This is a genomic window from Acinetobacter sp. TUM15064 (assembly GCF_008980265.1).
Classification (GTDB): Bacteria; Pseudomonadota; Gammaproteobacteria; order Pseudomonadales; family Moraxellaceae; genus Acinetobacter.
In genome coordinates this window covers 1-49,267 of sequence record NZ_BKFU01000023.1, presented here as the reverse complement: position 1 = coordinate 49,267, position 49,267 = coordinate 1, and the positions used below count along the sequence as shown (strand labels likewise).

General features: G+C 40.5%; 37 protein-coding genes and 1 tRNA gene. 16 read left to right on the top strand and 22 right to left on the bottom strand.

Annotation, left to right across the window (positions count from 1 at the left end):
• Positions 1-70: 70 nt before the first annotated feature.
• The 6 genes from lldP (at position 71) to GBI16_RS09020 (ending at position 8,011) form a co-directional block, all read left to right on the top strand.
• Positions 71-1,738: an L-lactate permease gene (gene lldP / locus GBI16_RS09045; protein WP_171264387.1), complete on the top strand. Its 1,668-nt coding sequence runs from the start codon at positions 71-73 to the stop codon at positions 1,736-1,738.
• Positions 1,739-1,770: 32 nt separating this feature from the next.
• Positions 1,771-2,514 (top strand): transcriptional regulator LldR, encoded by a 744-nt coding sequence (gene lldR / locus GBI16_RS09040; protein ID WP_086207776.1) that lies wholly within the window; start codon positions 1,771-1,773, stop codon positions 2,512-2,514.
• Between the two features lie 2 nt (positions 2,515-2,516).
• Positions 2,517-3,671: an FMN-dependent L-lactate dehydrogenase LldD gene (gene lldD, locus GBI16_RS09035; protein WP_062034458.1), complete on the top strand. Its 1,155-nt coding sequence runs from the start codon at positions 2,517-2,519 to the stop codon at positions 3,669-3,671.
• A 250-nt stretch (positions 3,672-3,921) separates the two neighbouring features.
• Positions 3,922-5,616, top strand: coding sequence for a D-lactate dehydrogenase (gene dld / locus GBI16_RS09030; protein WP_151706942.1), 1,695 nt, complete (start codon positions 3,922-3,924; stop codon positions 5,614-5,616).
• Positions 5,617-5,797: 181 nt separating this feature from the next.
• Positions 5,798-7,834, top strand: a complete 2,037-nt coding sequence (locus GBI16_RS09025; protein WP_151706944.1) for an NADPH-dependent 2,4-dienoyl-CoA reductase — start codon at positions 5,798-5,800, stop codon at positions 7,832-7,834.
• An 87-nt stretch (positions 7,835-7,921) separates the two neighbouring features.
• Positions 7,922-8,011, top strand: a tRNA-Ser gene (locus GBI16_RS09020).
• A gap of 117 nt (positions 8,012-8,128) precedes the next feature.
• Here GBI16_RS09020 and GBI16_RS09015 read toward each other — a convergent pair.
• From GBI16_RS09015 to GBI16_RS09005, 3 genes are all read right to left on the bottom strand, one after another.
• Positions 8,129-9,061: an IS5 family transposase gene (locus GBI16_RS09015; RefSeq protein ID WP_086207772.1), complete on the bottom strand. Its 933-nt coding sequence runs from the start codon at positions 9,059-9,061 to the stop codon at positions 8,129-8,131.
• 189 nt (positions 9,062-9,250) lie between these two features.
• Positions 9,251-10,615, bottom strand: coding sequence for an amidohydrolase (locus GBI16_RS09010; RefSeq protein WP_228267830.1), 1,365 nt, complete (start codon positions 10,613-10,615; stop codon positions 9,251-9,253).
• Between the two features lie 587 nt (positions 10,616-11,202).
• On the bottom strand, positions 11,203-12,432 hold the full coding sequence (locus tag GBI16_RS09005; protein WP_151706941.1) for a GGDEF domain-containing protein: 1,230 nt from the start codon (positions 12,430-12,432) through the stop codon (positions 11,203-11,205).
• Positions 12,433-13,387: 955 nt separating this feature from the next.
• Here GBI16_RS09005 and kdpA point away from each other — a divergent pair.
• The 5 genes from kdpA to GBI16_RS08975 are packed head-to-tail and all read left to right on the top strand — an operon-like array spanning position 13,388 to position 21,132.
• The gene (gene kdpA / locus GBI16_RS08995) at positions 13,388-15,085 is read left to right on the top strand and encodes a potassium-transporting ATPase subunit KdpA (RefSeq protein ID WP_151706940.1); all 1,698 of its coding nucleotides are present in this window, start codon (positions 13,388-13,390) and stop codon (positions 15,083-15,085) included.
• Between the two features lie 16 nt (positions 15,086-15,101).
• Positions 15,102-17,114, top strand: a complete 2,013-nt coding sequence (kdpB, locus tag GBI16_RS08990) for a potassium-transporting ATPase subunit KdpB (RefSeq protein WP_151706939.1) — start codon at positions 15,102-15,104, stop codon at positions 17,112-17,114.
• A gap of 9 nt (positions 17,115-17,123) precedes the next feature.
• Positions 17,124-17,759 carry a potassium-transporting ATPase subunit KdpC gene (gene kdpC / locus GBI16_RS08985; RefSeq protein ID WP_151706938.1) on the top strand — a complete coding sequence of 212 codons (636 nt, stop codon included), beginning with the start codon at positions 17,124-17,126 and terminating at the stop codon, positions 17,757-17,759.
• Positions 17,760-17,771: 12 nt separating this feature from the next.
• Positions 17,772-20,420, top strand: coding sequence for a sensor histidine kinase KdpD (locus GBI16_RS08980; RefSeq protein ID WP_151706937.1), 2,649 nt, complete (start codon positions 17,772-17,774; stop codon positions 20,418-20,420).
• A 10-nt stretch (positions 20,421-20,430) separates the two neighbouring features.
• Positions 20,431-21,132 (top strand): response regulator, encoded by a 702-nt coding sequence (locus GBI16_RS08975; protein ID WP_151706936.1) that lies wholly within the window; start codon positions 20,431-20,433, stop codon positions 21,130-21,132.
• Positions 21,133-21,190: 58 nt separating this feature from the next.
• On the opposite strand, the gene GBI16_RS08970 is transcribed toward GBI16_RS08975, so the two are convergent.
• Positions 21,191-22,087, bottom strand: coding sequence for a LysR family transcriptional regulator (locus GBI16_RS08970; protein ID WP_151706935.1), 897 nt, complete (start codon positions 22,085-22,087; stop codon positions 21,191-21,193).
• A 125-nt stretch (positions 22,088-22,212) separates the two neighbouring features.
• On the opposite strand from GBI16_RS08970, the gene GBI16_RS08965 reads away from it, so the two are divergent.
• Positions 22,213-22,965, top strand: coding sequence for an SDR family oxidoreductase (locus GBI16_RS08965; protein ID WP_110975249.1), 753 nt, complete (start codon positions 22,213-22,215; stop codon positions 22,963-22,965).
• 132 nt (positions 22,966-23,097) lie between these two features.
• Here GBI16_RS08965 and GBI16_RS08960 read toward each other — a convergent pair whose 3' ends face one another.
• The 10 genes from GBI16_RS08960 to GBI16_RS08915 form a co-directional block, all read right to left on the bottom strand.
• Positions 23,098-25,104, bottom strand: a complete 2,007-nt coding sequence (locus tag GBI16_RS08960; protein ID WP_086207762.1) for a triacylglycerol lipase — start codon at positions 25,102-25,104, stop codon at positions 23,098-23,100.
• A gap of 132 nt (positions 25,105-25,236) precedes the next feature.
• Positions 25,237-26,139: an ABUW_2363 family tetratricopeptide repeat lipoprotein gene (locus GBI16_RS08955; protein ID WP_086207761.1), complete on the bottom strand. Its 903-nt coding sequence runs from the start codon at positions 26,137-26,139 to the stop codon at positions 25,237-25,239.
• A 123-nt stretch (positions 26,140-26,262) separates the two neighbouring features.
• Entirely contained in the window at positions 26,263-27,072 is an 810-nt protein-coding gene (gene cysE / locus GBI16_RS08950) for a serine O-acetyltransferase (protein ID WP_086207760.1), read from the bottom strand.
• A complete protein-coding gene (locus GBI16_RS08945; RefSeq protein WP_151706934.1) occupies positions 27,065-27,913 on the bottom strand; it encodes an RNA methyltransferase in 849 nt (282 codons plus the stop codon). Before GBI16_RS08945 ends, cysE begins: the two co-directional genes overlap by 8 nt.
• Before the next feature lie 34 nt (positions 27,914-27,947).
• The gene (gene dnaE / locus GBI16_RS08940; protein WP_151706933.1) at positions 27,948-31,517 is read right to left on the bottom strand and encodes a DNA polymerase III subunit alpha; all 3,570 of its coding nucleotides are present in this window, start codon (positions 31,515-31,517) and stop codon (positions 27,948-27,950) included.
• Positions 31,518-31,699: 182 nt separating this feature from the next.
• Entirely contained in the window at positions 31,700-32,329 is a 630-nt protein-coding gene (locus GBI16_RS08935; RefSeq protein WP_086208235.1) for a hypothetical protein, read from the bottom strand.
• A 98-nt stretch (positions 32,330-32,427) separates the two neighbouring features.
• Positions 32,428-33,123, bottom strand: a complete 696-nt coding sequence (locus GBI16_RS08930; protein ID WP_086207757.1) for a methionine ABC transporter permease — start codon at positions 33,121-33,123, stop codon at positions 32,428-32,430.
• A complete protein-coding gene (locus tag GBI16_RS08925; protein ID WP_086207756.1) occupies positions 33,120-34,145 on the bottom strand; it encodes a methionine ABC transporter ATP-binding protein in 1,026 nt (341 codons plus the stop codon). The genes GBI16_RS08930 and GBI16_RS08925 overlap by 4 nt, the downstream gene beginning before the upstream one ends.
• Before the next feature lie 73 nt (positions 34,146-34,218).
• Complete coding sequence (locus GBI16_RS08920) at positions 34,219-35,094, bottom strand: MetQ/NlpA family ABC transporter substrate-binding protein (RefSeq protein WP_151706932.1); 876 nt, start codon at positions 35,092-35,094, stop codon at positions 34,219-34,221.
• A 674-nt stretch (positions 35,095-35,768) separates the two neighbouring features.
• Positions 35,769-36,659: a 3-hydroxyacyl-CoA dehydrogenase gene (locus tag GBI16_RS08915; protein ID WP_086207754.1), complete on the bottom strand. Its 891-nt coding sequence runs from the start codon at positions 36,657-36,659 to the stop codon at positions 35,769-35,771.
• 201 nt (positions 36,660-36,860) lie between these two features.
• Here GBI16_RS08915 and GBI16_RS08910 point away from each other — a divergent pair, with 201 nt between their 5' ends.
• Positions 36,861-37,949: an AraC family transcriptional regulator gene (locus GBI16_RS08910; RefSeq protein WP_086207753.1), complete on the top strand. Its 1,089-nt coding sequence runs from the start codon at positions 36,861-36,863 to the stop codon at positions 37,947-37,949.
• A gap of 50 nt (positions 37,950-37,999) precedes the next feature.
• Here the strand turns inward: GBI16_RS08910 and purD are convergent, their stop codons facing one another.
• The 8 genes from purD to GBI16_RS08870 all read right to left on the bottom strand — a co-directional run bounded on the left by purD (position 38,000) and on the right by GBI16_RS08870 (position 45,989).
• A complete protein-coding gene (gene purD / locus GBI16_RS08905) occupies positions 38,000-39,283 on the bottom strand; it encodes a phosphoribosylamine--glycine ligase (RefSeq protein WP_151706931.1) in 1,284 nt (427 codons plus the stop codon).
• A 149-nt stretch (positions 39,284-39,432) separates the two neighbouring features.
• On the bottom strand, positions 39,433-41,007 hold the full coding sequence (gene purH / locus GBI16_RS08900; RefSeq protein WP_086207751.1) for a bifunctional phosphoribosylaminoimidazolecarboxamide formyltransferase/IMP cyclohydrolase: 1,575 nt from the start codon (positions 41,005-41,007) through the stop codon (positions 39,433-39,435).
• A gap of 91 nt (positions 41,008-41,098) precedes the next feature.
• Positions 41,099-41,368: a DNA-binding transcriptional regulator Fis gene (fis, locus tag GBI16_RS08895; RefSeq protein ID WP_001086304.1), complete on the bottom strand. Its 270-nt coding sequence runs from the start codon at positions 41,366-41,368 to the stop codon at positions 41,099-41,101.
• A gap of 381 nt (positions 41,369-41,749) precedes the next feature.
• A complete protein-coding gene (locus GBI16_RS08890) occupies positions 41,750-42,649 on the bottom strand; it encodes a DUF3426 domain-containing protein (RefSeq protein WP_086207750.1) in 900 nt (299 codons plus the stop codon).
• Positions 42,650-42,667: 18 nt separating this feature from the next.
• Positions 42,668-43,570 carry a 50S ribosomal protein L11 methyltransferase gene (gene prmA, locus GBI16_RS08885; protein WP_086207749.1) on the bottom strand — a complete coding sequence of 301 codons (903 nt, stop codon included), beginning with the start codon at positions 43,568-43,570 and terminating at the stop codon, positions 42,668-42,670.
• Positions 43,571-43,679: 109 nt separating this feature from the next.
• On the bottom strand, positions 43,680-44,567 hold the full coding sequence (locus GBI16_RS08880; RefSeq protein WP_151706930.1) for a bile acid:sodium symporter family protein: 888 nt from the start codon (positions 44,565-44,567) through the stop codon (positions 43,680-43,682).
• Positions 44,568-44,612: 45 nt separating this feature from the next.
• A complete protein-coding gene (locus GBI16_RS08875; RefSeq protein WP_086207747.1) occupies positions 44,613-45,500 on the bottom strand; it encodes a bile acid:sodium symporter family protein in 888 nt (295 codons plus the stop codon).
• A gap of 138 nt (positions 45,501-45,638) precedes the next feature.
• Complete coding sequence (locus tag GBI16_RS08870; RefSeq protein WP_086207746.1) at positions 45,639-45,989, bottom strand: hypothetical protein; 351 nt, start codon at positions 45,987-45,989, stop codon at positions 45,639-45,641.
• A 253-nt stretch (positions 45,990-46,242) separates the two neighbouring features.
• Here GBI16_RS08870 and mnmG point away from each other — a divergent pair, with 253 nt between their 5' ends.
• The 3 genes from mnmG (at position 46,243) to GBI16_RS18925 (ending at position 48,937) form a co-directional block, all read left to right on the top strand.
• Positions 46,243-48,123, top strand: coding sequence for a tRNA uridine-5-carboxymethylaminomethyl(34) synthesis enzyme MnmG (gene mnmG / locus GBI16_RS08865; protein WP_086207745.1), 1,881 nt, complete (start codon positions 46,243-46,245; stop codon positions 48,121-48,123).
• Positions 48,124-48,332: 209 nt separating this feature from the next.
• Complete coding sequence (locus GBI16_RS18930) at positions 48,333-48,740, top strand: tetratricopeptide repeat protein (protein WP_228267829.1); 408 nt, start codon at positions 48,333-48,335, stop codon at positions 48,738-48,740.
• 74 nt (positions 48,741-48,814) lie between these two features.
• Complete coding sequence (locus GBI16_RS18925) at positions 48,815-48,937, top strand: SEL1-like repeat protein (protein WP_228146949.1); 123 nt, start codon at positions 48,815-48,817, stop codon at positions 48,935-48,937.
• The last annotated feature ends 330 nt before the right edge of the window (positions 48,938-49,267 follow it).

The following is a 49,267-nucleotide window of genomic DNA, read 5'->3' as shown; positions in this document are numbered from 1 at the left end:
GGTATTACCAATATTAGTGAAATCACCAATAATATGCTCAAAATTAAATCTTAGTAAGCATTTCAAGGAGATGACAATGCTTCAATGGCAGCAAATGTATGACCCGATGGGGAATATTTGGATATCCAGTCTAATTGCGCTGATTCCAATTATCTTTTTCTTCTTGGCGCTCGCAGTATTTCGTTTAAAAGGTAGTGTGGCAGGTACGATCACTGTTGTACTTGCGCTTCTTGTCTCTTTATTTGCCTATAAGATGCCGGTATTGATGGCATTGGCATCTATGGTTTATGGTTTCTTCTACGGTTTATGGCCAATTGCTTGGATTATTATTGGTGCTGTTTTCCTGTATAAAATCTCAGTGAAGACAGGTCAGTTTGACATCATTCGTTCATCTATTCTCTCAATTACCGAAGATCAGCGTTTACAAATGCTGTTGGTCGGCTTTGCTTTTGGTACCTTTTTAGAAGGTGCGGCGGGCTTTGGTGCCCCTGTGGCGATTACCGCGGCGTTGCTGGTTGGCTTAGGTTTTAAACCTTTATATGCAGCAGGTCTTTGCCTAATTGTAAACACAGCACCTGTGGCATTTGGTGCGATGGGTATTCCTATTATCGTTGCGGGACAGGTATCTGGTGTCGATACCATGGAAATCAGCCAAATGGTAGGCCGTCAGTTACCATTTATGGTGCCAATCGTATTGTTCTGGATTATGGCGATTATGGACGGCTGGCGTGGTGTTAAAGAAACATGGCCAGCAGTTGTGGTGGGGGCAGGTAGCTTTGCAATCGCACAATACTTAACTTCTAACTTTGTTGGGCCAGAACTACCAGATATTACGGCTGCAATTGCATCCTTGGTTTCATTAACAATTTTGTTTAAATACTGGCAGCCAAAGCATATTTTTCGTTTTGCAGATCAAGACGCAAATATGAATGAAGATGTTGCAGCACAAAAACAGAAAAAATATAGCATCGGTCAAATTGCCAAAGCATGGTCTCCATTTGCCATTTTAACTGTAATGGTGACAATCTGGAGTGTGAAACCATTTAAGGATTTATTTGCCAAAGACGGTGCATTGCATGATCTTGTGATTTCCATCAAGGTGCCATTTTTGCATCAAATGATTCAAAAAATGCCGCCTGTAGTGACAGAAATAAAAGACTATGACGCAATCTATAAGTTCGATTGGATCTCGGCAACAGGTACTGCGATCTTTATTGCAGCATTAATTACGATTGCCTTTTTGAAGATGAAGCCTAAGGATGCAGTTGTAACTTTTGGTGAAACCTTGAATGAGTTGAAAATTCCAATTTATTCAATTGGTATGGTGTTGTCTTTTGCCTTTGTTGCGAACTACTCGGGTATGTCTTCAACCTTGGCTTTAGCGCTTGCACATACAGGTTCAGCATTTACTTTCTTTTCACCATTCTTGGGCTGGTTGGGTGTATTCCTTACAGGTTCGGATACTTCTGCGAACGCACTTTTTTCAGCGCTTCAAGCCACTACGGCTCAGCAAATTGGGGTGCCAGAGGTTTTACTGGTGGCAGCAAATACCAGTGGTGGTGTGACAGGTAAGATGATTTCACCTCAATCAATTGCGATTGCATGTGCGGCGGTAGGCTTAGTTGGTAAAGAGTCTGATTTATTCCGTTTTACTGTAAAACACAGTATAACGTTCACATTTATGATGGGTATTATGATTACCCTACAAGCTTATGTGTTCCCATGGATGATTCCATAGCACAAATTGTGTATCAACGTTAAGGAAAGCAGATGAGAGTCTCCGATAAAGCTGTACAAAGCCTGCGTGTATTGATTGAACAAAGCAATATGCAAGTTGGAGACCGTCTGCCTGCTGAAAGAAAACTGTGTGAACAACTTCAAGTCTCGCGTTCCTCTTTAAGAGAAGCGATTTCTCAACTGTCCAGCATGGGTATGTTGGTCAGTAAAGTGGGAGCGGGAACTTTTTTAAAACAATTACCAGCTACCTGGTCAAGTTATCAAATTGTACAACCGATCAGTAATTTGATGAGTGAAGATCCAGCCTATCGCTTTGATGTGCAAGAGGCGCGCATTATTTTAGAAGGTGGGACGACTTGGTATGCAGCTCAACGCGCAACCCAAGAAGATTTGGTGAATATCCGACATTATTATGATCAGATTAACCATTTTCAGGCACTGGGTGATGATGATGCAGCGGCTCGTGCTGATGCGAAATTTCATTTAGCGATTGCTGAAGCATCTCATAATTTGGTTCTCATTCAGATGATGCGTGGTCTGTTCGATTTGTTGCAGTTCAACGTCGCTTTGGGACGCCGAAAAGTCTATAGCGAAGCACACCGTTTTGATCAATTGCATGATCAGCACTTTCAAGTCATGAGTGCAATTGAACGTCGTGATCCAGAAGCTGCACGCAAAGCAGTCTGTGGACACATTGAGTTTGTAGTACAACAGGTGCGCATGATTGATGAAGAAGAAGCTCGTCGTCAGCGCGCCAGTCGATTAAACAGGATATAAGCATGATTATTTCTTCTGCCAATGACTACCGTGAAGCGGCACGACGTCGTTTACCGCCATTTTTATTCCATTACATTGATGGTGGTGCGTATGCAGAATATACCCTGAAGCGTAACGTAGAAGATTTATCGAAAATTGCTTTGCGCCAGCGTGTACTGAACGACATGTCACAGTTAAGTTTAGAAACCAAACTGTTTGATGAAACGTTGTCGATGCCAGTTGCATTATCGCCTGTGGGTTTAACAGGGATGTATGCGCGTCGTGGTGAAGTTCAAGCTGCGGTTGCTGCGGATAAAAAGGGCATTCCATTTACGCTGTCTACCGTTTCAGTATGTCCAATTGAGGAAGTTGCGCCTGCGATTCAGCGTCCAATGTGGTTCCAGCTTTATGTACTGCGTGACCGTGGTTTCATGAAAAATGCTTTGGAACGTGCTAAAGCGGCAGGCTGTTCAACCTTGGTGTTTACTGTGGATATGCCTGTTCCAGGCGCGCGTTACCGTGATGCCCACTCAGGTATGAGTGGCCCAAATGCAGCAATGCGTCGTTATATGCAGTCGTGTTTCCACCCACATTGGGCGTGGAATGTCGGCATGATGGGCCGTCCGCATGACTTGGGCAATATTTCTAAATATTTAGGCAAACCTACAGGTCTAGAAGATTACATCGGCTGGTTAGGTTCAAACTTTGATCCGTCTATTTCATGGAAAGACCTTGAGTGGATTCGTGAGTTTTGGGATGGGCCAATGGTCATTAAAGGCATTCTGGATCCTGAGGATGCCAAAGATGCAGTGCGCTTCGGTGCAGATGGGATTGTGGTTTCAAACCATGGTGGTCGTCAGCTTGATGGCGTTTTATCTTCTGCACGTGCACTTCCGCCGATTGCAGATGCAGTCAAGGGTGATATTAAAATCCTCGCGGATTCAGGTATTCGTAATGGTCTAGATGTTGTGCGTATGCTGGCGTTGGGTGCAGACACGTGTATGCTTGGTCGCGCCTTTGTTTATGCACTTGGTGCAGCAGGTGGTGAAGGTGTTTCAAATCTTTTAGAATTGATTGATAAAGAAATGCGTGTTGCTATGACTTTAACTGGTGCAAAAACCATTGCGGATATTACGTCTGACTGTTTAGTGAAGTTAGAACGAGAGTTGGCTGAGTAATTCATTATATCAGTAGAAGCGTTCTCACACAGTAAACGTGCATTCAATAGGTATTTACATCAATACCGTGATTATTGCTATTTATATAATCCCTCTCAACCTCCCTTTAAAAGGGAGGAGTTATACCGATTAGAATTTATGTTGCAGGTATAAATAATTTTTCTTTTACTTTAAATGCCTAAGGTAAAGAAAAAGTCCCTCTTTGGAAAAGGGGGATTTAGGGGGATTGTAATCATTGGAAATAACAAATATGAACCCTCGATCTCCACAACACGTTATTGAAAATTTAATAAATATCGTTGGTAAACAACACGTTTTAACCGAAGATAAAGATACACGTTTATACCGCCAAGGTCGTCGTTACGGTGCAGGGAAAGTACTGGCTGTTGTTGCACCAGGGTCATTACTGGAACAGTGGCAAGTACTACAAGTGGCTGTTGATGCAGATTGTATTGTGATTATGCAAGCGGCCAATACAGGTTTGACTGGTGGCTCAACGCCTTTTGGTGATGATTATGACCGTCCAGTGGTTCTAATCAGCACACGTCGTTTGGTCGGCATTCAAGTCATTAATGACGGTCAGCAAGTGATTTGTCTACCCGGTGCCACACTGGATCGACTTGAAAAAGAGTTGGTGCCATTTAATCGAGAGCCACATTCAGTGATTGGTTCATCGTGTATTGGGGCTTCAGTTTTAGGTGGTGTCTGTAATAACTCAGGTGGTGCTTTGGTGCGCCGTGGTCCTGCTTATACTGAGCTGGCTCTGTATGCTCGTGTCAATGATGGTGGTCAGTTAGAATTAGTGAATCATTTAGGGGTGAACCTAGGCGAAACACCTGAAGAAATTCTAAGCAGGCTTGAAACGAAAAATTATCAAATCGGCGATATTATCAATAACTCAGGCTGCTGCGCATCGGACCATCGTTATGGACATGATGTTAAACAAGTTGATGAAAATACGCCTGCACGCTTTAATGCCGATCCGTCTCGTTTATATGAAGCATCGGGTTCGGCAGGTAAAGTATGTGTCTTTGCCGTACGTTTAGATACCTTTGAAAAAATTCCAAGTCAGGTGTTCTACGTGGGAACCAACTCACATGATGATTTGACTGAAATCCGCCGTTTTTTACTAAAAGATTTGCCGCGATTGCCGATTGCAGGGGAATACATCCACCGCGTGGCTTATGACATCGGGGCAGAGTACGGTAAAGACACCTTTATGTTCATTGAAAAACTGGGTACAGCCAAAGTACCCGCTGCATTTGCAATGAAAGATAAAGTCGATGCGTACTTAGAAAAATTTGGTATGAAGGGGCTGTCAGATAAAGTCCTGCAATTGATCACCAAATTTTTGCCCAATCATTTACCGAAACGGATGAATGCATTCCGCGATTTGTATGAACACCATTTGGTTATTCGGATTGAAAATCAAGATGTTGAGCAAGTTGAAAGCTTTTTAAAACATTATTTCCAAGATAAAACTTCAGGTGATTTTTTCCACTGTACTGAGGAAGAAGGACGTAAAGCATTTTTACATCGCTTTGCCGTTGCAGGTGCAGCAATTCGCTATCGAGATACACACCGTTCGGAAGTTGAAGATATTGTAGCTTTGGACATCGCATTGCGTCGTAATGATCGAGAGTGGGTGGAAACCTTACCTAAAGAGATGGATGATCTGATTGTTCATAAACTCTATTATGGTCATTTTTTATGTCATGTGTTTCATCAGGACTATATTGTGAAAAAAGGCGTAGATCCTTTAGCGATGGAACACCAAATGTGGCATTTATTGGATGCACGAGGTGCTGAATACCCAGCCGAGCATAATGTTGGACATTTATATGTAGCAAAACCTGCACTGCGAACACATTATGAAAAGCTGGATCCAACCAATAGTTTTAACGTAGGTATTGGCCAAACCAGTAAGTTGAAAGCTTGGAAATAAGGCTTTTAAGCAATAAAAAAACCAGTGATGGCAACATCACTGGTTTTTTTATTGCTTTTTTGTGAATCCAGTTGAATTGACCGTAGTTACTCAGAAAATTTTCTAAATTGTCATCCCAAAATTTTGAAAAACAGCTAAAGTAGTATGCAACAAGTTGCAAAGCCAAAGATAAGGATTCATGATGACAACCAATAGCTATGCACATATTTTAAAACCCTTACATTTGGGTTTTACCACAATTAAGAACCGTGTGGTGATGGGCTCCATGCATACGGGTTTGGAAGATCGTTTTTATAATTATCCAAAATTGGCAGCATACTTCGGTGAGCGTGCTAAAGGTGGTGTCGGCCTGATCATTACAGGTGGGATTTCTCCAAACCGTCAAGGCTGGCTTCTTCCAGCGGGCGGTACGATGAATACGCTGGGGGATATTGCTCCGCATCGTTTAGTGACACATGCGGTACATAAGCATGGCGCAAAAATTTTAATGCAAATTTTGCATGCGGGACGTTATGGCTACCAACCCTTTGTCGTTTCTGCGAGCCCAATCAAGTCGCCGATTTCGCCTTTTAAACCGCGTCAAATGTCTGAAAAACAAATTTTGAATACTATTGATGACTACGTTAACTGTGCCAGTCTTGCAAAAAAGGCGGGTTATGATGGTGTAGAAATTATGGGTTCAGAAGGTTATTTATTGAATCAATTTCTTAGTCGTCATGTGAATCAACGTGAAGACCGTTGGGGTGGGCCGATTGAAAACCGTATGCGTTTTGCGGTCGAAATCGTTAAAGGGATACGTGCACAAGTCGGGGAGAAATTTATTATTTGCTTCCGTTTGTCATTGCTGGATTTAGTACATGACGGCAATACCATGCAAGAAGTGATTAGCATTGCGCAGGCATTAGAAAAAGCAGGCATTACCTTGTTGAATACAGGGATTGGCTGGCATGAAGCGCGCATTCCAACCATTGTGACTTCTGTGCCACGTGCAGCTTTTGTTGATTATACAGCGGAAGTGAAAAAGCATGTGGCTGTGCCAGTGATTGCTTCAAATCGTATTAATATGCCAGACACGGCAGAAGAGATTTTGGCATCGGGCAAAGCTGATATGGTGCAAATGGCGCGTCCGTTATTGGCCGATGCTTTTTGGGTGAATAAAACAGCGACCAATCGTGTCGATGAAATCAATACGTGTATCGCCTGTAACCAAGCGTGTTTAGATCATACATTTAAAAACCAACGTGCAACCTGTTTAGTCAACCCGCGTGCGGCGTTTGAAACTGAGTTGGTTTATGTGAAAGCGAAACAATCGAAACGGGTCGCGGTTGTTGGTGGTGGCGTCGCAGGCATGTCGGCTGCGACGGTTGCAGCCAGTCGCGGACATGCAGTGACATTGTTTGAAGCAAGTCATGAGGTGGGTGGACAGTTTAACTTGGCAAAAGTTGTACCCGGTAAAGAAGAGTTTCATGAAACCATTCGTTATTTCAAAGTACAGATTGAAAAAACTGGCGTCGATTTACGTTTAAACACCAAGGTGAATCGTGAGCAGCTTGAGCGTGAAGGCTTTGAAGAAATTATCATTGCAACTGGTGTTGTGCCACGTGCATTACGTATCGAAGGGAGCGATTCACCGCAAGTCTTATCTTATGCAGAAGTGTTACGCGGTGCGCCAGTTGGTCGAAAAGTTGCGGTGATTGGTGCAGGGGGGATTGGTTTTGATGTGTCTGAGTATTTATTGAAACCTGAGCACCAACCTCAGCCACAACCACTTGCAGATTGGCAACGTGAATGGGGGGTAGATCCAAATCCGAATTATGTCTCTGAAGGAGGCACGCAGATCGCAGAAGTTCATCCACCTGTTCGTGAGATTTATTTATTACAACGTAAAACCTCTGCACTTGGTGCAGGCTTGGGCAAAACTTCGGGCTGGGTACACCGCGCACAGTTGAAAAAGCATGCGGTACGCATGTTACGTGGTGTTCAGTATAAAGCAGTGACTGATGAGGGGCTTTGGGTGGAGATGGCAGGGCAAGATCAATTGTTACGTGTTGATACTATCGTTGTATGTGCGGGGCAGGAGTCAGTGAAAGATCTGATGCCAAGTGCTGAGCAGAATACGCTTGCGAATTATCACATTATTGGTGGTGCTAAACTTGCCGCTGAGTTAGACGCAAAGCGTGCGATTCGTGAGGGTGCAGAAATCGCTGCGAAATTATAAGCTTTTGATTAAACAATATGCAGTTGTTTGCTTTTATTATAAGTTTTACTTGTCATCAAAACAAAAGCTCCGTATTATGGCGCACATGGAAGCGTGGCAGAGCGGTTTAATGCACCGGTCTTGAAAACCGACGAGGGTGTGAGTCCTCCGTGAGTTCGAATCTCACCGCTTCCGCCAAATATCTAAATAAGCCCTTGTTTTTACAAGGGCTTTTTTCTTGCCTGTAGTTTTACCCCTCAACCGGCTTTGTTGCATAAACATTCAAAAGCTGAGTTTTCCCCAATCCATTCAAATTTAAGTGACAACTTGGGTGTGAGGTCTACCTAATTCCATAAATCTATTCAGAACTGCCACACGCGCATGAATTTCATTGACTTGACTTTGAAAATGTCTTGCCGTCAGCTTATCTCCTAATAATTTGATGCAATGCATCTTGGTTTCCATCAAACTGCGACGGTGATAACCCGACCATTTTTTCCATAGGGTTCTGCCTAAATGTTTAACCGTTTGAAGTAACTCATTTCGTTCTATTGAACTGATTTTAGAATCTTTCCATGGCTTGGCATTCTTTCTGGGTGGAATTACTGCATGTGCTTGACGATCTGAAATCAATTGTCTGCAGCACTTCGTGTTGTACGCCCCATCGGTATAGACAGAATCTATTCGCTCATCTAGTGGGATTTGATCCAGTAAATCACCTAGTACTTGTGAATCACTGACATTATTTGTCGTAAGCTGAACGGCACGTATTTGCAGTGTTTCAGCATCTATAGCAATATGCAGTTTACGCCATTGCCGACGGTATTCAGGCTGATGTTTCTTACGCTTCCATTCGCCTTCACCTAAAAATTTTAAACCCGTAGAGTCGACGAGTAGGTGTAACCCATCACGACTTTTCTGATAGCTTATCGCAATATCAATATGCTTTTGTCGTCTACAGAGGGTGGAGTAATCTGGTGCTGTCCAATTTAAGCCACTGAGTTTAATCAGGCTTTGAGCAAAGCCAGTGACCATACGTAAAGAAAGACGGAATAGAGATTTGATCATTAAACAGCATTGAATCGCTGTATCGGAATAAGTTTGATTTCGTCCGTGCTTGCCTTGTGGTTGTGCATACCATTGGGTCTTCGGATCAAACCAGATTGAAATATTCCCTCGCTTGATTAAAGCTTGGTTATACGAGGACCAATTGGTTGTACGGTAGATTTTAGGTGCAGGCTTCTTCATCTGGAAATTATATTGCTGAAGAAGCCTTCAAGAATAGCTTTGTGCAAGAAAGCCTAACGAAACTATCACTGTACAATACCGTTGTCGACATTAATCCTCGATACAATTTAAAGTCGTTTTAAGTTCGGAAAACAATTAAATAATAATGAAAAAATCAGTTTTTATTGATCATTTAAAGAGCAATTTAATTTAAAATTGTGTTGCTTCATTAAAGATAGCTAACATTGATGTAATACCAGCTTTAGTCCCGTATGGAATTGCGGATAGATCAATTTCAAAGTCTCCATTATGTGCATTGAATGGTAGTTTTTTTTGTTTAAAGGCTTCGATAAAGCGTTTAGGCTCGGCAATACCAACATTAATATAACTGTATGCATATTTGGGATTATGAATAACTAAGTGATGAACATCCTCAGAACCCATTACAGATGGGAGAACATTCTCATCTAATAAATATTTGGGATTTTCTATTAGTCCTGAATTTGATAATGCATTTTGAACTACTTTGGTTAGAGCGATGTCATTATTTAAAGGTTGAGCCCAGCCTTTAAATGCAATTGTTGGATACTTGTCTTTTGGCATATTATAAGCATAAGCAATACTTTCATTGATTCGCTTAATACCGTCTATCATTAACTTTCGGTCATTTTCATTAAACCAACGTAAATTAATTTTTAGCAATGCGGAAGCAGGGATTACATTATTATTGCTTCCAGCTTGCACAGACCCAACTGTAATTACTGCAGAATTTTTCGGGTCAATTCCTCGACTGATAATGGTTTGGTATTGAGTTATTGCAGTTGCGGCCATGACGATAGGATCTTTGGATAAATTTGGGGTGGAGCCATGTCCCCCAATGCCATGAAATGTCACATCAAATTGATCTGTACCTGCCATGCGGACACCTGTCGCTGCTGCAATTACGCCAACTGCAACTGGTGCAGCGTGAATGCCGAATAGGTAGTCAGGAACTGGAATTTTATGTTTTGTATATAAACCATCATTTACCATTGCCTCTGCACCTAAGATCGGTTCTTCTGCAGGTTGCCCAATAAATATGACCGTTCCTTTCCAGAGGTTTTTATGCTCAGCAAAAAACTTTGCAGTGCCTAGCATCCACGCCACATGAGCGTCATGTCCACATGTATGTGCAACGGGTGTTTCAGATCCATCCTCTAATTTCACTATTTTTGTACTTGCATATGGCAGACCAGTTGTCTCTTTGACTGCATTTGCATCCATATCTGCGCGGTACATGACAACAGGGCCGTCCCCATTTTTCATGACAGCCGCCACACCAGTTTTACCAATTTTCTCAGTGGTTTGATATCCATAGGATTTTAATTCTTTTGCAACGATTGCTGCAGTTCTAGACTCCATAAAGCCCAGTTCAGGGTTTTGATGAATATCCTTGAATATTTTGACAAATTTCTCACTATCTTGGTTGACACTTTTTTCAATGAGGTATTTAGTCTCTTGTGCATAGCTATTGCTAAACAAACTTAATCCGAGACTCAATATCATTAGGGGTTTTATCGTCTTTATACTTAACATGTTCTTATCCATTTTAGGTTTTTGTTTTGATGATTCTTATGTTTAATTTTTAGTTTGAAAAAGTGCAATTTACAATACTTTTTTGAATAAAATATGTTCAATTTTACAGATGTAAATCTAAAGTCCATGAATATAAGTTTATTCTTATGGGAAAAGCAAAGCTTAAAATTCAGTAATTCTAGGTTATTGCAGATCATAAGGTTTAATCCAGACATAAAGACTACATAGGGTTTTACCTAAATGTGTGGCAACTTCTGCTCAGCTCTAATTTTTATCAGTCACTTACTTGACTACTTCAATTTTGAATTCTTTAAGATGATTTTGCAGCGTTATATTCGATTACTTTTCAAAAGAAATTCTAGAGCTCATTGAAAGAGTTACAACTTAATCTAGATGATTAGCTGAATTTCTATAGTACTGATGCAACTGATCAGGATAAGGAGTGCAATGGCAGATGGGCAGTATTGCTGTGCAAGATTGAAACATTAGTTGCGAGCAAAGGTCATTGGAATTTAGCTCAAATTTCATTTGATAGTTTTAATCAAATATTGGCAGTTGTTAGCTCAGGTTTGAGCTAATACGCCCAGCTACAAAACTTGATGAGTTTCCTTGTATGACGTACTCAGGTGAAATTGATTTTTTCCATTGCTTTTAGCGATATATAGGGCGTGATCTGCATGAGCAATAAATTCTGAAAGGCTATTATTCAAGTTAGGAATGATAGTTGCGACCCCAACGCTCACTGTCAGATATTTGGAAATACTGCTCTGTGGATGAATAATTCCAATTTCATGTATGCGTTCCATTAAGTATTTCGCTTTAATCAGAGCTTGATCTTCATTTGTTAAAGTGAAAAGTAATAGAAATTCTTCACCTCCATAGCGAGCAACAAGATCATTATTTTTTGAAGGTACTGAATTTAGTATATTAGCAATCTGCTTTAAGCAATCATCACCATGAAGATGACCTAATGTATCGTTATATTGTTTAAAGCAATCAATATCTACCATCATGATTGTAATGGGTGTTTGGTGAATTATTGAGCGATTCCATTCATTTTCGAGAACTTTGTCTAAATAGCGTCGATTAGCTAAACCTGTTAAGGGGTCATGATTTGATAATATTGAAAGTTGTTCTGTTTGGTGTTTAAGTTCTATTCTGTTTAATTCGATCATACAATTTTGCAAATAATTTTCTCGATGTTGGCGATCAATTGCATAAGCTAAAGCCATACCAAGAAAGCTACTGAATGTATAAGTTCGATTTAAAAAAGTCCAATCAATAGAGATGTTTAGCCATGTAGTTACAATTATACCAATTAAACCACCGCACCAACCTGCAATCACAGCAGTATAAAATCTCATCCCGACAAAACCATAAATAATAACAATTGCATACATCATTGCAGCATGAAAAAGTACATTATTTTGACCTTGTTCCAATACATTGATTAATGTGAAAGTAAGAGCGACAGACCCTACAGATCCTAGACAAACATAATGTTCAAACCATTTATTCATTGTTGGAATAAAAGAAAGAAACCATGCGAAAAAAATGATTAAACCGACCCAACCATAAAACATGATCCATTCAGAACGTATTTCGGTTGGCAATATTTGGTAGGTCCCTATACATAGATACAAATATAGTCCTAAAATGATAGGGGCACGATAGCGAAATTCCAAAGCCGCCCCATTTCTGTATAGGTTTTTATAGATCGTCTCTAGCCCTTTAGGGAATCGAACCAAATTTAGTCCGCGAGCAATTAAAAGATCAATTTGCTCTTGTTTGAATAGTGTTGATGCTTCCAGTTTCATTCTATTTTTTATCCCCCCCAATATTTTTATCTTAAACAGGGATTACGCTTATATCAAATTACACTTAATTAATGAAAGTGTGAACTGTATGAAGAAAAATAATAACTTATAGTTAAAATAAGGACCCAAGAAAGCTATTTTTAGTTTTACTGTTTAACAAGAAAAATTAGCGATTTTATGGATAAGTGTACGATATTAACCTAAATCTAAGCTAAGAAATTAGCTTGAAGCAGAGAAGGGTCAAAGATATTGGTTTCGGTTACTACACTCGATTCATAGCCACAGTCCTGATGTTTGACCGTACCCCATTATTTTGTGTAATGGGTGATGAGTTCCTCACATTTGAAACTACCTATTGGAAATTTTTAAAGCAGAACTCCTCATATTGCAGAATTCGTTGTGTTTAGCTCAGTATTTCCACAATTATCTTTACGGCGCTAAATCCTGACGATAGTTGCCTATTCAAAAGTTTGTTATGTGAGCAGCGTATGTTTCACCTGATGAATACACATCAACTGGCTATATTTAGTGATGAACTTAAATACACTGTAAAGAGCACAAGATAGATTCAATGAGCTATCAGCGTAGCAATATGTAATCTGTTTCGTTGATTGAAAGGTGATAAATATGATCTAAGCCAATGCAATAAAATAAAAACTTTATTCAGCGTGCTCAATGGGGCATACACTTTGGTCACGAGCAAAACTCGAAGTTTTTAGGCTATTTGGTAGGAATTTACGCATGTTTATATGCTTATCAACTCTGTCATAAAAATAAGCCGATGATTCATGCTATGGAGGCATCAGCTTAAACAGGTTGCGAGTTTTGATGTATTTCTTGATGGATTATTTTAAATAAATTTACGCAAAATTTACGCGTCTTACTTTTTTCAATATAGAGAATTTACGCTTTCAATTTCCATACTAAAGCTGACCTATTTTTAATGGCATATGCTATGTGGGAATTTATTTCAGTATTTATCCTTTCATTGCTGCTGGCTTATCCGTTAGGACACTATCTTGCGGATGTCATGCAAACCAAACCAATGAAGAGTGATAGCTTCTTTAAGTGGATTGAACAACCGATCTACGCGGTTCTCAATGTGAAGCAAGTGGGTATGAACTGGCGACAATATCTAGGTGCTTTTGTACTCAGTAATATCTTGTTGTTAGTGGCGAGTGTCACTATTTTAATGACACAGGCATGGCTGCCATTGAATCCTGATCATATTCCAAATATGAATTGGGATTTGGCTTTACATACCACCATTTCATTTCTGACCAATACCAATCAACAGCATTATTCAGGGCAAGCGCAACTGTCTTATCTATCGCAAATGACGGTGATCGTTGGCTTGCAATACTTGTCTCCGATTATGGGACTTGCTTTATTGGTCGCCATGTTAAGGGCTTTATTCCTGCAATCACGTCAAGCGGAAGATTCAGATCAAAAGAATTGGAACCATATTAATCTAGGTAATTACTGGATGGATATCATCCGACCATTGTTTAGATTCTTTATTCCACTTGGTTTAATTTTTTCTTTACTGCTCACTTTTCAAGGTGTGCCAGCAACCTTATCTGCGGGACCAACAGCGCAGGTCTTAGATCAAAGTTCCGAGGTACAAACACAGCATATTCCGCTCGGTCCAGTTGCGCCCATGGTGGCGATTAAACAACTGGGTAGTAATGGTGGCGGTTGGTATGGCCCAAACAGTAGTGTGCCTTTAGAAAATCCAACGCCACTATCCAATGTGATTGAGATGATTGCGATTTTACTGATTCCACTTTCTGCGGTGTTTATGGTTGGGCGTTTTATTCAACGTAAGAAACTGATGTGGATGATTTTTGGCACAATGTTGTTGATGTCACTTTCTTCAACGCTATTGACCCTGTGGGCTGAAAAATCTTCGCTCATTCCAAATATTGCTTTGATGGAAGGGAAAGAAGTTCGCTTTGGTGCTGAGGCATCGGCACTGTGGGGAAGTTTGACCACACAAGTCAACAACGGTTCTGTGAATATGATGCATGACTCTGCCTCACCACTGACAGGATTGGTTGAACTGTGCAATATGCTGATCAATGCCATTTGGGGCGGGATTGGTTGTGGTCTATTACAGTTCTTTATTTACCTATTTCTCGCAGTATTTATCGCAGGTTTGATGACAGGGCGTACCCCTGAATTATTTGGTCGAAAAGTTGAAGTCACTGAAATTAAGTTATTGGCCTTCGTGATTTTATTACAACCCGTGGTAATTCTTGGTCTGACGGCGATTGCCATAGCATTTCCATCGATTACAGGGAATTCCAATCCAGCGTTTCATGGTATTAGCCAAGTGTTTTATGAGTATGTCTCTGCCTACGCCAATAATGGCTCTGGTTTTGAAGGCTTAGGCGATAACACTTTATGGTGGAATCTGAGTGCCAGTGTGGCTTTATTGGCAGGGCGTTATAGCGTGTTGATTATTCCAGTTTTGATCGCAGTGAGTTTAGCAACCAAACCGCAAGCAGCCGAAAGTAAGGGTTCTTTACATATTGAATCTCCAACTTTTGCGTTGACCTTGATTGGGATCGTGTTGATTCTGACCTTGTTGCAATTCATGCCAGTGTTGGTGATTGGGCCAATTGCTGACTATTTGTCGATAAAAGTTTAAGTGTGGAGCAAGCACAATGAAACATTCAAATGCGACACAACAGATGGATATCTTGAATAAAGAAATTATTCAGCAAACATTCCATAAATTGCTACCTCAACACGCTTTTAAAAATCCAGTGATGGCATGTGTTTGGGTGGGAACAATTTTAACGGTCATTGCCACCTTGATGGGCAATGCTAGTCTTGGCTTTGGCCTGATTCTAAGCTTGATTTTATTGGTCACGGTCTTATTTGCCAATTATGCTGAGGCGGTTGCAGAAGCCAAAGGGCGTGGACAAGCAGCATCATTACGTCAGGCGCGTGAAAACTTAACTGCAAATCGTATTCTCGATTTAAATGCTGTACCGACAGTGATTTCTGCCAATCTACTTAAAAAAGATGATTTAGTCATCGTCAAGGCAGGTGAAATTGTTCCTGCGGATGGCGAGATTATTCAGGGTTTTGCGACTATCAATGAATCGGCTGTCACAGGTGAATCTGCACCCGTACTACGTGAAGCCAATACCGATCGTTCAGGCGTGATTGGTGGTACTAAGGTCTTGTCGGATGAAATTATTATTCGAATCAGTAATGAGGCAGGGCATAGCTTCTTAGACCGTATGATTGCCTTGGTAGAAGGTGCCAACCGTCAAAAGACACCGAATGAGATCGCATTGAGTATTTTACTCAATATTATGACCATCACTTTTATTGTGGTGGTGCTGACCTTACCTGTGATTGGTTCAATGGTCGGGATCAAAATCAGTATGGTCTTGCTGATTGCACTGTTAGTATGTTTGATTCCAACCACGATCGGTGGTTTGCTGCCTGCAATTGGGATTGCGGGAATGAACCGCGCTTTAAAAGCCAATGTCTTAGCAAAATCAGGGAAAGCGGTTGAAGTTGCGGGTGATATTGATGTGTTGTTGTTGGATAAAACAGGCACGATCACCTATGGAGATCGCCAAGCCACCGCTTTTTATCCATTGGCAGGTGTGACACCAAGTGAGTTACGTCAAGCAGCAATGCTCACTTCTTTTGCTGATCCAACGCCTGAAGGGAAGTCGGTCATCAGTCTTGGGAAGGAATTAGGCGAAAGCATTCAAGAGCCGAAAGATGCCGAATTCATTCAATTTAGTGCCTCAACTCGTCTTTCAGGAGTAAATCTAGCAACTGGACAAACGATTCGTAAAGGTGCTGTCGATGCCATCCTTAACTTTACCCATCAAGAGATTAAAGACAATATTGAGCTGAAAACCCGTGTTGAACAAGTCGCCTCTAAAGGTGCAACACCACTTGTGGTTGCTTCGAATCACAGTATTTTAGGGGTGATTGAACTTTCAGATGTGATTAAACAAGGGATTAAAGAACGCTTTGCGCTGCTACGTGAGATGGGCATCAAAACCATTATGGTCACGGGAGACAATCCATTGACTGCGGCTGCGATTGCGGCTGAAGCAGGGGTGGATGACTATATTGCAGAAGCGAGACCTGAGGACAAATTGGCTTGTATTCGTAACGAGCAAGCAGCAGGAAAATTAGTCGCAATGGTCGGTGATGGTACTAACGATGCACCAGCCTTGGCACAGGCAGATATTGGTTTAGCCATGAATTCGGGTACGCAAGCTGCCAAAGAAGCTGGCAATATGGTGGATTTGGATTCTGATCCAACCAAATTGCTAGATGTGGTTGAAATTGGTAAACAGCAATTGATTACTCGTGGAGCATTAACCACTTTTTCGTTGGCAAATGACGTATCTAAGTATTTTGTGATTTTACCTGCATTGTTTGCCGTGGCGATTCCACAACTTGGAGTACTGAATATTTTACAGCTTAGTAGTCCAAGCAGTGCCGTGATTTCAGCTTTGATCTTTAATGCTTTGATTATTCCAATGTTGATTCCATTGGCACTCAAAGGCGTTCAATTCAAACCTGCCAGTGCGCTGCAATTGTTACGCCGTAATATGCTGATTTACGGTGTAGGTGGTGTGATCTTTCCGTTTATTGTGATCAAGCTGATTGACCTTGTTGTGTCATTGTGGATTTAGGAGTTGGAAATGAATACTTTATTGAGTCATGAGCAATTGAATCAACAGGACTTAGTATTATCTAATCAAGGACATTCAGTCCTACGTCCAAGCCTCGGTTTGGTTGCAGTTGGTTTTTTCATTGCAGGCATGTTGTACGCTACAGCAAGTGTCTCCATTGCGCAGTTGATCTTTCCCAAACAAGCGAATGGTAGTTTTATTGAACTGAATGGTAAAATTATTGGTTCAAGTTTGGTAGGACAAAACTTTGTTAGTGAACAATATTTCCATGGGCGACCGAGTGCGGTAAATTACAATGTAGATGGCATGGCAGGCAGTAATTTGGCAATCTCTAATCCTGATTTACAAACACAAATTAAAGAACGAACAGTGCAATTTGCAAAAAATAATCATATTACTGAGCAACAAGTGCCAAATGAGATGGTGATGGCTTCAGGAAGCGGAATCGACCCAGATATTTCACCTGAAAGTGCTTTATTACAAGTGAAACGTGTGGCACAGCAACATCATTTACCTGAGCAGCGAGTGCGTGATTTGGTACAACAACAAATTCAGCCTGCACAATTCGGCGTCTATGGGCAAGCGCGAGTCAATGTACTGCAGTTGAATCTAGCCTTAGATCAATTGTCATCTACACCTCGTTAATAGAGCGCACTTATGCAGATTGATCGTAATAACAAAGCAGATGCGTGGTTGGCACATAGTCAACGTGAACAGTCTGGACGTTTAACCATTTTCTTGGGTGCAGCACCTGGAGTCGGGAAAACCTATGCCATGTTGACCCGAGCGCATGAACTGATGCAGCAAGGGCAGCATGTGGTGGTCGGTGTGGTGGAAACTCATGGTCGATCTGACACCGAAGCTTTGATTCAAGGGCTCAATGTTATTCCAAGAAAGTCTGTGGAATATCAAGGGCGAATGTTAGATGAGATGGATCTCGACCAAATTCTTAAATTAAAGCCTCAAATTGTACTTGTTGATGAACTTGCCCATCGCAATGTACCCAATAGTCGGCATGAATATCGTTGGCAAGATGTCAATGAGTTGTTGGATGCAGGCATTGATGTCTATAGCACCTTAAATATTCAGCATTTGGAAAGTCTGAATGATGTGGTTTTTCAAATTACGGGGATTCGGGTAACTGAAACCGTCCCCGATGCATTACTGAAACGTTTGAAAGATATTCGATTGGTTGATTTACCTGTTCCTGAATTATTAGAACGGATGAATCATGGCAAGATTTATTTCGCCGATGTTGCCCCTCATGCATTACAAGGTTTTTTTAAAGCTGCAAATTTGACAGCGTTACGTGATCTGGCAATTCAAACTGTTGCAGGGCAGGTCGATATTGATTATCGAGAAAAGTTTGTTGCACAAGGGCAGATCATCCCGATTCAAAATCATGTCATGTTGGCGATAGATGGTTCTGAGTTTTCAGAAGATTTGGTGCGCCGTGCCCATCGGATTGCGGAAAGACGCAATGCAATGTGGAGCGTCATTTCGATTCAAAAAAGTAAGGTTGAAACGACCCAATCCTTTGCAGTGACAAAGGCTTTTAATCTAGCACGTAAGCTCGGTGCAGACACTTATTTACTCTATAGCAATCATATTGCATCGACCATTTTACAGGCAGCTTATGATTATGGTGCATCTAATATTTTACTTGGTAAAAGCCCTCAAAAATCGTTATGGCAGCGCCTATTCTCAGATCATATTGCCGATCAACTGTTAGAGAAACAGCATCCTTTTGAAATCACCTTTGTTCAGCCTTTAAAAGCCAAAAATAATGAAAAGCGTTTGCAGAAAGATGTGGCTCATTCATCTTGGCTGGAACAAGGTTTAGCGTTTAATCAACGTGAAGTGTTTGAAAGTATTATCATTGTGTTGCTAGGACTGATTGTGGCCGCAATCAGTGATCATTTTATTGGGTATAGTGACTTAGCCTTAATTTTTATTGTGACGGTATTATTGGTTGCGATACGCGCCCGCATGTTGATCACGATTATCAGCGTATTCATTTGTTTTCTACTCTACAACTACTTTTTTATCGAACCTCGATTTACTTTTATGATTAGTGCTGAACGAGGCGTGATTACCATTATTACGTTCATTGTCTCAGCCTTACTGGTCGGGCGTTTAGCCAATCAATTACGTGCGCAGGTATTGAGTTTACGTGCTGCAAATTCAGTCTCGTTACAGTTGCAAGAATTGGAAAGAAAGCTATCGACCTGCGTGGATATTGAACAGGTATTAACCGTCGCCAAACAACATTTAGAAACTTCATTAAATGCGACGGTCTGGTTAAAAGTTGAAAATCAGTCTTTAGGTGATGTTTCTGCTTTAAATGAAAAAGATCAAATAGCCGCAGATTGGACGCAGAAGAATGCGAAACCCTGTGGATGCTTTACCAACACACTGACTAATTCTGAATGGTGGTTTATTCCATTAAATTTGGTGAAAGAATATGGCGTAATTGCAATTCGGTTTCATCAAAATGCTCAGACGATTAGCTTTGAATTGCAGCGTTTAACTGAGTTGATGATTGAAGATATTGCGCAAACTGTTGCTCGGGTACAACTGTCTTTACAGTTAGAAAATTCTAGAGTAGTGGCTGAAACGGAAAAGCTACGTTCAGCTTTGCTTTCTTCAGTATCGCATGATTTACGTTCACCCTTAGCAGCGATGATTGGTTCAGCAGATACGCTTAAATATTATGGCGAACAGATGCCTGAAAGCGATCGGCATGAATTATTAGACACTATTCACATTGAAGGGGAACGACTGGATCGTTATATACAAAACCTATTAGATATGACTCGATTAGGTCATCAGGGTTTGACTTTAAGTCGTGCTTGGATCGGTGCAGATGAACTGATTGGCTCGGCAACTCAACGACTGAAACGCTATCAGCCTGAGGTGAAAATCGAAGTTGCTTTGGCGGAAGAACTTCCGCAATTGTATGTGCATCCTGCTTTGATTGAACAAGCCATTTTTAATGTCTTGGAAAATGCCGCTAAATTTTCACCAAATGATGTTTCGATTGAAGTGAAGATTCAGCAAGAGGAACAATTTCTGCAAATTGACATTATCGACCAAGGGATTGGCATTCCCGAAGATGAACGCGAGCAAATCTTTGATATGTTCTACACCATGCAGCGTGGTGATCGTGGTAAAACGGGAACAGGTTTAGGACTGGCGATTGTCAAAGCCATTATTGGCGCACATATGGGCAGTATTGAAGCTTTTGCTGGAACAGATGGTCAAGGCACCTTAATTCGCATACGATTACCGTTACATCAGGGTTAAACGATCTTTTATGCCGCAAACAATTTATCCAAATGCATCAATTCTGATTATTGATGATGAACCTCAAATTCGAAAATTTTTAGACATTGCCTTACGTGCGCAAGGTTATCAGGTGCATGTTGCTGAAAATGGCATGAAAGGCTTAGAAATTTTGGCAACACGGGGTGCGGATTTACTGATTTTAGATTTGGGTTTACCTGATATGGAAGGGCAGCAGGTGTTGACCGAGATGAGACAATGGTCAGATATTCCTGTGATTGTGTTATCTGCCCGTCCTGATGAAAATCAAAAAATTAAATTGCTCGATGCAGGTGCAAACGACTATGTCACCAAACCGTTTAGCATTCAGGAATTATGTGCCCGTATTCGGGTGATGTTTCGCAATAAACCACAACAGTCTGAACAGAATATTGTATTTGATGATGGTCAATTATCTGTGGATGTGGCTGAACATGTAGTGAGGTTCACGAATGAAGAAATTATTCTGACCAAAAAAGAATTTCAACTGTTAGCACTATTGATTCGCCATCAGGGTAAGATCGTTACGCAAAAGCAAATTATGACCGAGTTATGGGGCATTAGCCATGAAGAAGATACCCATTATCTTCGAATCTTGGTGAAAAAACTCCGTACCAAAATTAGAGATTCTGCGATCACTCCAAAATATATTTTTACCATTGCAGGCGTGGGGCTACGATTTTTGGAAAGATAAGGTATTGGTATTTTCTTGCTTATCTAGGTTGAATATTGATTCATAAAAAGACCCAAGATTATACGATGGGATGATCCTTAAACAATTGTAATATCCATTCAATAAAGACTTTTTGTTTAGGTGAAACCAATCTTTTAGACGGATAGAGCAGAGACACAGGCATAGACGGTACAGTATAGTGTTCTAAAATTCGGCAAAGCAATCCTTGTTCTAGCACTTTGATATGAGCATAGTGAGGCACTTGAATAATCCCAAAATGCTGTTGGGCTGCGGCTGAATAGGTATTTGCTCCGTTGACTTGAATATTGAAAGGCAAGTCATAAAGTTGCGTTTTGTTTTGAATGATAAATTCGAGTGGCAGATGTTTCTGGCGTCCACTTGAATAGAAGCCCACCATAAAATGCTCATGCAGATCATCTAAATGATTTGGAGTACCGTGCTTTTCCAAATACCTTGGACTCGCAAGAGTTATTTGTTGCAAATGACCTAAGTGTCTTACAATTAGTTCACTCTTGTTCAGTTGTCCAATACGAATAACACAATCAATGCCTTCCTTAATCACATCGACATAGCGGTCACTTTCTGTCAGTTGTACCTGAATGCCAGGATATTCACTTTGAAACTTATGCAGATGAGGCAAAATAAAATACGCAGCAAACACTCCATGTACTTCTATCTTTAAGGTTCCTTGAGGTTTTGCATTGAGAAAATCATGATCTGATTCATTGATATAGTCCAAGACATACTTACAACGTTCGTAATAAATTTGACCTTCATCAGTTGTTCGTACCTGACGCGTGGTACGAAATAATAAGCGTGTGTTGAGCTGTACTTCCAGTTGCTTAATGGCATCGGTGAGAGTTGAACGGGGTAAGTTCAGTATCTGTGCAGCCTTGGTAAAGCTTTGTTGCTCTACAACGTGTACAAAAGCAGACAGCGCATTTAACTTATCCATCTTTTTGTAGATCCTTTGTTCGGCTAATTCGGATAAAGATGTCAGAACTGGCTAGATTATCTTGCTATTTATGAACAGTATCATAGAACGTATCCCATGGTAAGTTTCACTCGATGAGGTCATCAATGAATACAGCAGTGCAAGAAAAACAGAAAAAAGTAATTTTAATTACAGGGGCCTCAAGAGGTATAGGGGCATTTACAGCAAGTTTATTGGCCCAGCAAGGACATAGCATCATCATTAATTATGCCAATAATGATCAAGAGGCAAATGCTGTGGTGCAAAAAATTCAAGCGAATGGTGGAACAGCAACAGCATTTAAGGCAAATATTAGCCATTCAGATGAAGTGACTCAGTTATTTGATTATGCAATTCAGACTTATGGCAGACTGGATGTGCTGATGAATAATGCAGGCATTATGCGACTCAATAAAATTGAAGATGTGGATGATGAAACGATTGATCAACTTTTGGCAATCAATCTAAAAGGACCATTATATACCATGCGTGAAGCGGCCAAGCGCTTGGCTCATGGCGGTAAAATTATTAACTTATCCAGCAGTGTAGTGGGTATGAAGCTTGAGACTTATGGTGTTTATACTGCGTCAAAAGCTGCCATAGAGTCTTTAACTGCGATTTTAGCCAAAGAGTTAAGAGGCAAAAATATTACGGTGAATGCGATTGCACCAGGGCCAACAGCAACAGCGCTTTTTCTCGAAGGGAAAAGTGATGAACTGATTGCACGGTTAATTCAGGCGGCGCCTTTAGAGCGTTTAGGTACAGTTGAGGATATTGCTGCTGTATTAGATTTTGCAGTCAATGAAGGAAGTAATTGGGTCAATGCCCAAATACTTCGGGTCAATGGTGGGATTGTTTAAATAAAAATTGTAGTATCCCACGAATACAAGGGTTGAGAAGTATTGTAGTTGGCTGTACCTATTAACGACTCAACTGTTGATATAAACGAAGTAAATAAAAAAAGCCTAAACAAAAGTTTAGGCTTTTTATGATCAAGGTTTATATAGTCCCAATTCTGTAAGGTGTAGTCGCAGAATACGGCGCAACTCAAGTACCGCTTCAGGGGTTTCCTGAATAGAATGTCCACCTTTAATAATTTTCTCAGACAATGCCCCATCCAGATGGGCACTGGTATAAGGTACGACATCATCAGTAATCACATTGATATCATTACTGTTGGTCATATTCCCCATAATACTGTGAAATTTCATCCCCTTATACGGAACAATATTTTTAGTTAACTGAGTAAATTTAGAGTTTTTACTGAGGTCGCTTGGGCCATTTTGAATTAACCCATTATCTATATCTTTGATAAATGCTTGTAGATCAGGGTCACTACTTTGTAATACATCAGTTAATGCACCTAAAAAAGCACCTGGTAGTTTAATTACTTTACGCGCAGCAAGGGTAAACCAACGGTCAGCAAATTCTGTTCCTCGATGTGGTGCTGCCAAGAAAATGGCACGACTAAAGTTTGGAATTGGCTGAATATCTAAGCGGGATTTAAATAATGGATCATTTTTAAATTGTTTGGCGCGCCAATCTGGAAGTAATTTGATTGCTGCAGATGTTAAGTCTGCATCACTGACTAAAAGCCGTGCAATAATGCCTCCCATGCTATGCCCAATCAGCACTGCGTCTTTTTTTGCAGAAGCTTTGTTATCGACTTGACTAAAAGCTTGTTGGATCACTGCATAAATTTGAAAGCGACTCTCCAGAATAGGCATGTTTGTGGAGTAGAAAACCTGCCACACTTGATAATGCTCACGCAATACAGGGTCACCCATTACATCGTTGGTTAGACGAATCCATGCCTCAGGACTGCTTGCAAGACCGTGAATAAGAACGATGACTTTCTTGTTCGGGTTATAAGGTTCAAGCATATACAAATGAGGCATGGTCAGGCGTTCATCACGATCTATCAGTGACAAATAAGCAGACTTACCTAGATTATTTTGTGCTAGCCATAAGCCATATGGTGCTGAAAAATTTGCTGCCAGTGGATAAGTCTTTCCAGCTATTTCAGCAGTTTCATATTTATATGGATCATAGGCTGTCATCTCAAACTCTGGACTATTTAAGATTTCATCCACACTTGCCGCAGAACGAGGTTGGGCTGTGATGGTCGCTGCTAAATAACGAGCATTATGAATATTGGGATTATGGCCATTTGTATACTGATGATGTAATGGATCAACAATATATTTTGTTTTTTCAGGTGAGATGTCGTGAGGTTCTGCAGGCAGTACAATTAAAAACTCAGAACCAAATCCATCTCGACGGGTAATTGAACGCAAACCTGAAAAGTTCAAATTATACGTCGACATGAGTTGTTCAATTTTTTGATTTTTTAAAAGTGAATATTTGTCGAAATTAATGCGATAAATACTTTTGCCGACTTGGATTTGGGTCGTAACATCTGAAGGCTCATAACGTAAACCATAAGCACTAACTAGTTTGGCAATGGCTTGGTTATAAAAGTCCCGAAGTTGTACTTGACGGTTATCAAAAATTCGATCTTGTGGGCCACGTTTAGTTTTAAACATATAAGCATAACTATAGCGAATACTTTTATCGAGCATGCCGAGCTGTTGATCTAAACAGTTTTGGTAATTTTGCTTTTGAACAGCCTTTTTTTCTTCTGACTGCGTCTTAGCCAAAATACTGATTTTACATGCCGATGATTTTTCTAAAGAAAGTGCTTTGGCAAGATAAAGTTCACTTGCAGTTGATAGTAATTGCTCATCCTGAATTTGGGGAATTTGTTTGAGTTCGTTCACACATTCCTCAGGCTGTTCAGAACAGACTTTGGCTTCTCTGCCTGTCATAGATAACACATTCAGACTTGCTTCACTGAGCTTATCGCGCGTTAAAATACTCTCACGTTCGTTGTTAATGGTGACGTTCAGTGATTGATTTTTTACACTGACCACTTGGCAACCACTCAAGATAGAAATCAGAGCAGTGAGCATTAAGGTGCTACGGATGTATTTAGGCATAAACGAGTCTACTGCGATCTATTTTTTTGAATTTTTTAAATCATACGATAATTCTCGGATTTATCAATTCGCTCAAAAAAAAATAGACCGAAAAGTTCGGTCTATTTTAGAGTGTGTTACAAAAGTAGCGAATTATTTGCTCGTATTTAATACTTGCCAAACATTCCAACGACCTTGTTTTTCAATTTCAGTAATCAAGCGATCTGCAACTTCAGCTTCTTGAGGGTATTTCAACTTGTAGTTTTTCAGCGTTTGCACCGCATTCTTTTTCTGTTCCATCGCGATGTAGTTATTTGCACTCGCTAAATAAGCTTCTTGAACACCAGACTTCATGGCTTTATCTAAATACGGCATAGCTTCACGTTGACCACCCCCTTCAGACAGGGCAAAACCAAACCAGAAGTTTGCTTCAGGGTCTTCTTGATTAAGCTTTAAAATACGCTGAGCATAAGTTAAAGATTTGGTGGTATACACGGAACCTAAGTCTAAATTACGAGCCATAACGCTAGCTTTGAATGCACGAATGAGTACATCAAATGATGCATTGTCTTTTGATGCCAACGTATCTAACTGCTGGGTCACTTCTTTTAGTTTTGACTCAAAACCCTTACGTTCTTGGCGCTCTGTAAAACGAGGTGGGTAATGGCGTGCTTTACCTTCAACCAACTGCAAGAAGTCATCAATTTCAGTGATGTCGACTTCGTTGTCACCTGCCAGCACCGCGTATTTCAACTGACGTTCTTTGCTGTTAACAGTTGGAATAATCAACTTATTGGTGTCTAAAACCATTTTCTTCGATGGATCATCAGAACGTGTCACTTCCATCTTGGTTACAGGTTGTGAAGCAGCCTTTTTTAAATTAATTTCAAACGGAGGAGGCGCATCATAGTTAAATGGATTTAATGCGTAAAACGGTGCAGTTAATTCAGGCTCAGTAAACACAATGGTATTGTTATTATTTTTCGGTGGGGTTGTGCTACACGCTGTTAAAAACGACACTGTAAGTACAGCAACCGCTAAGGGTTTAAGCATCATAAGATTCATCCATTCATTATTTTAAGAAGTGGTGTAAAAGGCATGTCCGTCAGTCTAAGAAAACTCTGAGGAACATGCAAGGCTTGCTATAGGCTGGTTTTCAAAAACGAACACTTTTCATGTTTAATCATTTGATGGAGTGCTTTGAGCTTCACATTCACGGCGAACGTCTTCCAAAATTTTCAGTTCTTCAGCACTAAAGGGTTGTTCATTTTGTTGCTGTTTTTTAAAGGTTGGATCAAGTAACGACAAACGTTGGCACAGGGTGTTCATCCGTTTTTCATTCAATTGTATACGGTCGAGCAGGACGCGCATGCCTTCAAGTATAGGATCGGACTGGTCTTGCGTTGCAGCATAAGCTTGGAAGCCGATACTTTCTGCATAATCACGACGATGTGTTTCAGCCTCATCTTTTGGTTTATCTTTTGATATGAAACGGGCTGGGTTGCCAACGGCAGTGGTATCGGCAGGTACTGCTTTTGTCACAACTGCATTTGAGCCAACTTTCGCATTCTTACCGACTGTAAAGGGGCCTAAAATTTTAGCGCCTGCACCAACAACTACGCCGTCTTCTAAAGTCGGATGGCGTTTGCCTTTATTCCAAGTTGTACCGCCTAAAGTTACACCGTGATAGAGGGTTACATCATCGCCAATTTCAGCTGTTTCACCAATCACAACGCCCATGCCGTGGTCGATAAAAAAACGACGACCAATTTTAGCACCTGGGTGAATTTCAATACCTGTTGCAAAACGGCTGAAAGAAGACAATAAGCGTGCAGAGCCCTTACATTCCTTTTTCCATAATTCATGCGCCATACGGTGCATGATCAACGCGTGGATACCTGGGTATGTGGTTAGAACTTCTAAAGTGTTTCGTGCTGCAGGATCGCGCGCGAATACAGCTTGTACATCTTCTTTGAGCTGTTTAAGCATTAGATTGATCCTCTATTTGATCCGTATTTGACTTTTTCCATGTGCCATTATTTAAGGCTTGTACACGACTAAAAATACCACGAAGTAAATGATATTCCATACGATCTAATTGTATACGTCCAAAAAGGCGACGCAAGCGTAAAGGCAATAATCGTGGATTTTTTGGATCTAAAAATTCAATTTCAGCCAACATTTTTTCAATGTGTGGATAGAACTGTTCCATTTGCTCATGTGTGACCAAAGGCTCATCCCACTGCATGGACTCTGTATCTGTCACAGGCATGGTTGCAGCTTCATCTTCACCACTTTCTACAGCAGCCAAAGTTGCCATACGCATTTCATAACAGATGACCTGAATAGCTTGAGCTACATTCAGTACGCCATAGTCTGTATTGACTGGAATAGTAACGTGGTAGTTGGCCATCGCCAGTTCTTCATTGGTCAGTCCGCGGTCTTCACGACCAAAGACCACAGCAACCTCTTGTTGATCACTCAGCACTGCTGAAATTGATTTTTCTGCCGCAGGACGTGCGTCTAGCAAAGGCCAAGGAATAGTACGACTACGTGCACTGGTACCAAACACTAAATGGCAGTCTTTGATGGCATCGGCAAGGGTTTCAACAATTTCAATCTGCGCGATTAAATCAGTTGCACCCGCTGCTAAAGCATCAATATCGGGATGTGGATAGGTTTTTGGCGCAACCAAAACCAGCTTTGAGAGTCCCATTGTTTTCATGGCACGTAATGCGCTTCCAATGTTCGCAGGGAGTGTAGTATTGACCATGACAATACGCACATGGGAGAGATGCGCTGAAACAGCGGCATTGTCAAATTGGCTCATGATTTTTCCAATGAATTTTAAAATTTGAAAATATTTAAGAGAACTGACCGACTTCAGCCTGATATAAGTCCATGGCATCATCCATGCTCATATCCGCAGGTGGCGGTGGTACATCTACTGGTTTGGCTTCTTCATAGCTGACCGCTTTGGCAGCTTTAGATTTGACTTGATATTCCACATGAAGATTTTCTTTACCAAAATAGTCACGAAGTTTAGACAGCAGTTCATCTAGCGGTGCCACTTTCCAATTGATCCCTAAGTGCAATTCAGCCGTGGCATACGGGTAGTCCAACAGTAATTGTAGCGGAATGTGATTACACATATCGACATTACAGAAGGGTGCAAGAATATTTTTCAAATCTTGGTTCAGTGCTTTTGTACTATGCGTTGGGTCAAGGCGAATTTGAATACAGTTGGCACGTTTTTGGCGAATTTCATTTAGGGTAAATGCTTTGGTCAAGCGTCCCATTGGACGGTCAAAGCCTTCACGCTCGTAAATTTCACCTTCAATCACCACCACTTTTTCATTTTGAATGATGTCTTTAAAACGCATAAAGCGTTCATGATTCGCAGAGACTTCAATTCGGGAGGTACCATCATCTAAGGTGACCATCATTCGGTTTGGAAAGTTGGCTACATCGACTACAAGACCAGCAAAAACAGTGGTTACCCCACGACGTGTAGGGGTGAGTTCATTGATTTTATTTGGAATAAATGCTTTCAGCTCTGCACGGTATACATCAATTGGGTGACCAGTTAAATACAAACCTAAGGTGTCTTTTTCACCTTTGAGACGGACTTCATCTGACCACGGTTTCACAGGTTTGGCAGGTTTACGCTGTACTTCTTCAACCTCACCAAACAAGTCCATGATGCCTGTTTCACGGTTTGAGCGAGCTTGCTCCGCCGCTTGTACTGCTTCTGGAAGTTGCGCCATTAAACTGGAGCGCTCAATGCCGAGGCAGTCCAAAGCACCTGAGCGAATTAATGCTTCTAAAGTCCGTTTATTGATTTTTTTCAGATCAATACGATGGCAGAAATCAAACAAGTCACGATACGGCCCATCTTGGATACGCGAGTCAATGACTGACTGCATCGCGGCTTCACCGACGCCTTTAATTGCACCGAGTCCATAGACGATCGTTTTGTCGTCCGAAGCATGGAATTGATAGATAGACATATTGACCGAAGGTGGCAATACATCTATATCATTGTGTCGACAGTCATCAATCAAGAACACCACGTTATCGGTGTTTTGCATTTCCGATGACATCACTGCTGCTAAGAATTCAGCTGGATAATGCGCTTTGAGCCATGCGGTTTGATAGGCAACCAATGCATAAGCTGCGGCATGTGATTTGTTAAAGCCATAACCTGCGAACTTTTCCATATAGTCAAAGATATGGTTGGCAGTTGCTTCATCAATGTCTTTTTTGGCTGCACCTTCCGTGAAAATTTGGCGCTGTTTGACCATTTCTTCGGGCTTTTTCTTACCCATCGCACGACGTAGTAAGTCCGCACCACCTAAGCTATAGCCCGCACAATACTGTGCTGCCTGCATCACCTGTTCTTGGTAAACCATAATGCCGTAAGTCGGTTCAAGTACACCTTCAAGTAGGGGATGGAGATATTCAAACTCACCACCATGCATACGGTGGATAAAGTCCGGAATCAGGTCCATCGGGCCTGGACGGTAAAGGGATACGAAGGCGATAATTTCTTCAAATTTGCTTGGACGTGCTTCCTTGAGCATTTTTTTCATGCCCACGGATTCAAACTGGAAGACGGCTGTAGTGTTGGCATTGGCAAAGATGAGGTATGCATCTTTGTCGTCAAGCGGAATGAAGGCAATGTCTAAAGGCACATCGAGCTTAATGCGCTTATTGATATTCTTCACGGCATCTTCAATAACCGTTAAGTTACGTAGACCCAAGAAGTCGAACTTTACTAGACCAGCAGATTCAACGTCGTCTTTATCATACTGCGCAACACGGCCTGTACCATCTGCGTCACACAGCACGGCAGAAAAGTCGGTAATTTTAGTCGGGGAAATGACCACGCCACCTGCGTGTTTACCTGTGTTACGGGTAATGCCTTCGAGTTTTAATGCCATTTCCCAAATTTCAGCCGCATCGTCATTGTCTGGGTTGGATGGATTGGTGACAATGTCTTTAAGTTGTGGCTCTGCTTCAATCGACTCTTCGAGGCTTAAACCTAAAGGTTTGGTCGGAATCATTTTTGAGATTCGGTCTGCCAAACCATAGGATTTACCCAAGACACGTGCCACATCACGAATAGCACCTTTGGCTGCCATGGTACCGAAAGTGGCAATTTGTGATACTGCATCGCGTCCATAGGTACGCGCCACATAGTCAATGACACGGTCACGACCAGCAATACAAAAATCGACGTCGAAGTCGGGCATTGAAACACGTTCTGGGTTTAAGAAGCGTTCAAAAAGTAGCCCGTATGGGAGAGGGTCGAGATCTGTAATTTTTAAGCTGTAGGCAACCAACGAACCTGCACCTGAACCACGGCCTGGACCAACGGGCACGCCATTACCTTTGGACCATTGGATAAAGTCCATGACAATCAAGAAGTAGCCCGGGAAACCCATTTTAAGAATGGTCCCGATTTCATACTCTAAACGATCATCATATTCTTTACGTTTTTCAGGCCAGTATTCATCACGTGTTTCTGGTGGATATAAAAAGTCTAAACGCTCTTCTAAACCTTCTTTAGATAAATGTGCAAAGTAGGTGTCAATGGTATGGCCTTCAGGAATAGGGTAGTCAGGCAGGAAGTATTTACCTAATTGCAGGGTAACGTTACAACGTTTGGCAATCTGATAAGTATTTTCAATTGCAGAGGGAATGTCTGCAAATAATTCCGCCATTTGTTGGCCAGATTTAAAATATTGCTCTGGAGAGTAATTTTTTGGTCGGCGGTTATCCCCTAATACATAACCATCGGCAATACAGACTCGGGCTTCGTGTGCTTCAAAGTCCATTTCTTTCATGAAATGCACATCGTTGTGCGCAACTACACCTATATTATATTTTTTAGCCAGTTTTAAGGCTTCATAGTTGAAGTCTTCTTCGCCTGAACGGCCTGTTCGGCATAGGGCCAAATAAACACGATTGCCGAACTTTGCAATCCATTCTTCGAGTAAAGGTTCAGCTTTTTGCGGATTTGATGTACAGAGCATTTTGCCGACATCAGATTGCATGCCAAGTAGAGCAATCAGGTCGTGGTTTTGCGCTAAAATCCAGTCTTTTGCAACGCAAGGAATATCAAGCTGTTGACCGCTGATAAAACCCTCGGAAACCAGTTCGGTTAGATTACGCCAGCCAACATTGCTCATCGCCAATAAAGTTACGCGATGTTCAGCATCGTTCAAACGAACTTCTGAACCCATAATTGGTTTGATGCCATTATCTAAGCATTTACCATAAAACTTTACAGCAGCATGTAAGTTAGATAGGTCAGTAATGGCAAGGGCTGGCATACCTTCTGCCTTAGCAGCTTTGACTAAATCAGGTATACGTACAATTGATTCTGTGATTGAAAATTCTGTATGAATACCAAGATGTACAAAGTGCATAAGTGAGTCCCTGCAAAAACCGCTAAATAGTTTAACATGCTCTGCCTTCATTCTGAGTGCGATTCAAATGAATTGGCAAAATTTAATAGCATGTAGCGTTTGGACTGTATATTTTATTGTCAGTAAGTTCAAAACAACTTAGAAAAGGCAATGTCAGTCCTTGTTCTTGGCATAAAAAGATTTTAGCAGGCCACCGCTTGCTGAATGGCAAAACTGTTTAGCCGTCCATTTTTAAAACTAAAGTTGAGATAAGCCGTGTAGGGTGGGGCAAAGTCTTGTGGTTCTTTCAAAAAAGCTTTGATTTCACTGGGCTGTAAGAGCAGAACTTGAGCTTCACCTGATGCTGCCATGCCGTGTGCACTGTATTTAAAGTCTTGTTTAAATTGCTGCAAAGTATAATTCGACGTGATCTGAATATTTTGTACGCGTATGTTTTCGCTCATCGCTTGAGTGCTTTTCCAGTCAAGCCAAACACGGCCTTTGATTTGTCCGAGTTGTTTGAAATTCGCTTTGTCTTTATAGAATTTTTCAGTCTGAATCTTGGGATTATCTTCGTTAAAAATCTCAAACTTTAGGGTTTTGTATTGGGCATTTGCAGTACTGTATTCATAGTTACCTGTACATTCGGCATATTGTTTGCTGACTTTTCCATTCGATTGAGCGAATAATTGACTGACTTGATGTGCTGTCACAGGGGCATTCAGTTCGACCTGATTCACTTTCACACTGGTGACGTAGTCATACGTATTTGGCACTGCATGACTGAGTATCGGCAAAAGACTTATACTTAGAAATAAAATGGGTGTTTTCATGGTGATGATTTTAAAGTCGTAATTTTGAATTCTTTGTGTTGTCATTATATAAAATTTAAATCTGAAAAAAAGCTCTCAATATTGAGAGCTTAATTTTGTTAACGCAGTTTAGACAACCAATCCCCAACGGATTGTACAATTTGTACCATGATCAACAGCACAATCACCGTGAGTATTACAACACTAGTATCAAAACGTTGATAACCATAAGAAATAGCAAGGTCACCAATACCACCTGCACCTACTGCACCAGCCATCGCGGTTGCGCCAATTAAGCTAATCGTGGCTGTGGTTAAGTTCAAAATCAGTGAACTACGTGCTTCAGGTAAAATAAACTTAAAAATGATTTGTAGTGGCGTTGCGCCCATTGCTTGAGCAGATTCGATAATTCCTTCATTCACTTCAAGCAATGACGTTTCGACCAAACGACCAATATAGGGTCCAACATAGATCGTAAGAGGAACAATTGCCGCCCACGTGCCAATCGAGGTGCCTACGATCAGTTTAGTTAAAGGTAGAACTGCAATGAGCAAGATAATAAAGGGTAGAGAGCGCAGGGCATTCACAATCGGGTTAAGAATGTGATAAATCGCTTTGTTGGGCAAAATACCATCTGGGCGTGTCACCAATAAAATGATGGCCTGAATAAAGCCCCAAATACAGCCAAATAGCATTGCAAAAAACACCATGTGAAAGGTTTCTTGCAAAGCGGTAATGAACTGATCAATAGATAGTGAACTTTTCCAAAACGGCGCGGTAATTTGAGTTAACCACTGGACAATTAAATCTCTCATGCCAGTTCTCCTGATTGCTCAACAGCCACACCATGCTGTTTTAAAAACTCCACTGCTTCAGTAATTAAAGTTTCATCCCCTAATAACTGAACAAACATTTGGCCAATCACATTGCCATCAATTTCAATCATGTTGGCAAATAGGATATTGAGACTAATATCAAACTGTTTAATTAAATTTTGAATCACAGTTTCATGTGCAGACTGACCAAGGAACTGTAAGCGATAAATACTGTGATGGTGCTTATGTTCCAAATTATTCAGCAGTTTAATCGGTAACTGTTGATGCAAAATGGTTTGGATAAAATTCTGTGTTGTTGCATGTTGCGGGCGACTAAATAAGTCTACCGTTTTGCCTGTTTCAACTACTTTGCCGAGTTCCATCACGGCCACATGTGAGCAGATGCTTTGAATCACATCCATCTCATGCGTCACCATGACGATGGTAATGCCTTGCTCTTGATTGATTTTTTTGAGCAAGTCTAAGACCGACTTGGTGGTTTGTGGGTCTAGTGCAGAAGTTGCTTCATCACAAAGTAAAATTTTAGGATGGTTGGCAAGCGCACGAGCAATACCGACACGTTGTTTTTGACCACCCGAGAGCTCGTCTGGATAAGCTTCTTTTTTATGCTTGAGGTCAATAAACTCAAGTAGCTCATTTAAACGTTTTTCACGTTCAGCTTTGCTATAACCTAAAAGTTTCATTGGCATTTCAATATTGGCTGCAACAGTTTTGGTCTGCAGTAAATTGAAATGCTGGAAAATCATGCCAATATTTGCACGTTCTTGACGTAATGCTTTTGCATCTAATGCAGTAAAGTCTTTTTGATTGATAATTACTTGGCCTTGGGTTGGGCGTTCAAGTAAATTGATCAATCGAATGAGGGTACTTTTACCTGCACCACTATAGCCAATAATGCCAAAAATACTGCCTTCTGGGATGTCCAAATTGATTTGGTCCAGTGCAGGAATGGTTTGGCCTTTTAGCTGATAGTGCTTTGAAATGTTTTTAAATTGAATCATATCGTCAAAAACTACACAAAAATGAAAAAACAGGCAAAGAGACTTTGCCTGTTTCGTTGATTTGATTATATTACTATTTAGCTTGAGTAAGGTAGCTTACTGGCTTGTTCACATCAATTTTTGTGCCACCAAAATGCTCTTGAACATATTTGCCTACTGCAGCGACATGGTAAAGCTCACCAACTTTTTTCAGTACAGGGTCGTTTTGACGCGCTTCAGCCACAGCAAGAACGTTGACGTTCATTTTCGTGGTTTGGTCGATTGGCTCATAGTAAATCGCATCTTTCAATACGTTTAGACCACCTTCCATTGCAAGGGTATTCCCCAACACAATTGCATCAACTTCGTCTTTCACACGTACAGCCGTTGCCATTTGAATAGGCTTAATGACAAGTGCTTTGTTGTTTTCAACGATGTCTTGAGATGTACCTTTCACAAAGTCAAAGTCATTTTTTAACTTCACAAGACCCGCAGATTGTAATAATAACAATGCACGTGATTCGTTCGCACCGTCATTTGGAATCGCAATCGTTGCACCATTTTTAAATTCAGCCAGTGTTTTTACTTTGCTTGAGTAAATACCCATTGGCTCTAGGTAGGTGGTAGAAAGCGGAGCAATCTTCGCTGTGTTTGCTTCGTTGTAGGCAACCAAATAAGCATAAGATTGGAATGCGTTGACATCGACTTCATTGTTTGCAACAGCGGTGTTCATTGCAACATAGTCAGTGAAGTTTTTAATGTCTAATTTTAAACCTGCTTCTTTGGTTTCTGGCAAAGTTGCAATATAGCGCCAAATGTCCGCATCAGACCCTGTCGATGCGATAGTTACTGTTTGCTCAGCAGTGGTTGCTGTATCCTTTTTAGCTGCATCTGTTGCAGGTGCTTCAGGTTTACTACAACCTGTTAAAACAACAGATAAACCCAGTGCAATTCCTAGAATTTTTTTCATTTTTTCTTCCCGAGTAAGCATCCAAATGAGGTATCACTTACCTGAACTATAGAGAGATTAATTGATTTTAAATCAGACATTCCTGATTTGATGCATAAGACTGTAATGTGTGTTTTGCAAGCTTGCAATGCTATATCAGTCGTATATGTTTCCTTCATATTTAAAAAATGATGCTTTTCAAATAACGAGTAACATATATGCTCAATCGTTAAATTTTGCACATCATATCAACAAAGTAATATTCGATATAGAGCATAAAAATTTAATACTTATCTGATTTTAAGATTAGCAATGGCGCGGTACTTTATATTTTTATAGTGAAAACAATATATTATTTTTAATTAAACTATTAAAAAATAATGGTTTGTTTAAATTTTGTTCTTTATAAGATTTTATCTAAACTAAATACAAAAAATAGATATAAGCTGAATAAAGTGTCGGACGAGAATGCGGATATTTCTGCGATTGAAAGGCTGAATCAGATGAAATTATAAAGATGTAAGCAGTTCAATGCTTATGATTAGGTTTGTTTGAGTATTTGAGTCAATGCAAAAACTGAGCCTATCGCTGTTTATTCTTAGATAGTAGTGAAGACAGGAGAATCGAGCATATTCGTTGGTATTGCCTACGACTATCCTAGAATAGCCATAGGCGGTTAAGGCTAAAAACTCAAATTACTGTAAAAAGGTTTTAGATTCATAATTTGGATTCGGATAACTATAAAAACCCTGTCCTGTTGGCATACCGAGGTGACCAGGCTCAATAAATTCTGTTTGCAGTCGATCCATGAGACGTGCCATCAGTGGGTTGGTATCGGCATGCAATTTTGCAACGTTATATACTGTGTTAATGCCAATAATGTCTAAGATTGCAAACGGACCTTTGGGTGAACCAAATGACTTCATCCATGCTTTATCTACGGTTTGTGGATCAGACACTTCATTTATCCAAAGGTCCAGTGCTGAAATTAAAAACGGAACCAGCATTGAGTTGAGGAGATGGCCAGATTGTTCTTTGTAAATTGGCAGTGGTAACATTCCAATCGCTTTGGAAAATTCAACTAACTGGTTGAAGACGCTAAGATCTGTAGATGCATGTCCCATAATTTCAGCCATATTATTCACCCAAATCATATTAGCAAAATGCAAGGCTAAAAACTTTGCTGGGCGTCCAGTCACTTCAGCAAATTCGCTTGGCAATAACGTCGACGTGTTGGTTGCAAAAATAGTTTTTTCAGGTGCAACTTGGCTTAATTTTTCATAAAAATCCCGTTTAATAGCTGGATCCTCTGGTACAGCTTCAATCACAAGGTCTGCATCTTTGACTGCTTCGGCAAGGTTCGAATGATAACTAAGATTGTTAAATGTATTGTCGAGTTGATCTTGGGTTGCATTGAGATCACGTTTATAGCATTCACATAATTCAAAAAATTTGGCTTTGGCTTTGCCAAGCACTTCATCATTGATGTCATAAACGCTGACTTTAAAGCCGTGAAATGCGGTTTGAAATGCAATTTGATAGCCGAGTACACCACTACCTGCAACAGTGACATTTTTAAAATTCATTCTATTTTCCTTTTTTGTCTTTAATGATGAATGTAGTTTTCATATCCATGAGCTACATTTTTAGGACAATATTTTATTTGCTTGATATACAGTATCAATGAAGCAATAAAATGTTCATTGGAGCTATTCTGCCGAGACATTTATATGTTAACTTGACAGAATGAGTCTATTTTTTGACTTGTTGAGACAGGAATTGTTGGAATGAATCAGGAAGATTCGCTCGCGGTTTTACGCCATAAAAATATCCATGATGACATGGTGCATAGTTCCGGTTTACGGGGATACTTGGATCTTATGCAACAATTGGGAATAGACCCAATACCGTTATTGGAAAAATATGGTATTCAACTTGGGCAATTACAAGATGATAATGCGTGGATATCACACGCTGCAATGATTCAGCTTTTAGAGGATAGTGCACAGCAGACCCATTGTCCTGATTTTGGCTTACGTATTTCCCAGTATCAAGACATTGGTATTTTAGGTGTGCTCGGGCTAATTTTACAGAGTGCTTCTACACTGCGAGAAGTGATTAAGTACAGTTCAGATTTATTGTTTCTTCATGGTTCGGCATTGCGGCTATATATTAATGAAGCCATTGCCGCCGATTTATTTGAGCCACATGCGGATATTGTTGCAATCGTTTTTGATATACAGCTAAATGATTCGACTCCTATTTTGAGTAAACGCCAGTCTATGGATCTTGGGCTTGCCGTATGTCATCGTGTTATGCGCTATTTAAGTGGTGAACAATATCAGCCACTGAAGGTGACATTACCACATAGTCCAATCGCGCCTTTAAGTACGTATAAGCGTTTTTTTCATACAGATGTGCTTGAGAACCAACAACATGCAGCCTTATTTTTACATAAAGATATGTTGAATATTACTTTGGCTAGTATTGATCATGGTCTACGTGAAATTGTGGATAGTTATCTTGAGCGGAGCTTTCGCAGTCATCAGGGTTCATTGAGTGATCGCGTACAACATGCGATACGTATTCATTTGTCTGGACCTAAAGCCAATAAAACGGATATTGCGTGTATGCTTGCGATGCACCCGCGAAGCTTACAACGTAAATTAGATGAAGAGGGCACAAGTTTCGAACAGATCCGAGATAAACTTAGACAGCAATTATTACTACAATATTTAGCCGACTCAAAAGCATCAATGAGCCAAATTGCTTCAGTATTGGGTTTTTCTGAACAATCTGCTTTAAGTCGTGCTTGTAAAAATTGGTTTGGTGTGGCACCGCGTCAGTTGAAAAAGCTGAGAAATCAAGATCAATAAAAAAACCCGCATTATTATGCGGGTTTTTAACTTAACTGACTCAGTTGAAATTAAGCATTTTCACGAGCAATCGCGCGGTAACCAATATCTTTACGATATTGAACACCCTCAAAAGTTACTTTTTGGCAAAGTTCTAAAGCTTTGGCTTGTGCTTCACCGATTGTATTCCCTAGCGCAGTTACGCAGAGTACACGACCACCAGCAGTCACGATCTCGCCATTTTCATTGGCCTTCGTGCCAGCATGGAACACTTTAGCATCGGTCATTTGTGTATCTAAACCTGAAATCACATCATCATTGCTTGATGTTTCAGGGTAGCCTTTAGATGCCAGTACGATACCGACCGTTTTACGGTCATCCCACTGTGCTTCTTCTGGAAGCTTTCCTGCAATACCTGCTTCTACTAATTCAACCAAAGATGATTGTAAACGCATCATAATCGGTTGAGTTTCAGGGTCACCAAAACGGCAGTTGAATTCGATCACACGTGGTTGACCCGCATCATCAATCATCAAGCCTGCGTATAAGAAGCCTGTATAGATATGACCATCGGCTTTCATACCATCAACTGTTGGACGCATCACTTCCTTCATGACTTTGTCAAAGACATCGGCAGTCACCACAGGAGCAGGCGAGTAAGCGCCCATACCACCTGTGTTTGGACCTTGATCACCTTCAAAGATGCGCTTATGGTCTTGTGACGTTGCCATTGGTAAAATGTTGTCACCATCAATCATACAAATGAAAGAGGCTTCTTCACCTGCAAGGAACTGTTCAATTACAACACGGGAACCTGCATCACCAAATTTGTTGCCCGCTAACATATCATCAATTGCATCAAAAGCTTCTTGATTGGTCATGGCTACAATCACGCCTTTACCCGCAGCAAGACCATCAGCCTTGATCACAATCGGTGCGCCATTTTTTTCAACAAAAGCTTTCGCTGCATCGACTTCAGTAAATACATCGTAGAACGCAGTAGGAATGTTGTGGCGTTTTAAGAAGTGCTTAGCAAAAGCTTTCGAGCCTTCTAACTGAGCAGCAAATTGAGTTGGGCCCCAAATTTGAAGCTCTGCCGCGCGGCAAGCATCCACTACACCATTTACAAGTGGTGCTTCTGGACCAACAATAATCAAATCTACCGCATTATTTTTTGCAAAGTCGATAATTGCAGGGTTGTCTAAAATGTTAAGCGCAACATTTTCACATTTATTTTCTGTCGCTGTACCTGCATTACCAGGAGCTACAAATACTTTTGCAACTTTCTCATCTTGTGCGATTTTCCATGCCAATGCATGTTCACGACCGCCATTACCCAAAACTAAAATGTTCATCTAAAAATCCCTCAAAGAAAAGAATCCCTCCCGACCTCCCTTTAAAAAAGGGAAGGGATCACGCATGAAAACCAAGGTTTCTTACGTGAAAAGTCCCCCTTTTTACAAAGGGGGATTTAGGGGGATTAATAAATATGACTTCTAATCAATTAATGACGGAAGTGACGCATACCAGTAAAGACCATCGCAATGCCTGCTTCATCCGCAGCAGCAATGGTTTCTTCGTCACGCATAGAACCGCCCGGTTGGATAATACATTTAATGCCTGCTTTCGCTGCATTATCAATACCATCACGGAACGGGAAGAATGCATCCGATGCCATAACCGCACCTTCAACCACTAAACCGGCATGTTCGGCTTTAATCGCAGCAATACGCGCTGAGTTAACACGGCTCATTTGACCTGCGCCTACACCAATGGTTTGACGACCTTTAGCATAAACAATGGCATTTGATTTCACGTATTTCGCAACTTTCCAAGCGAAGATCAAATCATCAATTTCAGCTTCAGTTGGTGCGCGTTTGGTCACAACTTTTAGGTCATCTTTGGTGATCATACCTAAGTCTTGGTCTTGAACCAATAAGCCACCATTGACGCGTTTATAGTCAAGTTGAGCTTGGCGTGCGTCAATTGCTGGTAATTCACCACAAACGAGTACACGAACATTTTTCTTTGCACCAGTGACTTCAAGCACGCCTTCAGCGATGCTCGGTGCAATGATAACTTCAACAAACTGACGATCTACAATGGCTTGTGCAGTTGCAACGTCTAATTCACGGTTGAATGCAATGATGCCGCCAAAAGCTGATTCAGGGTCAGTTGCATAAGCCAAGTCGTATGCTGCTTGAATACCATCTAAAGACACCGCAACGCCACAAGGGTTTGCGTGTTTAACAATAACACAAGCAGGTTTTGCAAATGATTTCACACATTCAAGTGCGGCATCTGTATCTGCAATGTTGTTATAAGATAGTTCTTTACCTTGCAGTTGTTTCGCTGTTGAAACAGAAGCTTCAGTTGCTGTGCTTTCTACATAGAATGCTGCTGATTGATGCGGGTTTTCACCATAACGCAAGTCTTGAGCTTTATTTAACTGTGTATTAAAAGTACGTGCAAACTTGTCTGCTTGACCTTCTTCCTTGCCTACACGAGCGCCTAGGTAAGAAGCAATCATGCCGTCATATTGTGCTGTATGCTCAAATGCCTTAACGGCTAAATCAAAACGAGTTTCATAAGACAAAGCACCATTTGCTTTTAGCTCAGCAACAACAGTGTCGTAGTCTGTAGCATTAACTACAATCCCCACAGACGCATGGTTTTTTGCTGCAGCGCGAACCATAGTTGGGCCACCAATGTCGATATTTTCAATCGCATCTGCAAGTGAGCAATTTGGTTTAGCTACAGTTGCAGCAAATGGATAAAGGTTCACAACCACAAGATCAATCGCATCAATGTTGTGTTCAGCCATCACAGCTTCGTCTAGACCGCGACGAGCTAAGATACCACCATGAATTTTCGGGTGTAGCGTTTTTACACGACCATCCATCATTTCTGGGAAACCCGTATGCTCTGAAACTTCGACTACAGCGATATTGTTGTCTTTTAACAACTTATATGTACCGCCAGTAGATAAAATTTCTACCCCAAGAGCTACAAGGTTTTGAGCGAACTCAACAATGCCAGTTTTATCGGAAACAGAGATTAAAGCGCGTTTAATGGTCATGATCTTCGTCACAGTTATCAAGAATTAAAACAAAAAAGCCAAAAATAGCAGGTAAAAAAAATGCCCGCGGAAGCCGCAAGCATTTTATCATTTATTCACTCATTAAACCGTGAGCTTTCAACTTTTTACGCAAAGTGCCACGGTTAAGACCTAGAATCTCCGCAGCACGTGTTTGGTTACCGCGGGTATATTCTAAAACTACAGATAGAAGAGGTTTCTCCATTTCTGCTAGCACCATGTCGTAGACCTGAGATGGTTGCTCGCCTTGCAATTGTGCAAAATAGTGGCGAACTGCGCGATCTACGTGAATACGAAGAGCGACATCAGACTGTGCAGTAAAAATAGGAGATTTGCTATTCATGCGAATTAATCCGAAAAATCTAAATATCACTTGGGTAAAGTGACATATATAAAGTGGTCTAAAATTAAAATGAACTTCGTTTTAGATCCTAAAACGAGTAGTTCTAAAACTGTACATTTAGCATGCCACAATATCGCTAAGTTGGTCGAAATATAAGCGTAACAATAGTTAAATATTTGTTACTGACCTTTTTTAAACAAAAAAAATCTGCTCGATACGCGATATTTGGATAACGCGTATTTTAGCTGATGTTCTATTTGTATTAAAAGACTGAGGAGATTGCAGCACTAAGCTTTCGTGGCGCGTATCATACCATTGTCTAAGAAAAAGTGAGCAAGAAAACTGCATTTTTTTTCACTTTTTTTACATTTTTTTTAAATTTTAGGGCTGGACTATTTCTAAACTGTAATGATTGAAGCTTTTACGGCTTACTGGCAGGCTAAATTTGAATTTGAATGGACTATTTTTAGGAATCCGCTTAATTCCAACTAGACTGTCGATCAAATAGTCATTGGAATGCAATTGATAAGTTGAATCTATTTCACCATCTTCTTTTAAGATCACTTTGATGATCGGCAAAGGTAAGCTCGTTTCATGGTAGTTGATGAGCTCCCCTGAAAACTGGGTTTCCTGTGAGCCTGTACTTTTAACTTTTAACTTATTAATACTGATGAGGCTGTAGCGTTCCTGAAGGCTACTACAATTCAGTACAAGACAAACTTTGTTATATGTTGCACCCAATGCTGGGCTGTTATTAATGATATGTGGGTTAAACCATAAATATTGAAAGCACAATAGTGCCAATAAACCAAAATTGATCATTCCCCAAAGCACATAATACATGGGACGTTTTGGCGGTTTAGCTGGACTATGCTCAGCTAAGTTCATCGCAGGATAGTTACCAATTGGATCGGTACTAAAGTAATTTAAATTATTTAAATAGGTTTTGAGATCAATGTTGGAATGTTCAATTTTCAAATTGAAAATATCGAGCAAGTTCGCTGTGGTCATCGAAAGAGCAGCAGATTGTGATAGATCAAAATGGATACTGTCGATATGAGTGGATGAAAGCGCTGGATTTGAAGGCTCTAAATAGTTATTCAAATTCGACGCTTTTTCCTCATTCTCATTAACCGCATGACCCGTCGTCAAATGTGAAAGGGCATTAAAGGTCATTGAGCACTTTGGGCAACAAACCATACCTTGTGCAACGGTCAGTTGTGCAACACTTACTTTATAGATAGTTAAGCATTTTGGGCAAGATGTTTGTTTGTCGCTCATAGTGTTTTAGTGGTTCATTTAAAGGGTGTGGCGTTTACCCGAAATTCGGCACCAGTTTTCATCGCGTTTTTCGACCTCTAATATATCAAAAAATTCAGAATAAACACTAGAAACATCAGAAACTTGCTCTTCAATTACACCTGCAAGTGCGAACTCTCCCTCAGATTTAATTAAAGTTGCGAACTGTGGCGCTAACATCATGAGAGGCCCTGCTAAAATGTTGGCAACAAAAACATCTGCTTTTTGGTCAGCTAGCTCTAAATTGAACTCATCTGGTAAGCCGACATATAGGTTTTCAGAAACACCATTCAATAGTGCATTTTGTTCCGTAGCTAAAACAGCTTGCGGATCAATATCGGTTGCGTAGACTTTCTTTGCACCTAACAATAAAGCGGCAACACCCAAAATACCTGAACCACAGCCGTAGTCGATCACGATTTTGTCTTTAACATCGGTTTTACCTAGCCATTGAAGGCAAAGGAATGTAGAGGCATGGTTACCTGTACCAAACGCTAAACCTGGATCGAGTTTAATGTTGACCGCATCAGGCTCTGGTGCGTCCATCCATTCAGGAACGATCCAGTACTTGTCAGCAATTTGAATTGGTTCGTAGGCATCCATCCATGTGCGTTCCCATTCTTGATCTTCAAGAAATTCGCTACGCATCGGTGCATCAGGCATTTGAGTACGAATAAAAGTTTCTAATGCGTTTACATCAATTTCTTCGTCGTCTTCTTGCGCATATATACCCGTTACAATAACTTTATTCCAAAGTGGTGTTTCACCAGGAAGTGGTTCAAGTAAGTCTTGGTTTTCTGCATCATCTAATGTGACACTGACTGCACCCAACGATTCTAAAAGGGTTTCAGTAAAATCGACTTGCGCTTGATCAACCGTAATATGAATTTGTAACCACTTCACAGGAATAACCTAATATTTATGTATAAATAAATATTGTAGCGGAACGGTGCGCAGTTCGACAGCATTCCTCAAAATAAAAAAGGATGCCGAAGCATCCTTATGCACAACATTAATTTGGGGCTTGTTCTATACTGGGTTGAACGGAAGGAGCATAACGGTTGAGCAATGTTCCAAAGATAGCAGCAAAGATATACATAAATATAGAATAAACAGCTGCGGGCATTGCAATGGTCGTACTCGCCATTACCGTCAGTGCAATCGTCATGGCAAGAGTACTGTTATGAATACCAATTTCAAAGGCACAAGCACGTGCTTGAGTACTACTGATACCAAAAAGACGAGGAACAAAATAACCGATAACTAAACTACAGATGCAGAACAGAACAGTAGCTAGGCCTACATCACCAATATATTGCATGATATTGCTTCGCTCTTTAGCCACCGCGCCAATAATGATGATGATTAAAAATACCACAGAAAATATTCGAACGGGTTTATTTAGTTTATCGGCGAGTTCAGGTCTGAAATACCGAACCAGCATCCCTAAGCACACGGGGATAATAATGATAAGAAAGACTTGTATGACTTTAGAGAACTGTAAGCCCACATGTTGACCATCATTCATAAAATGTTGAATTGCAAAGTTGACAATTAAAGGTAAGGTGAATGCAGCAATAATTGAGTTAACTGCGGTGAGGGTGATATTGAGAGCAATGTCTCCTTTATATAAATAGCTAAATAAGTTTGCTGTTGGTCCACCTGGAGAAGCTGCGAGTAGCATGAGTCCAACTGCGAGTAATGGGGGTAATGTCAAAACTTTACAAATGACAAACGCGATACTGGTCAAAATGACGAGCTGACAGAACAATGCCAAAAGAACAGCCTTAGGATGTTTGCTAACTCGCTTAAAGTCATTTGGGGTTAACTCTAAACCTAAACCTGCCATAACAATAGCAAGTGCAATAGGTAAAAAAATGGTAATAATACTAGAATCCATTCGCTTATTTTCTCCTTAAAATCATTATTAATAACGGCTGTGAAATTAGTCTATTAAGTTTTGCCTTTTGAAAAATAAACGGTCTTTTTTTTGTGATACCAATAAGCCAAAGAGGGTGGCAAAAACAAACATGAAAATAGAATAAATTCCCGCAGGAATTGCCATGGCTGTATTACCCAATACTGACAGTGCAACAGTAATCGCAAGCGCTGTATTATGAATTGTGATCTCAAATGAGCAGGTTAATGCTTGTTTTTCTGTAATATTGGAAATGTGAGGTATAAAAAAACCAATGAACATGCTACTGAAACAAAATAACGCAATTGCTGGTCCAACTTCAAAAATATATTGAATCAGATTGTGTCGTTCTAGATATAAAGCAATGAAAAAAATAAAAAATAAGCAGCTAAGCGATAATATTCGCATAGGGTGGTGTAGTCGTATGGCAAATTTTGGAAGAAAATAACGTAAACACATCCCAGTACTGACTGGAACTAAAGTCAGGAAAAAGACTTTTGCGATTTTTGTTGCAGGTATATCAATGGGTTGAGCTGTTTGCAAAAAATATATCATGGAGAGATTAAGAATAAACGGCAGGGTAAATGTCGCGATGACTGAGTTAGCCGCAGTTAAGGTGATATTGAGTGCAATATCTCCTTTAAATAAATAGGTCATGATAGTTGATGTTGGCCCACCGGGTGACGCTGCAACAAGCATTAAGCCAATAGAAAAAATAGGAGATAAATTTAAAAAATTACAAATGAGGAATGCAATGCCCACCAGTAGCACTAACTGTGAAAATAAGGCAATAAAAATCACTTTGGGGTATTGTGCGAGGCGATAAAAATCAACGGGTCGTAGGTGTAAACCCAATCCCATCATCATCAATGCCAAGGTCAAAGGCAAAAAAACAGTAAATAATTCCGAATCCATGGAATCCCTTTTTTATTGGTTTTTATTTTTCATCTTTGCTTGAGTGTATACCGAATCCAATAATTTACAAGACGCAAAAAAAGGGTAAAAAAGACGATTTTTTACCCTAGTGAAACAACTTGATTTTAGTGGCTTAATCTACATTTTAGGTTTTGGTGCGCTAAATCCGAGTGCACATTTACCTTTAATTTCTTTACCTTCAATATTAATGGACATTGCTTTAGGATCACCGTGGCAGATGCTGGTTAATTCAGCCTCATCACCATGAATGTTGGCGTTTTTTGAGCTCGGGAAAAATTGAGGTTCACAAGTACCATTCCAAATAATGCCACGGTAAGCAAAACTGACGGCTGTTCCTTGAGATTTACCTTTACATACTTGTTGATAGCGTTGGCTATCATAAACTTTTTCGACCTTGTCATTGGCAGATACAAAAGGTGAAAATAATAAACCGCAGAGAATGGATGAAAAAAGAATCTTCTTATTCATAATGTTTACCTTTGGTTGTTGTATGATCAATTTATAGAATAAAAAATGATCAAATTAATACAAGGCTTTTCAGGTAACAAAACGATTCATTTGTTGATTTTTTGCTATTGTACTGCAAGTCAACTTACATAAAATTAGCTTTGAACGGTCTAATACGTTGATGGCATATACAATAAATTCTACGGAAGCAGTCAACTTACAATTGAAAATTTGCTATAATCTTTCGTTATCATTTTTTAATCTCCTTACCACTATGCATTATCCTAAAGTTTACGATGTCATTGTTATCGGCGGCGGTCACGCAGGTACAGAAGCAGCATTGGCTGCGGCACGTATGGGGCGACAGACTTTACTCTTAACTCACAATATTGAGACTTTAGGGCAGATGAGCTGTAATCCAGCGATTGGTGGTATTGGTAAATCGCATTTAGTACGTGAGATTGATGCCTTGGGCGGTGCAATGGCATTGGCTGCCGACAAAGGGGGGATTCAGTTCCGTATCCTAAACTCACGTAAAGGTGCAGCCGTTCGTGCAACGCGTGCACAGGCAGACCGTATTCGTTATAAAGCTGCAATTCGTGACACCTTAGAAAACCAAGCTAATCTCGATATTTTCCAACAAGCGGCAGATGACCTAATTGTTGATGGTGATACCGTAAAAGGTGTTGTGACCCAAATGGGGATTCGCTTTGATGCAAAAACAGTGGTACTCACAGCAGGAACCTTCTTGGGGGGGGTAATTCACGTAGGGCTTGAAAAATCAAGCGGTGGCCGTGCAGGCGATCCACCTTCAATTTCATTGGCTCACCGTTTACGTGAATTGAATTTGCCAGTGGGACGTTTAAAGACAGGTACGCCACCACGTATTGATGCGCGTTCAGTTGATTTTTCTGTGATGATTCCGCAGCCAGGTGATTTCCCATCACCGACCATGTCTTTCATGGGTGATGCATCTATGCACCCTGAACAAGTCAACTGCTATATCACACACACCAATGAAAAAACCCATGACATCATCCGTGGCGGTTTAGATCGTTCACCGATGTATACTGGTGTTATTGAAGGCGTGGGTCCACGTTACTGTCCATCTATTGAAGACAAAATTCACCGCTTTGCTGATAAAGACTCACACCAAGTATTCTTAGAGCCTGAAGGCCTAGATACACATGAGCTTTATCCAAATGGTATTTCAACTTCATTGCCATTTGATGTGCAGTTTGAGTTGGTTCGTTCAATTCGCGGGATGGAAAATGCGCACATTTTACGTCCGGGCTATGCCATCGAGTACGATTACTTCAACCCACAAGCGTTAAAGTTTACTTTAGAAACCAAAGCCATCAATAACTTGTACTTTGCGGGTCAGATTAATGGTACAACGGGTTATGAAGAAGCGGGTGCGCAAGGCTTGCTTGCAGGCTTAAATGCTGCGCGTCGTGCGTGGGATCAAGAGCAGTGGACACCAAAACGTGATGAAGCCTATATGGGTGTGTTGGTGGATGACTTGATTACGCTAGGCACGAAAGAACCATACCGTATGTTTACTTCACGTGCCGAATATCGTTTGATGTTACGTGAAGACAATGCGGATCAACGTTTAACGCCAGTGGGTCGTGAAATGGGCTTGGTAGATGACGAGCGTTGGGCTGCTTACTGTGAAAAAATGGAAGCAGTTGAGTTGGAAACAGGCCGTTTACAACACCTTTGGGCGGCACCAAACAACCCGATGGGCAAAAAGTTTGTCGAAATGACGGGTGCAGATTTATCGAAAGAGTGCTCAGCGATTGATTTGTTAAAACGCCCGAATATTTCGTTTGCTCAAATTGCAGAACTCACAGGTTCAGAAGTGTCTGCACAAGTGGGTGATCAAATTGAAATCGCGGTGAAATACGCAGGTTATATTAACCGTCAGCATGAAGACGTTGCACAAATGAAGCGTTTGGAAGAAACTAAAATTCCTGCCGATTTTAATTATGATGTCGTTTCTGGATTATCTCGTGAAATTACTTTAAAATTGAAAGATGTGCGTCCTGAAACATTAGCTCAAGCAAATCGTATTCCAGGGGTAACACCTGCAGCAGTGCAATTGATCATGATTACGATCCGTAAAAATGCACAAGCGAAGAAATCCGCTTAGTCTTTGAAAGTTATTGAAAAAGTCCGCATTATGCGGGCTTTTTTTTGGGTAAAAACTGCGCAGGGGAAATATACAATAAAAAATAAGGTGAATTATGTCATTACAGTATAAAAGCGGAGAAGAGATTCGCGCGGGTGATGTGGTTATCTGGCTCAATCAAAGTGGTGAGTTTTATCAATTTGATTGAGCCATTATGAAAGTTTGGGAGCTTGCTAAAACCAAAATCTGCCGATTTGGGGAATCTAGTCGCGATCAATAATTTAGCAGATAAGTATGAGTATGGTTTAGGTGTACCGCTGGATTTAGATATGGCAATTGAACTATATCAACAAGTAGCAGGTCAGGTCATAGCGGCAGATTTAAGTTTGGGTTGTATGTATTTAGAGGGACGAGGTGTTGATCAAGACTTCAAATTGGCTCGAAAACATTTAAATGTGGTACTGGATGCCCGGATTAGTGGGACAGATGAGATGCGGGTAGAAGCAATGCAATTAATCGCGTCCTTTACAGAAGACAACCCATTGCAGCAGGCACAATATTTTCTTAAAAACGCAAGGGATTACTCAATTGATCAGATTAATGATCAGATCCGAAAAATTGATTCCTTTTACATTTAGATGAAGCCAAACAATTATTTTTTAAACTGTTCTTACTGAATGCGCAAAAGGGTGAAGCTTCCACACAGTATCAAGTGGGTTATTGGTATTTAAATGGTTTCTATACCGAAAAAAATTTAGAGGAAACGGTGTATTGGATTCAGAAAGCGGCGGATCAGAAAGACCCGTATGCAGAATGCAAGATTGGATATATATGAAAAAGGGCTCTATTTTAATGCAGATTTAGACGTTGCAGAAAAATGGTATGAGCGTTCATTATGAAAACTTTGTACAGCGTATACGCCTGAATATATCGGAGAACAGCTGAATCCTGAGTATTTAAAAATGTATGACAGCATCAATAATGAAGCACTCAAGGGATTGGTGTGTATTGAAGAAAAGCGACCGAAACGTAGCAGGTGGCAATTTTGGAAGAAATAAAAAGTAAATTTTTTGCGACGATTGCTATTTGCTATGGTTGTATCGTTAATAGCTTTTATAAATCTAAATATATGTATTTAATAAACTATTTTTATGTGAAATAGCTT

Bases quoted from the DNA above. Each gene is read 5' to 3' on its own strand.
- lldP (WP_171264387.1), top strand. From the start codon at position 71: ATGACAATGCTTCAATGGCAGCAAATGTATGACCCGATGGGGAATATT.
- lldR (WP_086207776.1), top strand. From the start codon at position 1,771: ATGAGAGTCTCCGATAAAGCTGTACAAAGCCTGCGTGTATTGATTGAA.
- lldD (WP_062034458.1), top strand. From the start codon at position 2,517: ATGATTATTTCTTCTGCCAATGACTACCGTGAAGCGGCACGACGTCGT.
- dld (WP_151706942.1), top strand. From the start codon at position 3,922: ATGAACCCTCGATCTCCACAACACGTTATTGAAAATTTAATAAATATC.
- GBI16_RS09025 (WP_151706944.1), top strand. From the start codon at position 5,798: ATGACAACCAATAGCTATGCACATATTTTAAAACCCTTACATTTGGGT.
- GBI16_RS09015 (WP_086207772.1), bottom strand. From the start codon at position 9,061: ATGAAGAAGCCTGCACCTAAAATCTACCGTACAACCAATTGGTCCTCG.
- GBI16_RS09010 (WP_228267830.1), bottom strand. From the start codon at position 10,615: ATGTTAAGTATAAAGACGATAAAACCCCTAATGATATTGAGTCTCGGA.
- GBI16_RS09005 (WP_151706941.1), bottom strand. From the start codon at position 12,432: ATGAAACTGGAAGCATCAACACTATTCAAACAAGAGCAAATTGATCTT.
- kdpA (WP_151706940.1), top strand. From the start codon at position 13,388: ATGTGGGAATTTATTTCAGTATTTATCCTTTCATTGCTGCTGGCTTAT.
- kdpB (WP_151706939.1), top strand. From the start codon at position 15,102: ATGAAACATTCAAATGCGACACAACAGATGGATATCTTGAATAAAGAA.
- kdpC (WP_151706938.1), top strand. From the start codon at position 17,124: ATGAATACTTTATTGAGTCATGAGCAATTGAATCAACAGGACTTAGTA.
- GBI16_RS08980 (WP_151706937.1), top strand. From the start codon at position 17,772: ATGCAGATTGATCGTAATAACAAAGCAGATGCGTGGTTGGCACATAGT.
- GBI16_RS08975 (WP_151706936.1), top strand. From the start codon at position 20,431: ATGCCGCAAACAATTTATCCAAATGCATCAATTCTGATTATTGATGAT.
- GBI16_RS08970 (WP_151706935.1), bottom strand. From the start codon at position 22,087: ATGGATAAGTTAAATGCGCTGTCTGCTTTTGTACACGTTGTAGAGCAA.
- GBI16_RS08965 (WP_110975249.1), top strand. From the start codon at position 22,213: ATGAATACAGCAGTGCAAGAAAAACAGAAAAAAGTAATTTTAATTACA.
- GBI16_RS08960 (WP_086207762.1), bottom strand. From the start codon at position 25,104: ATGCCTAAATACATCCGTAGCACCTTAATGCTCACTGCTCTGATTTCT.
- GBI16_RS08955 (WP_086207761.1), bottom strand. From the start codon at position 26,139: ATGATGCTTAAACCCTTAGCGGTTGCTGTACTTACAGTGTCGTTTTTA.
- cysE (WP_086207760.1), bottom strand. From the start codon at position 27,072: ATGCTTAAACAGCTCAAAGAAGATGTACAAGCTGTATTCGCGCGCGAT.
- GBI16_RS08945 (WP_151706934.1), bottom strand. From the start codon at position 27,913: ATGAGCCAATTTGACAATGCCGCTGTTTCAGCGCATCTCTCCCATGTG.
- dnaE (WP_151706933.1), bottom strand. From the start codon at position 31,517: ATGCACTTTGTACATCTTGGTATTCATACAGAATTTTCAATCACAGAA.
- GBI16_RS08935 (WP_086208235.1), bottom strand. From the start codon at position 32,329: ATGAAAACACCCATTTTATTTCTAAGTATAAGTCTTTTGCCGATACTC.
- GBI16_RS08930 (WP_086207757.1), bottom strand. From the start codon at position 33,123: ATGAGAGATTTAATTGTCCAGTGGTTAACTCAAATTACCGCGCCGTTT.
- GBI16_RS08925 (WP_086207756.1), bottom strand. From the start codon at position 34,145: ATGATTCAATTTAAAAACATTTCAAAGCACTATCAGCTAAAAGGCCAA.
- GBI16_RS08920 (WP_151706932.1), bottom strand. From the start codon at position 35,094: ATGAAAAAAATTCTAGGAATTGCACTGGGTTTATCTGTTGTTTTAACA.
- GBI16_RS08915 (WP_086207754.1), bottom strand. From the start codon at position 36,659: ATGAATTTTAAAAATGTCACTGTTGCAGGTAGTGGTGTACTCGGCTAT.
- GBI16_RS08910 (WP_086207753.1), top strand. From the start codon at position 36,861: ATGAATCAGGAAGATTCGCTCGCGGTTTTACGCCATAAAAATATCCAT.
- purD (WP_151706931.1), bottom strand. From the start codon at position 39,283: ATGAACATTTTAGTTTTGGGTAATGGCGGTCGTGAACATGCATTGGCA.
- purH (WP_086207751.1), bottom strand. From the start codon at position 41,007: ATGACCATTAAACGCGCTTTAATCTCTGTTTCCGATAAAACTGGCATT.
- fis (WP_001086304.1), bottom strand. From the start codon at position 41,368: ATGAATAGCAAATCTCCTATTTTTACTGCACAGTCTGATGTCGCTCTT.
- GBI16_RS08890 (WP_086207750.1), bottom strand. From the start codon at position 42,649: ATGAGCGACAAACAAACATCTTGCCCAAAATGCTTAACTATCTATAAA.
- GBI16_RS08880 (WP_151706930.1), bottom strand. From the start codon at position 44,567: ATGGATTCTAGTATTATTACCATTTTTTTACCTATTGCACTTGCTATT.
- GBI16_RS08875 (WP_086207747.1), bottom strand. From the start codon at position 45,500: ATGGATTCGGAATTATTTACTGTTTTTTTGCCTTTGACCTTGGCATTG.
- GBI16_RS08870 (WP_086207746.1), bottom strand. From the start codon at position 45,989: ATGAATAAGAAGATTCTTTTTTCATCCATTCTCTGCGGTTTATTATTT.
- mnmG (WP_086207745.1), top strand. From the start codon at position 46,243: ATGCATTATCCTAAAGTTTACGATGTCATTGTTATCGGCGGCGGTCAC.